This is a genomic window from Photobacterium carnosum, assembly GCF_021236965.1.
In the GTDB taxonomy this organism is placed as follows: domain Bacteria; phylum Pseudomonadota; class Gammaproteobacteria; order Enterobacterales; family Vibrionaceae; genus Photobacterium; species Photobacterium carnosum.
Genome location: NZ_WMDN01000028.1, coordinates 1 through 45,133 on the forward strand (window position 1 = coordinate 1; position 45,133 = coordinate 45,133).

The 45,133-nt window shown below is 39.0% G+C and carries 34 protein-coding genes, 1 tRNA gene and 1 pseudogene; 27 read left to right on the top strand and 9 right to left on the bottom strand.

Annotated features, from left to right (window positions below; genetic code table 11):
* The first annotated feature begins 115 nt into the window (after positions 1–115).
* The 16 genes from GLP24_RS17695 to GLP24_RS17770 all read left to right on the top strand — a co-directional run bounded on the left by GLP24_RS17695 (position 116) and on the right by GLP24_RS17770 (position 20,802).
* Positions 116–343 (top strand): hypothetical protein, encoded by a 228-nt coding sequence (locus tag GLP24_RS17695; RefSeq protein WP_232616336.1) that lies wholly within the window; start codon positions 116–118, stop codon positions 341–343.
* 111 nt (positions 344–454) lie between these two features.
* Positions 455–1,264, top strand: coding sequence for an exodeoxyribonuclease III (gene xthA / locus GLP24_RS17700; RefSeq protein ID WP_232612584.1), 810 nt, complete (start codon positions 455–457; stop codon positions 1,262–1,264).
* Positions 1,265–1,774: 510 nt separating this feature from the next.
* A complete protein-coding gene (focA, locus tag GLP24_RS17705; protein ID WP_101769304.1) occupies positions 1,775–2,641 on the top strand; it encodes a formate transporter FocA in 867 nt (288 codons plus the stop codon).
* Positions 2,642–2,698: 57 nt separating this feature from the next.
* Complete coding sequence (gene pflB, locus GLP24_RS17710; protein ID WP_152653000.1) at positions 2,699–4,972, top strand: formate C-acetyltransferase; 2,274 nt, start codon at positions 2,699–2,701, stop codon at positions 4,970–4,972.
* Between the two features lie 203 nt (positions 4,973–5,175).
* Positions 5,176–5,418 carry a hypothetical protein gene (locus GLP24_RS17715; protein WP_232577925.1) on the top strand — a complete coding sequence of 81 codons (243 nt, stop codon included), beginning with the start codon at positions 5,176–5,178 and terminating at the stop codon, positions 5,416–5,418.
* 31 nt (positions 5,419–5,449) lie between these two features.
* A complete protein-coding gene (locus GLP24_RS17720; RefSeq protein ID WP_232616337.1) occupies positions 5,450–9,391 on the top strand; it encodes an ATP-binding protein in 3,942 nt (1,313 codons plus the stop codon).
* Between the two features lie 9 nt (positions 9,392–9,400).
* Positions 9,401–10,624, top strand: a complete 1,224-nt coding sequence (locus GLP24_RS17725; protein WP_152652998.1) for an EAL domain-containing response regulator — start codon at positions 9,401–9,403, stop codon at positions 10,622–10,624.
* 118 nt (positions 10,625–10,742) lie between these two features.
* Positions 10,743–11,483, top strand: a complete 741-nt coding sequence (gene pflA, locus GLP24_RS17730; protein WP_232616338.1) for a pyruvate formate lyase 1-activating protein — start codon at positions 10,743–10,745, stop codon at positions 11,481–11,483.
* A 542-nt stretch (positions 11,484–12,025) separates the two neighbouring features.
* Complete coding sequence (locus GLP24_RS17735; RefSeq protein WP_232616339.1) at positions 12,026–13,780, top strand: formate--tetrahydrofolate ligase; 1,755 nt, start codon at positions 12,026–12,028, stop codon at positions 13,778–13,780.
* Between the two features lie 418 nt (positions 13,781–14,198).
* Positions 14,199–14,705: a YfbU family protein gene (locus GLP24_RS17740; protein ID WP_101769297.1), complete on the top strand. Its 507-nt coding sequence runs from the start codon at positions 14,199–14,201 to the stop codon at positions 14,703–14,705.
* Positions 14,706–14,977: 272 nt separating this feature from the next.
* On the top strand, positions 14,978–17,362 hold the full coding sequence (locus GLP24_RS17745; protein WP_232616340.1) for an ATP-binding protein: 2,385 nt from the start codon (positions 14,978–14,980) through the stop codon (positions 17,360–17,362).
* Complete coding sequence (locus GLP24_RS17750; protein WP_101769295.1) at positions 17,352–18,626, top strand: sigma-54-dependent transcriptional regulator; 1,275 nt, start codon at positions 17,352–17,354, stop codon at positions 18,624–18,626. The genes GLP24_RS17745 and GLP24_RS17750 overlap by 11 nt, the downstream gene beginning before the upstream one ends.
* 122 nt (positions 18,627–18,748) lie before the next feature.
* Positions 18,749–19,579, top strand: coding sequence for a 23S rRNA (guanine(745)-N(1))-methyltransferase (gene rlmA / locus GLP24_RS17755; protein WP_232577930.1), 831 nt, complete (start codon positions 18,749–18,751; stop codon positions 19,577–19,579).
* Between the two features lie 93 nt (positions 19,580–19,672).
* The gene (locus tag GLP24_RS17760) at positions 19,673–19,843 is read left to right on the top strand and encodes a hypothetical protein (protein WP_232616341.1); all 171 of its coding nucleotides are present in this window, start codon (positions 19,673–19,675) and stop codon (positions 19,841–19,843) included.
* Between the two features lie 248 nt (positions 19,844–20,091).
* The gene (locus GLP24_RS17765; protein ID WP_167388555.1) at positions 20,092–20,244 is read left to right on the top strand and encodes a hypothetical protein; all 153 of its coding nucleotides are present in this window, start codon (positions 20,092–20,094) and stop codon (positions 20,242–20,244) included.
* A 249-nt stretch (positions 20,245–20,493) separates the two neighbouring features.
* Positions 20,494–20,802: a DUF6172 family protein gene (locus tag GLP24_RS17770; RefSeq protein ID WP_101769293.1), complete on the top strand. Its 309-nt coding sequence runs from the start codon at positions 20,494–20,496 to the stop codon at positions 20,800–20,802.
* A 124-nt stretch (positions 20,803–20,926) separates the two neighbouring features.
* Here the strand turns inward: GLP24_RS17770 and yfbV are convergent, their stop codons facing one another.
* Positions 20,927–21,376, bottom strand: coding sequence for a terminus macrodomain insulation protein YfbV (gene yfbV, locus GLP24_RS17775; RefSeq protein ID WP_101769292.1), 450 nt, complete (start codon positions 21,374–21,376; stop codon positions 20,927–20,929).
* A 336-nt stretch (positions 21,377–21,712) separates the two neighbouring features.
* Between yfbV and GLP24_RS17780 the strand changes: the two genes are divergently transcribed.
* Positions 21,713–22,909: an acetate kinase gene (locus tag GLP24_RS17780; RefSeq protein ID WP_101769291.1), complete on the top strand. Its 1,197-nt coding sequence runs from the start codon at positions 21,713–21,715 to the stop codon at positions 22,907–22,909.
* A 154-nt stretch (positions 22,910–23,063) separates the two neighbouring features.
* Entirely contained in the window at positions 23,064–25,211 is a 2,148-nt protein-coding gene (gene pta / locus GLP24_RS17785) for a phosphate acetyltransferase (RefSeq protein WP_101769290.1), read from the top strand.
* Positions 25,212–25,421: 210 nt separating this feature from the next.
* Here the strand turns inward: pta and yfcE are convergent, their stop codons facing one another.
* Entirely contained in the window at positions 25,422–25,970 is a 549-nt protein-coding gene (gene yfcE / locus GLP24_RS17790) for a phosphodiesterase (RefSeq protein WP_232616342.1), read from the bottom strand.
* Between the two features lie 215 nt (positions 25,971–26,185).
* Here yfcE and GLP24_RS17795 point away from each other — a divergent pair, with 215 nt between their 5' ends.
* Positions 26,186–27,088 (top strand): TIGR01777 family oxidoreductase, encoded by a 903-nt coding sequence (locus GLP24_RS17795; RefSeq protein ID WP_232616343.1) that lies wholly within the window; start codon positions 26,186–26,188, stop codon positions 27,086–27,088.
* 336 nt (positions 27,089–27,424) lie between these two features.
* Here the strand turns inward: GLP24_RS17795 and GLP24_RS17800 are convergent, their stop codons facing one another.
* The gene (locus GLP24_RS17800) at positions 27,425–29,932 is read right to left on the bottom strand and encodes an ABC transporter permease (protein WP_232616344.1); all 2,508 of its coding nucleotides are present in this window, start codon (positions 29,930–29,932) and stop codon (positions 27,425–27,427) included.
* Positions 29,925–30,533, bottom strand: a pseudogene (locus GLP24_RS17805) (ABC transporter ATP-binding protein); the annotation flags it as partial. The gene GLP24_RS17800 and the pseudogene GLP24_RS17805, both read right to left, overlap by 8 nt.
* Before the next feature lie 100 nt (positions 30,534–30,633).
* On the opposite strand from GLP24_RS17805, the gene GLP24_RS17810 reads away from it, so the two are divergent.
* Positions 30,634–31,245: an arylesterase gene (locus GLP24_RS17810; RefSeq protein ID WP_232616347.1), complete on the top strand. Its 612-nt coding sequence runs from the start codon at positions 30,634–30,636 to the stop codon at positions 31,243–31,245.
* Here the strand turns inward: GLP24_RS17810 and GLP24_RS17815 are convergent.
* Positions 31,230–32,129: a LysR family transcriptional regulator gene (locus GLP24_RS17815; RefSeq protein ID WP_232616348.1), complete on the bottom strand. Its 900-nt coding sequence runs from the start codon at positions 32,127–32,129 to the stop codon at positions 31,230–31,232. The genes GLP24_RS17810 and GLP24_RS17815 overlap by 16 nt on opposite strands.
* Positions 32,130–32,309: 180 nt before the next feature.
* Between GLP24_RS17815 and GLP24_RS17820 the strand changes: the two genes are divergently transcribed.
* From GLP24_RS17820 to GLP24_RS17830, 3 genes are all read left to right on the top strand, one after another.
* Positions 32,310–33,212, top strand: a complete 903-nt coding sequence (locus GLP24_RS17820; RefSeq protein ID WP_232578562.1) for an NAD(P)-dependent oxidoreductase — start codon at positions 32,310–32,312, stop codon at positions 33,210–33,212.
* 289 nt (positions 33,213–33,501) lie between these two features.
* Positions 33,502–34,329 carry an SDR family oxidoreductase gene (locus tag GLP24_RS17825; RefSeq protein WP_232601976.1) on the top strand — a complete coding sequence of 276 codons (828 nt, stop codon included), beginning with the start codon at positions 33,502–33,504 and terminating at the stop codon, positions 34,327–34,329.
* A gap of 671 nt (positions 34,330–35,000) precedes the next feature.
* Positions 35,001–35,855, top strand: coding sequence for a co-chaperone YbbN (locus GLP24_RS17830; protein WP_232616349.1), 855 nt, complete (start codon positions 35,001–35,003; stop codon positions 35,853–35,855).
* A 75-nt stretch (positions 35,856–35,930) separates the two neighbouring features.
* Here GLP24_RS17830 and GLP24_RS17835 read toward each other — a convergent pair whose 3' ends face one another.
* Together GLP24_RS17835 and GLP24_RS17840 are read right to left on the bottom strand one after the other, a co-directional pair.
* Positions 35,931–36,341 (bottom strand): META domain-containing protein, encoded by a 411-nt coding sequence (locus GLP24_RS17835; protein ID WP_232616350.1) that lies wholly within the window; start codon positions 36,339–36,341, stop codon positions 35,931–35,933.
* A gap of 146 nt (positions 36,342–36,487) precedes the next feature.
* Positions 36,488–37,516 carry an OmpA family protein gene (locus GLP24_RS17840; protein ID WP_152652984.1) on the bottom strand — a complete coding sequence of 343 codons (1,029 nt, stop codon included), beginning with the start codon at positions 37,514–37,516 and terminating at the stop codon, positions 36,488–36,490.
* Between the two features lie 714 nt (positions 37,517–38,230).
* Between GLP24_RS17840 and GLP24_RS17845 the strand changes: the two genes are divergently transcribed.
* A complete protein-coding gene (locus tag GLP24_RS17845) occupies positions 38,231–38,902 on the top strand; it encodes a winged helix-turn-helix domain-containing protein (RefSeq protein WP_152652983.1) in 672 nt (223 codons plus the stop codon).
* Positions 38,889–39,326 carry a hypothetical protein gene (locus GLP24_RS17850; protein WP_232574991.1) on the top strand — a complete coding sequence of 146 codons (438 nt, stop codon included), beginning with the start codon at positions 38,889–38,891 and terminating at the stop codon, positions 39,324–39,326. Before GLP24_RS17845 ends, GLP24_RS17850 begins: the two co-directional genes overlap by 14 nt.
* A 36-nt stretch (positions 39,327–39,362) precedes the next feature.
* Here GLP24_RS17850 and cueR read toward each other — a convergent pair whose 3' ends face one another.
* A complete protein-coding gene (cueR, locus tag GLP24_RS17855; protein ID WP_194164784.1) occupies positions 39,363–39,755 on the bottom strand; it encodes a Cu(I)-responsive transcriptional regulator in 393 nt (130 codons plus the stop codon).
* Positions 39,756–39,859: 104 nt separating this feature from the next.
* Between cueR and GLP24_RS17860 the strand changes: the two genes are divergently transcribed.
* Together GLP24_RS17860 and GLP24_RS17865 are read left to right on the top strand one after the other, a co-directional pair.
* Complete coding sequence (locus GLP24_RS17860) at positions 39,860–42,784, top strand: cation transporter (protein ID WP_232616351.1); 2,925 nt, start codon at positions 39,860–39,862, stop codon at positions 42,782–42,784.
* A gap of 200 nt (positions 42,785–42,984) precedes the next feature.
* On the top strand, positions 42,985–43,848 hold the full coding sequence (locus GLP24_RS17865; RefSeq protein WP_232616353.1) for a TraB/GumN family protein: 864 nt from the start codon (positions 42,985–42,987) through the stop codon (positions 43,846–43,848).
* A 1,173-nt stretch (positions 43,849–45,021) separates the two neighbouring features.
* Here the strand turns inward: GLP24_RS17865 and GLP24_RS17870 are convergent.
* A tRNA-Pro gene (locus tag GLP24_RS17870) sits at positions 45,022–45,098 on the bottom strand.
* Between the last annotated feature and the right edge of the window lie 35 nt (positions 45,099–45,133).

The following is a 45,133-nucleotide window of genomic DNA, read 5'->3' on the forward strand; positions in this document are numbered from 1 at the left end:
CAGCCAGTTGCTTAGCAGCTGGCTTTTTCATATCAAAAATAAATCACGTCACACGATCAACTCATCAGACTAGCCAATAAATATGTATGATAATTCATATAGTATATGGATCGTTATGACAGAAGCATCTCCCCATACCAACATAAATTGGAAACAGATCAAGATACTGATTATTGATGATCAGCCGTGTTCTGCATTACTCAGTGACAGTGAACATCTCACGATAATAAGAAAAAATGACTGGATAGCTGAAATTCGTTATTACAACATTGGGTTTATCGTTAACTTTCACCATCACCATCATCACGGGGTTAGGCCTGCATACTCGTTTATACCCAAATAAACTTACACTATAGATATGATCGCTCCTGATTGAAATGATCATATATTGAAGTGATAGAGCAATGTGCTAATATCAGTAACCAATAATCATTCGCAGTTATGGATACTAAATATGAAAGTTATTTCTTTTAACATCAATGGGCTACGTGCTCGCTTACATCAACTTCAAGCTATTATTGATAAGCATCAACCTGACGTTATCGGTTTACAAGAAATTAAAGTTCATGACGACGCTTTTCCGTTAGCGGATGTAGAAGCAATGGGATACAAAGTCTACTTTCATGGTCAAAAAGCCCATTACGGTGTCGCTATGCTATGTAAGCAAGAACCTATTAGCGTACAAAAAGGCTTTCCCAGTGATGATGACGAAGCCCAGCGCCGCATGATCATGGCAACTTTTGCGCAACCAAATGGGACCAATATTACGGTAATGAACGGTTATTTTCCTCAAGGGGATAACGTTAAGCATGAAACCAAATTTCCTGCAAAAGAAAAGTTTTACGCTGATCTGATGAGTTATCTTGATACTGAACATACCAATGATGAACAACTTATCGTAATGGGCGATATTAATATCAGTCCTATCGATTTAGATATTGGTATCGGCCCAATAAACGCTAAACGCTGGTTAAAAACAGGTAAATGTTCATTTCAACTGATTGAGCGTCAATGGTTGAAAACCTTATTAGATTGGGGTTTTATTGATACATTCCGTCAACTTCATCCAACAGTCGATGATCAATTCTCATGGTTTGATTACCGTTCAAAAGGCTTTGTTGATAATAGAGGCTTACGTATTGATGTAATTTTAGCTACACCAACATTGGCTGATCGTTGTACAGAATCAGGTATTGATTACGAACTCCGCGGCATTGAAAAGCCTTCAGATCACGCCCCAATTTGGTCTACTTTTACCGATTAATGTTTTAATTAAGTAATAATAACCATAGTTACTCAAACTAATAATTACATCTAAAAGCCGACCATCATTGATATCGGCTTTTATTGATTTTGCATATATATTCATCAATATAATTATACTATACCGTTACAGTATAGACTTAATTTATATTAATGAGTGCTATTCATCGATAAAGGTAAATATAAAAAAAGTTGAATCAATATTTTTTATAGCGACATAAATACGTTAAAAAAAATTCAAAAAAACATAAGTCATTGATTAATAAAGGAGGTGAATTTTGTAATCATGACCGAATAATTATGAAACAAAATTACATTAAAATTTTTTTTAGTTTTTTCAAAAAAAATTATACTCTTTAAATTCAATTAATTACATTATTTTAAACTGTAACAATATGTCTAATTTTGTTATAAATTTTCACCGCAATGATCCAGATCAAATTTATGATTCACAACCTTTGCTATTATTCTGGCAGCCAAACTTAAACCATTAAAGAGCACGCCAGTAAAAATGGAAAACAATCCTTTTGACTCACTGATGCCACCAGCAATGGCACATAAAGCCGAAGAAGTCGGCGTTTATAAAGCAACAAAACACCCGTTACAGTCATTCTTTTTAGCGATAACTGCCGGTGTGTTTATTTCAATTGCTTTTGTATTTTATACAACAGTAACGACTGGCGCAGGTGATATGCCTTGGGGTATGTCTAAATTTGCCGGTGGTCTAGCCTTTACGTTAGGTTTAATCCTAGTAGTTATATGTGGCGGTGAGCTATTTACCTCTTCTGTATTAACCACTGTTGCTCGTGCAAGCGGTCGCATTACTACTGGTCAGTTAATGAAAAACTGGGGCATTGTTTACCTCGGTAACTTCGTTGGCGCAATTTTCTTTGTTGCATGTATTTGGATTGCAAAACAACACCTTGGTGCGAATGGCCAATGGGGTATTAATGCAATGAAAATCGCACAACATAAACTTCATCATGATTTTGGACAAGCTGTTGTTTTAGGTATGCTATGTAACCTAATGGTTTGTCTTGCAACATGGATGACTTTTTCATGCCGTAGTGCCACTGATAAAGTTATGGTAATGTTGCTGCCAGTTGCAATGTTTGTTGCATGTGGTTTTGAGCACTGTATTGCAAATATGTTTATGATTCCAATGGGCATCGTAATTCATGCATTCTCTGGTCCTGAATTTTGGACCATGACAGGCGTAAATCCTGCTCAATTTGCAGATTTAACTGTACATAATTTCGTTATAAACAATCTAATCCCAGTAACCATTGGTAATATCATTGGTGGTGGCGTATTAGTTGGACTAACATATTGGGTTATTCACCGTCGTCCAGAACTTAACGGCAATAGCCATCATTAAGTTTTAACACGGTAACACTTATTTTTTTTCTACTGAATAGTAATAGGTAGGTATACAATGGCAGAGCAATTTGCTGCATGGGAAGGCTTCACAGCTGGTGATTGGCAGAACGAAGTAAACGTTCGTGACTTTATCCAAAAGAACTACACTCCTTTTGAGGGTGACGGCTCTTTCCTAGAAACAGAAGCAACTCCAGCTACAGCTAAACTTTGGGAAGCTGTAATGGTAGGCATCAAACAGGAAAACGCGACTCACGCACCTGTTGATTTCGATACTGATGTTGTTTCTACTATCACTGCACATGATGCTGGTTACATCGACCAAGAACTTGAAATGATCGTAGGTCTTCAAACTGACGCGCCTCTTAAGCGTGGTTTGATCCCTAACGGTGGTATCCGCATGATCGAAAACTCATGCAAAGTATACGGTCGTGAACTAGATCCTACTATCAAGAAGGTTTACTCAGAGCTTCGTAAAACACACAACCAAGGTGTTTTCGATATCTACACTCCTTCAATCATCAAATGTCGTAAGTCTGGTATTCTAACTGGTCTTCCTGATGCATACGGCCGTGGTCGTATCATTGGTGACTACCGTCGTATCGCACTTTACGGTATCGACAAGTTAATGGCTGACAAGCTAGCTCAATTCAAATCTCTAGAAAAGATGTTTGAAAACGGCGAAGATCTTCAAATGACTATGCAACGTCGTGAAGAGATCTGTGAACAGCACCGTGCTCTTGGTCAAATCAAGACTATGGCTGCTAAATACGGTCGTGATATCTCTCTTCCTGCAACTTCTGCACAAGAAGCTATCCAGTGGACTTACTTCGGCTACCTAGCTGCAGTTAAATCACAAAACGGTGCTGCAATGTCTCTAGGTCGTACTTCGACTTTCCTAGACATCTTCATCGAGCGTGATATCGCTGATGGTAAGATCACTGAAGCACAAGCTCAAGAAATGATCGACCACTTCGTAATGAAGCTACGTATGGTTCGTTTCCTACGTACTCCTGAATACGATGAATTGTTCTCTGGTGACCCAATCTGGGCAACAGAATCAATGGGTGGTATGGGTCTTGACGGTCGTACACTAGTTACTCGTTCAAACTTCCGTTTCCTAAACAGCCTATACACAATGGGTCCTTCTCCAGAGCCAAACATCACTGTTCTTTGGTCTGAGCAACTACCTGTAGGCTTCAAGAAGTTCTGTGCGAAGGTATCTATCGATACTTCTTCTATCCAGTACGAAAACGATGACCTAATGCGTCCAGATATGAATTCTGACGATTATGCTATCGCTTGTTGTGTATCGCCAATGGTTGTTGGTAAGCAAATGCAGTTCTTCGGTGCACGTGCTAACCTTGCTAAAACTATGCTTTACGCAATCAACGGCGGCGTTGATGAAAAACTTAAGATCCAAGTAGGTCCTAAAGAAGAGCCTATCACTGATGCTGATTTCCATTACGAAAATGTTCTAGCTCGTCTAGATCACTTCATGGATTGGTTAGCAACAACTTACGTTTCAGCGCTAAACGCTATTCACTGGAGCCACGACAAGTACAGCTACGAAGCATCGCTTATGGCTCTACACGATCGTGACATCAAGCGTACAATGGCTTGTGGTATCGCTGGTCTATCTGTTGCAGCTGACTCACTATCTGCAATCAAATACGCTAAAGTAACACCAATCCGTGATGAAGATGGCGTAGCCGTAGACTTCAGCATTGAAGGTGATTACCCTAAATTTGGTAACAACGATGCACGTGTAGATGACATCGCTTGTGACCTTGTTGAGCGTTTCATGAACAAGATCCGTTCACACAAGATGTACCGTGATGCGATCCCTACTCAGTCTATCTTAACTATCACATCTAACGTTGTGTACGGTAAGAAAACTGGTAACACTCCAGACGGTCGTCGTGCAGGTGCTCCTTTCGCACCAGGTGCTAACCCAATGCACGGTCGTGACGAAAAAGGCGCTGTAGCTTCACTTACTTCTGTAGGTAAACTACCGTTTGCACACGCTAAAGATGGTATTTCATACACATTCTCTATCGTTCCAAACGCACTAGGTAAAGATCTTGATACTCAAGAGAACAACCTAGCAGGTCTTATGGATGGTTACTTCCACCATGAGTCTGGCATCGAAGGTGGTCAACACCTAAACGTTAACGTTCTTAACCGCGAAACTCTAGAAGACGCAGTTAAGCACCCTGAGAACTACCCACAGTTAACTATCCGTGTATCTGGTTATGCTGTGCGTTTTAACTCTCTAACTGCTGAACAGCAGGCTGACGTTATCGCTCGTACTTTCACAGCGTCTCTATAATATAGAGCCTCTTGTGTAGGAAGTTCGCTTCCTAATAAAAACCGGCTTATATAGCCGGTTTTTTTATGCCAAAAATTTGAAGATAAAAACACGCTTCGTTATATTTCTTCAATTTTTTAAGCAACGCGCTATCAATGATCGAGCTTTTGAATACTATCAACATTCAGGTATCGATAGTGTTGAGAATATTTGTGCAAAATCAAATGCAAAAGTATTATATTGAGACAGGCCAATCCATGTTGCTATTATGGCCTCAGTATCGTTTTGATGACGCGCTAGCTCGGTGTTTAGTTGAATTATTTTCACGTGGCTATATAGATAATGACCCACGACATCAACTATGGATTAAAGAAGCTCGATGGACCTTTGAATCACAAGGATTTAAACCTGACTGGTATTTAAAGTTAAAAGCACAGTATCGCTGTCTTCAACGGCCTCTATATTAACTTATTGATTTGTTATTCTAGGTATTTTTCGATGAAAATTTTTATATTACTGCTAACTCTAATATTTACGCTTTCCATACCTGTCACTTTTGCCAACGAATCAACCCATAAAACAATGCCAATCTTAACCGTTGGTTATACTTCACTTAATTGGGCACCATTAGCATTTAAAAATAATGATCAAATCGTGGGATTATTACCCGCTCTTATGGACGCTATTGCCGCTCAAGCCGGCTATCAAATAAAAAATATCTATTACCCCAATTTTGATGAAATGATCTCAGCATTTAAACGCAACGATATTGATCTATTAATAGGTATTGCAGCAACATTTGATCGCCAAAAATATATGCTATTTAGTGATCCTATTTTAAGTACATCATTCGCCATGCTTAGCCGTTCACCACAACATACCAAAATAGCTGATCTGAATAATGTCACGATCAGTGTTGAAGATGGTTTCGCTATCAAACAAAAAATAGCCAATTTACATATTAAAAATCAAATACTCTCACTGCCATCAAATACTATTGCACTTAATGCCGTCGAAACAGGGCTAGCCGATGTTTATATTGGTAACAGCCTTATGCTACATAATTTGTATACTTTTGGTGATTTAAAAAAATCATTATATTTTTCACCATTAACAGAGCTCTCTTTTGAACGCTTATATATCACAGCCACTAAAAATCATGCTCTGCTCCTAAATAAAATTAATAAGGCTTACAACCAGCTACCAGAAACCGTATTAACTAATATTTACGACAAATGGTTAACAGCACCCCAAAAAAAGATGTTAAGTGATCCACATCAGCTTCATTTAACTAAATCTGAAAATAATTACTTACAACAACATGAAAATATTCGTATTGGATACCAATTTCCAGTATCACCAATATTAATCAATAATGATATTATCTTGCACCAGCTAAAAGACATATTAACAATAATAAAAGAAAAACTTCATATTACTACAACGATAGTTCCAATTAATAATTATCAAGATGGTAAGAAAAAATTAGCGGATAATGATATAGATATTATTGCCGCGATAGCTACAACAGCTAATCGCTATAAAGAACTCACCTTTACTGCACCTTATAGTAATGATAAATGGGTAATGGTTGACCGTATTAATCATAAAAAACTAACATCTATTAATTCAACGAATATAATTGGTGTTCTTAACTCAGAAATTGCAGTTCAACGCGTAAAAGAGCATTATCCTACAGTTAAGATTCATCAGTTTAAAACTAACATTGATATTCTTAATGCTGTTATTAATGATGATATTAATTATGCTGTTATACCACTCTCTGTCGCCCAAGTCTTATTACAAAATAATTTTTTAGGTCAATTAAAAATTGTTTCGAGCCGTATAGATAACCAAGACCAAAAAATCGCATTTGCCGTTAAAAAAAATAATGTCTTACTAAGAAATATTATTAATAAAGTATTGGACTCTTTGGCTCCTGATACGTTAGCTAATATCAAAAAAAAGTGGTATACGATTATTCTTAAAGAGGATGGTGATTATCATCGGTTAATTATATTAGCTATCACATTTAGTTTAGCCATAAGTTGTATTATTGGTGCCATTACCATTTGGAATCGTCGTCTAAGCCTTGAAATTAAACACCGTAAAGCCGTCGAAGAAAAATTAACTTATTTAACCAATAATTTTGATGGCGTATTGATTCAACATCACCAAAAAAGTGATGATCCAATGGATATTGATATTTTATTCATAAGTGAAAAAATTATTGATTTTACTGGTATTTCAGCCAGCAAATTTTATTTTTTTCCACGCTTATTACAAGATCGCATTGCCCAGCGAGATGATCATCAAATCTTACTCACAGAAATGCGTAACGCTGTAAAACAAGGCTATTGGCGTACAGAGCTTCAAGTCAATAACCAAGACTCCACAACCCCTTGCTGGATTGAGCTACGCTGCAAAATTACCCCAGCAGCAGTCGGTTGGCAGTGGAATAGTATTTTGATTGATATCACTCAATTAAAGCAGCAACAATTAGCATTAACCATAGCCAAACAAAAATCTCAAGCAGCAACCACCGCAAAATCACGTTTCTTGGCAATAATGAGTCATGAGATCCGCACCCCAATTAGCGGTATTATTTGTTTATTAGATTTAATGAAGCCTTACGCACAACAACCAGAAATAAATCAAATACATAAAAATCTCATGCTTTCAAGTGACCATTTATTAAACATTGTTAATGACGTATTAGATTTTTCTAAACTTGAATCAAACAAACTCGAGATTCATCCCCAACAAAAAATATTAAACCAAATAATCACTATTTTAGTGCAACCGCATGCTATTCATGCCACACAAAAAGGACTCGATTTTAAATTATGGTTAGATCCTAATATTGCCGAAAGTTTACGTTTTGATAGTATGCGTCTTAAACAAATTCTTAATAATTTGCTAAATAATGCGATTAAATTTACTTCTCAGGGGGAAATACGTCTTGATATTAATTTATTGTCGCAACAAAATAACCAACAAGTTATTACTTTTAGAGTCACAGATACCGGTATTGGTATCGCCCCTAAAGATATCTCTAAGCTATTTCAACCATTTGAACAAATAGAACAAAATACTGATCGTCGTTATAACGGTACCGGGCTAGGTTTATCTATTTGTCATCAACTTATTCAATTAATGGGTGGTACGATCGCAGTATCAAGTCATCCAAATCAAGGTTCAAATTTCATCATCACACTGACCTTTGATATTTGTCAGCCAACTAAAATTGAAGCATTAAATAAACACTGTGGATTATTATCAATGGTAGATGATCCCATCTTAATAAACTACTTAACGGCTTGGCATTGCTCTATATCCCAGCTAAATGTAACGACAAAAGAACAGCTAGCGGTTGCGATATCAATCCAATGTATTAATACCATTTTTGTACCTCAATCATGGGCAGAACAGCATAATATTGATCTTAATTGGATCGCTATTAACTTACCATCTGTTAATTGGATCACCATTACATCAACTGATGTAATGTTAACATCCAATATTAACGCGCGTAATATTTCCCTAAGCCCACTCTTATCTCAACAACTTTATCGCGCATTAACCCAACCATTCCAACCTTATAATAATGACTACCAATACCAGCATTCCTTACCTTCGCCTCAGACTCGAGAGCAGGCTATTGCTAATCATCGTTATATTTTGGTAGCAGAAGATCACCCGATCAATCAACAAATACTCAAACAACAACTAGAACAACTTAATTATGCTGTCGATATTGTGGACAATGGTAAACAAGCTTTATCTGCACTAGCAAATACTCACTACAATATTTTATTAACAGATTGCCATATGCCTGAAATGGATGGTTACGAGTTAACTAAAACAATCAGAGAGCAAGAACGGCAAACAGGAGCGGCTATATTACCCATTATTGCGATTACAGCTAATGCGCTAACGAATACAGATCGTTTTAAAGTGATGGGTTTTAGTGATTATTTAATTAAGCCATTAAAACAACAACAGCTAAAAACAGTATTAACTCAATGGCTAAAACCATTAGACATGACTAAGAACATTAAAGATTTATCACTAGAAATAATTAAACCAGTAACATCAACAACACCTCTTGCTCTTATTGATATTAATGAACTATTACCCATTTTTGGTGATAATGATCTTTGCCAAACGCTACTACAACAATATTTAGATTCTTGTTTTGATGATTTATCACAACTTAAAACAGCAATAACACAACAAAACAATGATAATATCTTTATGGTGAGTCATCGTATGAAAGGAGCTGCACGGATGATGGCTTTTCATCCATTAGCACAAGTAACTCAGAAGCTTGAATTACAAACACAACATATTCAAAGAGACATAACGGGTATACAACAAAATTACCAGCAGATTGAACATTTAATCGAACAATTATCACATCAAATTAACAGTAAATAGGATCGAAATATGAACATATTATTGATTGAAGATCATGACTTTCAACGTCAAGTTCTTGCAACCCAATTAACTCATCTTATCGATCCAAATCAAGATCATCTCTATTTTGCAGCCAATGGCATTGATGCATTAGCAGCGGTAACACGTTATCAACCACAATTATTATTTTGTGATCTCAACATGCCACAAATGGATGGTATTAGTTTTCTAGGTCACCTTGCTGAACAACAGTTTACTGGCGCAATAATTATTACCAGTGCTTTAAATGCGGGTGTTCTACATAGTGTCGATAAAATGTGTAAAAACTATGGTCTTAATTTATTAGGTACTTTAGTTAAACCTACTCACCTTGAACAATTAAAACAATTGTTAATCATCGCGACAAACAACTTACAATCAAACAACATAACACCGCCTTTACAACAAGATCTTACTGAAAAAGATATCATCGAGGCATTCAATTCCAATTATCTTATTCCTTATTATCAACCCATCGTAAGTTTACAAACTGGAGAATGGGTTGCTAGCGAAGCATTAATCCGTTTTATTCATCCAGATTATGGCATTGTTCCAGCAATGAAATTTATTAAAATAATATCGAATATAGGAAAAGACAGCCAACTAGCATTACTGATAATTAATCATATAATTAGTCAACAACCTATTTTTTGTGGCCGCAAGGTTGCTGTCAATATATCAGCAGAAACATTAGTTGAACGTAATTTCATTAATAACGTGTTAGCGCTACATCATCAATATCCACAACTGCATCATTGGTTATATTTTGAATTAACCGAATCGGATCTTTTTGAATCTGCAGGAAAAGCATTAGAAGCGGCTGCTCGATTAGGCATGTATGGTTTTAATCTTTCAATTGACGATTTTGGTACGGGATATTCATCATTAAAACAACTTGATATCTTACCGTTTAAATCATTAAAGTTAGATATTAGTTTTGTACAAGCAATGCAAACAAACTATACCGCTAAAGTGATTATTGAAACTTGCTTATTACTCGCTCAACGCCTCAATCTAACGGCAATTGCAGAGGGTGTGGAAGATATTACCTTATGGCTAAAACTGCAAAAAATGGGTTGTGAGCTAGCACAAGGCTATTTTATTTCACCACCATTGCCATTTAGTCAAATTCCTATTTGGCATACTCAATGGCAACAACGAAGCCACCAATTATTAATTAGTTCACCGTCAACACAACAAATACAACCCGTTTAAATGCCACTTACTTTTACGCAACCATATTGATTAACATCTTGAGTTTTCGCTATATTCAAAACCTGTTTTGTAATAAAATAACACATAAATAAAACGCGATATGCGGAGAAATAGAACAATGTCAGTAACAGGTCGTATTCACTCTTTCGAATCTTGCGGAACCGTCGATGGCCCAGGAATTCGGTTTATTGTATTCCTGCAAGGTTGCTTAATGCGCTGCAAATACTGCCACAATCGTGATACATGGGACACCCATGACGGTCGTGAAGCTACTATTGAAGAATTGATGCATGAAGCAAGATCATACCGTCACTTCATGAATGCTTCTGGTGGTGGTGTTACCGCATCTGGTGGCGAAGCCATGCTGCAACCAGAATTTGTCCGTGATTTCTTCCGTGCAGCACAAGCTGATGGTATTCATACTTGCCTTGATACCAATGGCTACATCCGTAAACATACTGATGTGGTAGATGAAGTCTTAGATGCCACAGATTTGGTAATGCTTGATATCAAGCAAATGGATGATAACGTTCACCAAAACTTAGCTGGCGTTTCAAATAAACGTATACTTGATTTTGCACGTTACCTACACCAGCGCGGCCAAAAGACTTGGATCCGTTACGTGATTGTACCGGGGTACACTGATGACGAGCAATCTGCACACCAACTTGGTGAGTTCATCAAAGACATGGATAATATTGAAAAAATCGAGCTGCTACCCTACCATCAGCTTGGTGAGCACAAGTGGGAAGCACTAGGCTTTGAATACCCATTAACTGGGATTAAGCCACCGAAAAAAGAAACAATGGAAAATATTAAAAACATTCTTGCAAGCTATGGCAAGAAGGTTATGTATTAAACAACGGTGTCATAGTTGTTAATACAAAAAAGAGCGGCTTATCTTTATCTCTAAGGAGTTAGATAAGTCGCTCTTTTCTATTTAAACTGAAAAGATAAAATAGTATTTATCGTGACAACGGTAAAATTGTGACAAGAAAAGAGATTAACAACACCATAATTAACAATGAGATTGGTACTGTATACTTCCACTTCGTTACAGGTTCTTGCATAATAACTTCCTTTGCTAAAATTACACCCTACTTGATCAGGGTCATTTTTTATAATTTATATACTTTAAATGCAGAGTAAAAAACAACCAATAACTAATAATGGAATAATACATTTCATAATAATGGAATACGATAAATATCCCCTCTTTATCTTCCACCAAATAGCAACAGTCCCTATAAAAAAACCATAAAATGATATTTATCCATGATAAAATTATGGTATAAACCAAAAGCAAACGTTTGCGTTAATAAAAAAGACATCTTTTCAGTTAAAAAGCATTAAATATCAATATTCGTATTACTCTTTCTGCCGATGAGGAAATAAGCTCTCATGAAAAGCGACATCGAAATTTGCCGTGAAACGCGACTCACCCCCATTGATCGCATCGCCTTTAATGCTGGCATTGAAGCACAAGATCTTACGCCTCAAGGCAGCTTAAAAGCCAAAGTAAAACCCGCTATTTTAAAACGGTTAAGTAATAAACCAGAAGGTAAACTAATACTGGTTACTGCCATTACTCCCACTCCGCTAGGTGAAGGTAAAACAGTAACCACCATTGGCTTAGCACAAGGGTTAGCTAAAATTAAACGCTCTGTATTTGCTTGCATTCGCCAACCATCAATGGGGCCAGTATTTGGCATTAAAGGCGGTGCTGCTGGCGGCGGTTATAGCCAAGTAGCTCCAATGGAAAAGCTCAACCTACACTTAACGGGTGATATTCATGCTGTTACTGCCGCACATAATCTTGCAGCTGCAGCATTAGATGCTCGTCTTTATCATGAAAATCGCTTAGGTTATGACACTTTTACTGCACATACAGACCTACCAGCACTACGGATTGATATTAATAATATTAGTTGGAAGCGAGTAATCGACCACAATGATCGCGCACTACGTATGATCACCATTGGTCAAAATGAACCAGGTAAAACCATTAATGGTCTTGAACGCCACGATGGCTTTGATATATCTGCCGCTTCTGAATTAATGGCAATTTTAGCCCTTGCTACAGATTTAGCCGATATGCGTCAGCGAATTGGTAAAATAGTTGTCGCTTATAACCTTGATGGTGAACCGGTTACTACCGAAGATCTCAAAGTTGCGGGCGCCATGGCCGTTACTATGTGTGAAGCAATTGAACCCACATTAATGCAAACGCTAGAAGGAGTGCCAACCCTTATCCATGCAGGCCCATTTGCAAATATTGCCCACGGTAACTCATCTATTATTGCCGATAAAATCGCACTGAAATTAAGTGAGTTTACGGTTACTGAAGGTGGATTTGGTTCTGATATGGGGTTTGAAAAAGCGTGTAATATTAAAGCACAACAAGCAGGACGTGGGCCCGATTGTGCAGTCGTAGTTACAACCTTACGGGGCCTTAAAGCGAATTCTGGGCTTTATGATTTACGCCCAGGACAACGGCTACCTGATACTATTTTTGAGACAGATACAGCTGCCCTAATTGCTGGTTTTGAGAATTTACGTTGGCATATTAATAACGCCGCCAAATACGGTGTCCCGGTTGTGGTTGCCATTAACCGTTTCCCACAAGATACCGATCAAGAACTTGAGCAATTAAAACAACTGATTTTAACCACAACGTTTAATGTTCATGTTGATGTTGCATTAAGTGAAGCATTTACAAAAGGAGGCGATGGCGCAATAGCACTCGCAAATGCCGTTGTTCATGCCTGCGAAAAGCCTGCAAACTTCAAACCACTGTATAGCTTAGACCAAACCATTGAAGAAAAATTAATGGCAGTCGCTGAAATTGGTTATGGTGCTAAAAATATTGAGCTTTCACCTTTAGCGACTCAACAATTGGCCCAATTAAAAGCACAAGGTTTTAATAAATTAGCAATATGTATGGCAAAAACGCCATTATCGATTACTACCGAACCGCATATTAAAGGCGCACCAACAAATTTTACCGTTCCAATTAGAGAGCTGAAATTATGTGCAGGTGCCGGTTTTATCTATGCTTTATGTGGCAATGTAATGACCATGCCAGGCCTACCTGAAAAACCCGCATTCATGAATCTTGATCTTGATGCTGATGGCAATATCATCGGTCTAACCTAAATCTAACGTATTATATATTGTATCGATAACAGGTATTGTTATCGATACTCCTTTAAATAACACACAACATCCCACAACAAGCCACCGCCATCACTCTCAACCATCGCTTAATATCCATCTGAAAACTATTTAATCACTAAAGCTTCTTCCTTCATTCACATTGTATTGATATTCAATGACGGAATAAACCCACAAAAATAGTGGTTTTTAATTAAAATCAAATAGATAAGATTTTTACCAATATATCAAATGGATAACATTCGTTAACAAAAAATAATCCTATTCGCGGTGTCAGATCATTTTATTTTATACTCAACCTGCTAATCTCACGCTCATAATAAATATTCCTTGTACTCACTACAGCAATACAATCAAAGCTGAGCGAGCACAATCTATAAAAAATTTGAGGCTTACAACTATGGAAATGACTCACGCTCAACGTCTAATTCTATCTAATCAATATTACATCATGGCAAAAATCGCACCTGAAAATGCTGAAAAATATCACCGCCTACAAATGATTATTGAACGCGGCTATTGCTTACAGATGCGTGAACTTAGCAAAGATTTTGGCGAAGTTTCAGAAGATGAATGTAAACAAGTTCTTGAAATAATGGAGATGTACCACGCACTTCAAGAATCTTTTAATTTAGAAGATTGCCGTTGCGATGGCGCAAAAGACATTGACCAACGTCGACTACAATTTTTAGGTTTTGATGTAATAACTGAAGCTAAGTTAGTTAATTACGTACGTTTCCTTACTCATGATGAAGGTTTATATCCACAGTTCCCTACCACTGAACATCAATTTAATAGTCATGTTCCAATGCTTGATAAGTATCTACGCATGCTAACTATTTGGCGCGGATGCCCACGCCATTACCATTTATCATGCAGTGAGATCCAACAGATTATTACAGCATAGCTTTATACCAACGCCATAAAACGGAGTGAATAAACTCGGTTTTATGGTGTTATTCTTAAGCATTATCGTATAAAAAAACTGAAACGTGACACCTTAATGACGATAACATCACCACTCAATTCTAATAACAGCATTGGTTTTGTTATAAAAACCATTAGTGATCATTTCAACCACTGACGTATAATCATTGCACTTCTTCGCTATAAATTAGTTACCTAATTAAGGTCAAATTTATTAGCAATATGCCATTATTAATGGGATACATAATAATAATGATTCGCTGTGTAAAGAATAATACTATCGGTAATCGTCTGACCTCAGCCATTATATTAATGGCATTCTTAACTATTAGTGTCAGTGTTATTGCCGCATTAACATGGCAACAGCTGAGTCAACAAATAGGCACGATAACCAATGATAATATGCCAACATTACGTTCTAGTTATCGTTTAGAACGCAGTACTGCCGAGTTACAAGCAGCGTTAACAGCATTAGATCTGAATACTAATCCGTTAAAGCATAAAACGATTAAAAAAAATATCGTTTCTATTTTAAAAGCTATTCGACAATCAATAGATAATATTTCAAGTTTATATTACTACCCAAAAATAAAATCAGGTCAGCAGCTATTAATAGCAAATATTGATAGTTATATCGCCTTATTACAGCAAAGAAATACACTACGCTTTTCATTAAAACAAACAGAAAATACGATTAAATGGTTACATCAAGATTTGATTGATGAATTACAACCATTACGTCTAGAAATTGAATGGCAAATGATGCAGTTGCTAAATACCCCTCAACAATTACAGCTAAAACATGATACTAATATCAAAAATATTATGGCTGAATTTTCAGTTATTCAAACAATTACTGTTAATGTGAATGAATTACACCAACTTATTGAAGATAGTATTCTTCATCGTCAACAGAATGATATCAATACTTCCTTTGACGCTATTGCAAAAAAAATATTACAACTCAATAAAATCAGTAAACAATTAAATAACTATCCATCAACCATTACTTATCGTCAATTACAGCAAGAATTTACTCAATTAGTAACCCCTAATGGTCACCTTCAAAAATTATTAATCCAAGATAATATAAACAATATAAAAATAACTCAGACCCAACGCAATATTCGTAATCAATTAACTCAACAAGAAAATATAATCCAAACTCTTGTTGGTCATGCAGATAATGCGTTAGCTAAATTGAATGGTAAGACTAGACGTTCGATTTGGATCGGTAATTTAATTTTATTTGGCGTAGTTTTTATTACCATTATTCTTAGTGTTATTTTATCGATTTATTTAGTTGGTCGAGGTATCGTAAAACGTCTAAATCTACTGGGTCAAGATTTACAAGCCATTGCCAGTGGCAACCTTAATGCCAATATTCAAACCACAGGTGTTGATGAGATTGGTATTTTAGGCGATAACCTGCGTTATTTTTGTCAACAAATGCAAGAAATTCAAAATTCTAATGCCCTAAATTTGATCAATAATACTCAAGCCAGCATTATTACTTGCGATCTCAACGGTGCTGTTGAATCGGTTAATCCACAAGCTCTAAAACAATTAAATTTCTGTAATGTCACTAAAAAACATCAAGTCTGGAATCTGTTTAATAGTTCAACCCTTACTACATTACAGCACTTGTTTACCGCTAATGGTCCATTAATGACCAATGGGGCTTATAACATGACGGTAAAATTAGTCGCCAAAAACGGTCATGGTTTATATTTACGGTTAGATTTTCGTACCTTTACGCAAGGTAATGATGACAAAGTAATTATAACAATGACGGATATTACCGAACAAGAGAATACCACTCGTTGGTTAGAAAGTACGGTTGCAGAGAAAACGCAATCACTCACCATTCGAAACCAACAACTACGAGACGAAATCGAAGATCGAAAACGCATTGAAGGCGATTTGATCGAAACTCAAGATGAATTAATTCAAGCGGCAAAAATGGCAGTTGTGGGCCAAACGATGACATCACTTGCGCATGAACTTAATCAACCACTATCTGCGATTTCAACGCGAATATTTAGTGCAAAACTTGCACTTGATCATAAAAAATACGAAAATCTACCCACAAATCTGACAAAAATAGACGATCTTGTTACTCGAATGAGTAAACTGATCATAAATTTTAGAAACTTTGCAAAAAAACAATCAGCAACCAAACCATTAAGCAAAGTTGATATTCAAGATTCAATCAAACAAGCGCTAATATTGGTCGAAAGTCGCGCCAAAGTACAAAAAACAACAATGGTGAATACGATTGACTACCCTCTTTATGCGCTTGCTGATCAAGTTCAACTAGAGCAAATTTTAATTAATTTATTGGTTAATAGCTGTGATGCAGTTGCTAATTGCAAACAACGTGAAATAACAATTATTCAACTAAATAGTCCATCGAATAAAATTCGGTTAGCGGTATATGACAGCGGTGATGGTTTTGACGCCGCAATCATTAACAAATTATTCATTCCCTTTACCACCACCAAAGATGTTGGATTAGGCCTTGGGTTAAGTATTTGTGGTTCAATTATGACGCGACTAAAAGGTGAAATCTTCCTTGCTTCAAACTTAACAGGTGGCGCAATGGTCGTACTGGAGTTAAATAAATATGATAAGTGATGATATTGAAGTATTGATTGTGGATGACGATCATGATGTTGTCGAAGCCTATCAAGAACTACTTGAAATAGCTGGATTTAAAGCACAAACAATAACAGATTCAACCTTAGTGTTAGGGATGCTAAAGCGTAATTGGCCTGGTGTTATTGTTTCTGATATGTACATGCCCGGCTTAGATGGTATGGAATTATTGGCTAAAATTCAGCAGTATGATCATGAGTTACCCGTCATTATTATTACGGGTCATGGTGATATCCCAATGGCGGTTGGCGCTTTAAAAAAAGGGGCGGTCGACTTTTTACAAAAACCCTTACAGCCTAAAGAATTAATTACGCTGCTTGAAAAATATTTACCTCAGCGTCGCCAAATTATTGAACAACGTAACACCTTACATACGACAACAGCAGAAGTATTATTAGGGGAAAGCCCACTAATTATTAAAATTCGTGAGCAGTTAAAAACCATCGCATTAACAACCAAAGATGTGTTAATTGAAGGTGAAAACGGTACAGGTCGCCATACAGTTGCAAAATTACTTCATCAAAATAGCCCATTAAGTAATGGTCCTTTTGTTGAAATCAATGCTGCAAATATTACCCGTACGCCGGATTTACAACGCAGCATGATTTCAGCGCGTAGTGGCTGTTTATGTTTATGTAATCCCCACCATATGCCAATTGAAACTCAACAATGGTTGTGTCGTTTCTTACTTGAGCAAGAACGCCAAGGGAAAAAAGAAGTCCGCGTTATTGCTTTATTTGATGGTGATCCGACTGAATCTGTTGAAACTGAGCAGTTTTTACCTGAGTTGTTCTATTTTTTAAGTCAAGTACGATTTAATCTACCCACATTGCGTCAACGTAGTAGTGATATCACATTGATATTTAAGCACTACATTAAGCAAAGTTGTAAAAAATTAAATAAAACAATTCCTGCGATTGATAAAGCTTACCTTGCGATTTTAAATCGTTATGAATGGCCAGGAAATGTATTAGAACTTAAAAATGTTGCTGAATTATACGCAATAGGGATTGTAAAACTTGCAGGTCAAGAACGATCTAAACCGTTAGATCAAATGAGTAGTCCACTGGATGATCTGGTTGATGGCTATGAAAAACAAGTCATTGAAGATGCGTTATACCTATTTTCAGGCCGTATCAATGAAGTGTCATCATACTTACAAATACCCCGTAAAAAACTGTATTTGAGAATGAAAAAACACGGTCTGGATAAAGCTGAATATAAAGTACGCACAACAAATTAACCATACATAACCCAACAAGTCTTCAGTAATGAGGGCTTGGTTTTTTATCCTCAAAATCTGTTAGCGACAACCGCTAATAACCATTACACTCTACGGCTGTTTTTCAGCTTTGGTCTATATACATGTCTTATCAATGCCCTTTATGTCACCTGCCACTTACTATGGACGCTAACAGCGCATCATCAACATCCTATCGCTGTAGTAATAATCATCAGTTTGATCAGGCCAAAGAAGGCTATGTAAACCTGATGCCTGTACATCATAAAAGCTCGAAAAACCCTGGCGATAATAAAGAAATGATGCAAGCTCGACGCTTATTTCTTAACACTGACCATTACCAACCCCTACGTGATGCGGTTATGGCACAGTTACGCCAACATTTACCACAAGATGCCACTGAGCTACTTGATATAGGTTGTGGTGAAGGGTATTACACCTCTGAGTTTGTACAACTCCGTCAACAATTTTCAGACATCACCATCCACGGCTTAGACATTTCAAAAGTTGCAGTTAAATATGCAGCCAAACGCTACCATGATTGTGATTTCTGTGTTGCCTCTAGCCACCGTTTACCGTTTGCTGATCACTTTTTTGATGGTGTAGTCCGTATTTATGCGCCCTGTAAAGATGAAGAATTGCATCGCTCGATAAAAAGCGGAGGGATTTTAGTCACAGCAACACCTGCACCGCGTCATTTATATCAGTTAAAAGAATTAATTTATGACGGTGTTAACTTACATGATGTGCCTGTAGAGAACATTGAAGGGTTTGAGTTAGTTATAGATCAACAACTGCACTATGACATGACACTAAGTGGTGAAGAGGCAACAGCATTAATGCAAATGACGCCTTTTGCATGGAAAACCTCTGAGCAAGTATGGCAACAACTTGCGCAAGCCCAAAATTTCGATTGTGAAGCTGATTTTTCTATTCGTGTTTATCGCCGCCAGTAAATACTACAAATGAGATTGATTATCATCGATTATTTATAATCAATCTCAATGTCTTTATTATTTACCGTTTACTCTCTTCTCGGTATAACAACAATGAATCGACTGACCTATTTGGGTCTAACCCGCTTATTGGTTAGCCGAGTCTCTCCCCCATCAGCCAATAATATCTCACTATCCACCAGCGCAGCAGTAATCACTACGACTAACACCGCAACAATCTACTACAACAGCAATCTAGCACAGCAACAACGACCAGTACTGTAACGATCATGTATGATTACGCTATTAAGTCCTCAAATGAACAACTTTCTGTTACTCAATGAGATCACGCTTTAAAACAAGCCGATATTATTCTCATCAATGAATAGCATAACCATCAAGATGCGACCACTAATGCACAAAAAATAAAATGAGGGCGGCAATGAAGGTAATGAAGGTAATGAAGGTAATGAAGGTAATGAAGGTAATGAAGGTAATGAAGGTAATGAGGCAACGAAATAATGATTTGAAATATGACTAAAATGGGTACAGCAGAAAAACAACAACCGCTAGATAGAGAAGAACCCCATCGGCGGCCAAGCAGTTGGGGTTCTAAGAGAGATAACAGCTATATCCCTAGGTTGCTTAATAATTATACCTCAACAACCTGTTTATTGCCTGAATAATCATCTAATATTGCGTATAGAAACGTCACAATACGCTAATGGAATGACCTCACTATCATGCAATAGCATCATTTTATTGCTCGTATATAGATAAGACCGTGATGGTTAAAATTAGTTGCAAAAAACATCTCGTTCACTGAATATTTTTTTATCGCACGAATTTCAGCCTTACCCCATCGCTACCCACGACAATTTACAGTAAAATAAACACAGAGCTCTTTTCTTTGAGCCAAATTAATTAGGAAAACAATGAAAAAAACATTTGCTTTAACTCATCCCAAAAAAGCGGCTGCTCGTGTTGTAGAAACAATTAAACACGATGTAAAGAAATACATCCGTCGTGAACGTAACAAAGCATTACCTGCTGGTACTGATTTTTGGGATTTTGATTGCAAGTTTGGTCATACCGAGCAAGAAGCAAAAACTATTCACGTAAAAGAAATCAACAAGTGCATTGATGAAGCTGAAAAGCTTGAACTACCATCACTATACTTAGAAATTCTAGCGAAGCCTGCAACACGTGCACAACGTCCAGAGTTTGATTTCGACGAAGAATAATTGCTTATTAGCCATTATTTAATGTGCTATAGAACCAAACAAAAAAGAGTCGCTAATGCGACTCTTTTTTATTACAACAAATCTATTACAACAAATCTATTACAACAAAACATAACACAATTACTTAGAACCAACGATCTAATGCATGTCGATCTAATTGTTTAAATGCTCTATTTAATACCTCCGCTAATTCTTGATAGCGCGGCTGCGATTTTTTAGGCTGCATCGCATGTCCTTCACTGACAATCTTCTGATAAATTTCGCTATACCATTTCGCAAGTGATGGCGGCAACGTTGTTTGACTGCGTTTACCCAACCACCATAATCCTTGTAATGGCATTGATATCGCTAATAGCGCAATCGCAATCGCTTGAGGCATTGCATCATAATTATGAAACGCCATTTGAGTCAAAATACTGATTGCAGCAACCGCAGGCATCACCTTTGTCGCAAATTGAGTGGCTTTAATATACCGATGTTCAGGAAAAACAGCCGCTAGCTCTTTGCGCATTGGCCATGTTGTCATGTAATGCTGACCATTCTGAAAGTGTTTCCACATTGTATGTTGAGCCATAATGCACCACTCATCAAAAAAAATTATAATATTTAAAATAAATACACAACAAACTTGATTCAAATTAAAATTTTCTAAAAATCTTTTTGTTATATTGCGTAACAATCGGTTATTCTAGGCAAGCCTAAATGTAATTGTTGCCGTTAATAACCTTAACTGCAAGTTAGGCTCTGTCAAGGATGACCCAGAATTAGAGGTAACTCAATTCTATTTCTCAGGAAAGAGTGTGATTTTCACCTCTAGTAAGACGAACAATAAATCTTCGTCTATTCTAGGGGTACTTTTTTATTCAAAAATGAATATCAACTTTCAGACAGATTATAGGTAGTCACTCTCATGTCTAAGCTGGTTTTAGTTCTAAACTGCGGTAGTTCATCTCTTAAGTTCGCAATCATTGATCCAGTATCAGGTGAAGAACATCTTTCAGGTCTAGCAGAATGTCTAGGCCTTCCTGACGCTCGTATCAAGTGGAAACTTGATGGCAAGCACGAAGCTCAACTAGGTAACGGTGCTGCTCACGAAGAAGCTCTAGCTTTCATGGTTGATACTATCCTTGCTTCTAAGCCAGAACTTAAAGAGTCTCTAGGCGCTATCGGTCACCGTATCGTACACGGCGGCGAGCAGTTCTCTGCATCAGCACTAATCGACGATGTTGTTCTTCAAGGTATCGTAGATGCGTCTGATTTCGCACCTCTACACAACCCTGCACACGTTATCGGTATCGAAGCTGCTAAACACAACTTCGCTAATCTGAAAAACGTTGCTGTATTTGATACTGCTTTCCACCAGACTATGCCTGAAGAAGCATTCTTATACGCAATTCCTTACCGTCTATACAAAGAAAACGGCATCCGTCGTTACGGCGCACACGGTACTTCTCACCGTTTCATCGCTCGTGAAACAGCGATCCTTCTAGACAAGCCTCTTGATGAACTAAACATCATCAACTGTCACCTAGGTAACGGCGCATCTGTATGTGCAATCAAAGGCGGTAAATCTGTAGATATTTCTATGGGTCTAACACCTCTTGAAGGTCTAGTAATGGGCACTCGTTGTGGTGACCTTGACCCAGCAGTTATGTTCCACCTACACGATCGTCTAGGTATGAGCGTTGCTGAAATCAACACTATGTTCACTAAAGAGTCTGGCCTACTAGGTCTTACTGGTGTGACTTCTGACTGTCGTTTCGTTGAAGAAAACTACGGTACTAAAGAAGAAGCAACACGTGCAATGGACGTATTCTGTCACCGTCTAGCTAAGTATGTTGCAAGCTATGCAGCTACTATGGAAGGTCGTCTAGATGCAATCGTATTCACTGGTGGTATCGGTGAAAACTCTGCACCAATTCGTGAGATGGTTCTTAACCGTCTAGCTATCTTCGGTATCGAAGTAGATAACGAAGCAAACCTTAAAGCACGTTTCGGCGGCGAAGGTGTTATCACTACAGCAAACAGCCGCATTCCTGCAATGGTTGTTTCAACTAACGAAGAATTAGTAATCGCAGAAGATACAGCGCTTCTAGCTGAAATCTAATCTTACGATTATTAAAACGGCTGGCCTTTTAGTCAGCCGTTTTTTCATCTCATATTTTACTGTGGTGCTGCTCTATGATTATTCTACTTTAAAACATAACGTCGAATTGTTATTGAACAGTGCTGTACCGATTCAATAGTCAAAGGAATCTATAGTGTCTCGTACTATTATGCTTATCCCAGTTGGCGCTGGTGTTGGTCTAACAAGCGTTAGCCTTGGTGTACTTCGTGCAATGGAACGCAAAGGCGTTCGTGTTTCGTTCTTCAAGCCTATCGCACAGCCACGTAAAGGTGGCGATCAGCCAGATCTAACTACAACGATCATTCGTGCTAACAGCGATATGAAAATCGCTGAGTCATTCTCAATGGCAAGCGCTGAAGAACTTATTCGTAACGATCAAACTGACGTTCTTCTAGAAGACATCGTTGCTCGCTTTAAAACAGCAACAACAGACTCTGCTGTAACGCTAATCGAAGGTCTTGTTGCTACTCGTAAGCACCCTTTTGCAAATCAAATTAACTTTGAAATTGCAAAAACACTTGATGCTGAAATCGTGTTTGTTGTCTCTCCTGGTACTGACAACCCATCACAACTTAAAGAACGTATCGAAGTAGCATGTTCTAACTTCGGCGGCATTAAAAACAAGCAAATTTCTGGTGTTATCGTTAATAAACTTAACGCACCTGTTGACGCTGAAGGCCGTACTCGCCCAGATCTTTCTGAGATCTTTGACGATGTAGAAGGTACTGTTCCTTCAAACGTTGAAATCATGCAAGTATTCAACTCTAGCCCTATCCGTGTACTTGGTTGTGCACCTTGGAGCGCAGAGCTAATCGCTACACGTGCAACAGATATTGCTCAGCACCTAAATGCTGAAATTATCAATGCAGGTGATATCGAAACTCGTCGTATTAAGAGCATCACTTTCTGTGCACGCTCTATCCCTAATATGGTTGAGCACTTCCGTCCAGGTTCACTACTAGTGACTTCTGCTGACCGTCCTGACGTTATTGTTGCTGCATGTCTTGCTGCAATGAACGGCGTTGAGCTAGGTGCACTTCTATTAACTGGTGGTTACGACCTACCTAAACCTGTTATGGATCTTTGTGAGCGCGCATTCGCAACAGGTCTTCCTGTTATGACAGCACAAGGTAACACTTGGCAGACATCGCTAAATCTACAGAGCTTCACTCTAGAAGTTCCTGCTGAAGATAAAGAGCGTGTTGAGTTTGTTAACGAATACATGGCAAGCCACATCGACGGTAACTGGATTGAATCTCTAACTGAAGGTTCAAACCGTGAGCGTCGTCTAAGCCCACCAGCATTCCGTTACCAGTTAACTGAGCTTGCTCGTAAAGCGGCTAAGCGTATCGTTCTTCCTGAAGGCGATGAGCCACGTACAGTTAAAGCTGCAGCTATCTGTGCTGAACGCGGTATCGCTGAATGTGTGCTTTTAGGTAACCCTGAAGAAATTCGTCGTGTTGCTGAGCAACAAGGTGTTGTTTTAGGTGCTGGCGTAACTATCATCAACCCTGATGAAGTACGTGAGAACTACGTTGCTCGTTTAGTAGAGCTTCGTGGCGCGAAAGGCATGACTGATGTAGTTGCTCGTGAGAAGCTACAAGATTCAGTATTCCTTGGCACAATGATGCTTGAGAATAGCGAAGTTGACGGTCTAGTATCTGGTGCAGTTCACACTACAGCAAACACTATCGTTCCTCCATTCCAAATCATCAAGACTGCACCTGATGCGTCTATCGTATCATCTGTATTCTTCATGTTGCTACCTGACCAAGTATTGGTTTACGGTGACTGTGCGATCAACCCAGATCCAACAGCTGAGCAACTTGCTGAAATCGCTATCCAATCTGCTGATTCTGCAAAAGCATTTGGTATCGAACCACGCGTCGCTATGATCTCTTACTCTACTGGTACTTCTGGTAAAGGCGCAGACGTAGATAAAGTACGTGAAGCAACCAAACTTGCTCAAGAGAAACGTCCTGATCTAATCATTGACGGTCCTCTACAGTACGATGCTGCAATCATGGAAAACGTAGCGGCTTCTAAAGCGCCAAACTCTCCAGTAGCAGGTAAAGCAACTGTATTTATATTCCCTGACCTAAACACAGGTAATACAACATACAAAGCAGTACAACGTTCTGCAGATCTAGTATCTATCGGTCCAATGCTTCAGGGCATGCGTAAGCCAGTTAACGACCTTTCTCGTGGCGCACTAGTAGACGATATCGTTTACACAGTTGCACTTACTGCGATTCAGGCTGAACAGTCTAACGCTAAGTAAGTTTTAATACTTATTTAATCGGCTGATAAAACGCCCCAATACATGCCTTCAATTTTTATTGAAAAGTGTATTGGGGCGTTTTTTATTCATGCTATAAAACACAAATCGCTATCCTAGCAATATAACCACAATGTTAAGCAATAACGATAAAGCAAGCACATCATCCAATGATCAATAATGCGCTTTGTTAGTTATTTGATTACGGATATTTTAACTAAGCATCGTCTGCGCTAACACTTCACCGTCAAAACTGATCACCGCTAAAGCATTACCATCCAATAAACCATAGCTTGCAGGTAAACCATTACGTGGAATAGCCACCGAACCGGGATTAAAGGCGTAGTAATCCCCTTTATGCTCAGCAACTGGAATATGAGTATGACCCGAAACAATCACATCGCCAGTCATTAGTTGCGGATGCTTATCGGCATTATAAATATGACCATGGGTTAAAAATAACCGTCGACCATCGGCTAACATCACCACGTTATAATCTGCCATCATCGGAAAATCCAACAGCATTTGATCAACGTCACTATCACAATTACCGCGTACAGCCGTAATTCGATCCGCATACTGATTTAATAATTCAGCCACTTGGATTGGATCGTACCCTTCAGGTAGCGCATTGCGGGGACCGTGATTAAGAATATCACCTAATAAAATAAGATACTTAGCACCACTTTGTTCAAAAGCAACAATGGCTTTTTGAGCCGCAACAAAACTACCGTGAATATCTGATGCGAAAAATAATTTCATGATTAAGTTCAGCCAAAAAATCGTCAATATATGGGTTTAGTCTACGTGAGCATCAGGAAAAATACTATTATCACCATCAGGTCACGATGATATCTATCAGCATCACTTATACTGTGAACATAGCACTGATTAATAATATTCATCTCAGCACCAACTTGCTTCCACTACCCGTTAATTTAAGCTGGTACATCAATAACCACGAGGGAATAACCAATATGAAGATCTTAGTGACAGGCGCAACCGGACTCATTGGCAAGGCACTACTCCCTCATCTCAATCATGATGAGATCACCGTGATTAGCCGTGATCCTGCCCGCGCTTATCAGCTACTCGGTCATCATATTAATGCGCTTGATTCCCTCGAATCATTACCCAACCTTGATCAATTTGATACGGTAATTAACCTTGCTGGTGAGCCCATTATCGGTAAACGTTGGAGTGAGCAACAAAAACATATCATTGAAGACAGCCGTTGGAATATTACCCAACAACTGGTTGATAAAATTAAAGCCAGTGACACCCCTCCGCAGACGTTTATTAGTGGCTCGGCCGTTGGCATCTACGGTAATCAACATGATAAAACCATTGATGAAAGCTTTACTATTGAGCCTAATAATACTGATTTTTCACAGCAAGTTTGCTCACGCTGGGAACAAATCGCGTTGGAAGCACAATCTGATCAAACACGTGTATGCCTGTTAAGAACGGGGATTGTAATTGCAAAACAAGGCGGCGCATTGGCGAAAATGTTACTGCCTTATCAATTCGGCGTTGGTGGCCCTATTGGCGATGGTCAGCAATATTTCCCGTGGATCCAACTGCAAGATATGGTGCGAGGGATTTTATTTTTACTTAATAATAGTGATACTCAAGGTCCGTATAATATGACCGCCCCCAACCCGATTACTAATCGCGCTTTCAGTGCCGCCCTTGCCAGTACATTGCATCGACCACATTTATTATTTACCCCTGCTTGGGTATTAAAATGTGCCCTTGGGGAATCGTCACAACTATTATTAGACGGTCAACGCGCATTGCCGAACAAGTTACAGGCAGCAGGGTTTAACTTTAGCTTCCCTTGTATTGAGCAGGCGTTAAAGCAGACGTTGTGTGACTGATTAAGTATGTTAGCGCAATAAAAGCAGGGTTGAGTAACAGCCCTGTCGAATAATAATCCTGTAATAAATTCATCAGATATTAGACCTAAATATCTTGCTATAATTATCCCCACCCAATAACATGTATAATAAATACAACATTGGAGTTTATTATGTTAGATCTAACTAATCCTACCGTTATTAAGTCTCTTATATTTTTAAGTGTTGAATCTATCGTTTTAATTTTAATGGTATCAGTGCCTATATTATTAACATCGGCACTAATTATTAAAAATATTCGATCTTTTTTTAATCCAAACAAACAATGATCAAAAAATATTGGTAACGCCGACTTCATCACCGTAACGGTAACAACAACTTCTTAATCTGCGTTCGTGACACCAAATACACCAACCCAATCGCTAGCACAGGCAACCCTACCCACATCAGAGGATGTAAACTAAACGGCAGTTCAAACCCTTTAACCACCAGCAAGCCCACCACCAACTCTGCGCCTACGGCGGCAATTACACCTGCCAACAACGCAATGATTCCATACTCAAACCACAACGTAGCAGCAATGCGTTTTCGGCTGGCACCTAAGGTACGGTATAACTGAATTTCTGTTTGACGCTCTGAAATACTTAACCGCAACAACGTCATGATCAGCAATAAACCACTAACAACACCGAGCCCAGCTAACACAGTCAAAGACCAACTAATTTGGGCTAATAAGCCTTGAATACGGGTTGCCATCATCCGTAAATCAAGCACACCCACAGTAGGATATTGGCTGGCTAACGTATTTAATAATCCATTTTGTTGCTTGCCAACCCGAAAACTGACTAATCCAGTCGCAGGGAATGACTGCAACACATCTGGTGTGAAAATAAAGTAGAAATTGGGTTTCATATTACGCCATTCAACATTCCGAATACTGTTAACGGTAGCGTTAAATTCCAACCCGCCAACGGTAAATGCCAACTTATCACCCAAGTGAATATTCAATCGTTTGGCAATTCCAGATTCAACCGAAACACCTTCCGCTTTACCCCATTGCCCTTTGGTGACCACATTATGGCTTGGCAGTGTTTTCGCCCATGTAAAGTTAAGCTCACGCCTTAAAGCAGGATCAACACTTTCATCATCTGCCTTTCGATTTAGCTCATTATTTATCTCAGTATTATTTTCAGCTTGATCAGTCGCTGTTTCATTTGATGTAGCGTAAAAACGTTTATCGTTAATTGCCACTAACCGCCCTCGCGTCACAGGGTAGCCTTGCGAACGGGTTAGATTAGCTTTATCTAAAGCAGCTAAATAGCTTTGCTGTTGCTCAGGGGCGATATTGAGTGCAAACACATTCGGCGCATTCGCAGGTAGGGTATTTTGCCAATCAGCAAGTAATTCATTGCGTAATAACCCGATTACGGCCAATAACATTAATGAGCAAGTTAACGCCACCAATTGAGTCGCAGTTTTGATTTTACTGCGATTCACACGGCTTAACGCTAAACTATAAGCTGCGCCTAATTTCACTCGTTGTAATAACGCGATAGCAGCCACACCAATACCCGCTAAAACTAACAACAACCCCACGATACCTAACAGGGTTAACCACACTAAAAAATTAGTACCAATCCACACGATAGCCACTAGCACAGGAAGCAATAACAATAGCCATGCCAAACGACTAGAAGTGGGTGCTATTGTCGATACTTGTACTGAATTGATCGCGGAGGTTTGAACTAACCGTGATAGCGGGATCCCTAACGCTGGTAGTGCAATTAACAATGCCAACAATAAACTGATCGCAAAAGGCGCAATTCCCATCGCCGGTAGTTGATCGGGTAATAAGTTTTGCAGAGGATAACGCAGCAACCATTCAAGCCCTAATCCGAGCGTTAAACCAATAACAATCGCAACCACAAACACGAGTCCGATCTGAGTTAATAGCCAGCGCCATAAAAAACCTTTGGTCGCACCAAGACTTTTCATCATCGCCACCGCCGTCTTACGCGTTGCCGCATAGTGTTGGCAAGTTAGCACTAACGTAGCAGCAGCCATTAATACCACCAGCACTAATGTTAGCGATAAATATTGCCGCGCACGTTCAATAAAATCACCACTGCGTCCGGCATCATTTTCAGTTAGCCACCGTTGACTTGGGGTTATGATTAATTGCTGACGAATATCAGCCAATGACTTATTTGAACCTAAGAAATAATAACGATAGCTGATGCGACTTCCCGGCTGAACCCCACCCACCGCTTCAATATCTTGCTGATTAATAAATACCGTCGGCATTTGGCTAAACGGATTAAACGATAACTCTGGATCCTGAGTAATATGGCCACTAACGGTTAACTCAGCATCACCCAGCATTAGTACATCACCAACTTTCACGTTTAACAGCGAAAATAAACGCTCAGCTAACCATAATTGCTGCGGTTTTACATGGTGTTCTAATAACGCGGCATCTGCACTTTGTAAGTTAAGTTCACCCCGTAATGGAAAGACTGAGTCGACAGCTTTAACACTCACCAACTGCATGCCGTTATCACTAAATGCCATAGTGCCAAAACGGATTTGCTGAGCAACTTTTACCGCATCGGTTGATAATGTTTTAAGCTGCGAAAGATCAATCGGCTGTGAAGAAACAAGCACTCTATCAGCCGTTAATGCGGATCGTCCTTGATCAACAATGATCGCTTCTACTCGGCTCACTAATGCTGATAACGCAAACACACACGCTATAATCAAACTCAAGGCTAAAGTGACTAACCACAATTGACCTTGGCGAATTTCACGCCATGCCCAACGCACAACAAATGATCTATTATTAGTAGCAACAGGAATATTAAACATGGCGATCGTCCTTGTTCGCTAACCTATCCTGTTCCCTACTTAATACACCGTTATCTAACCGCATCACTCGATCGCACCGTGCAGCTAAGGCATCATCATGAGTCACTAATATCAATGTGGTGCCGTTGTCTCGATTAAGCTCAAACAATAACTCAATGATCATCGCCGTCGTTTGTTGATCTAAATTACCCGTTGGCTCATCAGCAAACAAAATTTTAGGGTTGATCATAAACGCCCGTGCTAATGCTACCCTTTGTTGCTCACCACCTGATAATTGGCTTGGTAAATGGGTCTCTCGTCCTTGTAAACCAACAACGGCTAACAGTTGTTTCGCACGTTCAATATCGATCGCTTTATTTTGAATCAAACATGGCAACGTAACGTTTTCTAACGCATTTAAGGTCGGTAATAATAAGAAGTTTTGAAACACAAACCCAATCGATTCACTGCGCAGCTGCGCCCGTTGTTCATCATCTAAGCGCGTTAGATTATGACCTAATAATTCGATCTCACCGGTTGTTGGCACATCTAACCCTGCCAGTAACGTCATTAGGGTCGATTTTCCTGCGCCTGATACACCCACTAACGCAATTGACTCACCTTGCTCGACCTCAAGCGAAACATCCTGCAAAATGGTCATCGGCGACAAGGCTGTCGTAACCTGTTTAGAAACAGCGTGTGCTTTTATTACGGAGATTGACATGATACGAATCCTTTCATTATTAATGCTGTTATTTTCATCGACAGCATTTAGTCAAACGCTATTAGTCTTGGGTGATAGCTTAAGTGCAGGTTATCAAATGCCTGCCAATAAAAGCTGGCCTGTACTACTACCTGAAATATTAGCCCAACAATCCCAACCGACGACAATTATCAATGCCAGTATCTCAGGCGATACCAGTGGTAATGGGCTAGCACGACTACCGCAACTGCTTAAGCAATATCAGCCTGACATAGTATTAATCGAATTAGGTGCAAACGATGGCTTACGCGGCTTTGCTCCTAAAATACTACGCAATAATCTCAGTCAGATGATCACTTTAATTAAAGAAATGGGATCCCAACCATTATTGATGCAAATCGAAATCCTACCAAACTACGGCAAACGCTATAACGAACTGTTTCGTAATATTTACCCAGAGTTAAGCCAATCGCTTAACGTACCGCTATTGCCTTTTTTTCTTATTGATATCATTGTTCAACCGCAACTAATGATGAAAGATGGAATTCATCCAACCGCTGAAGCACAACAGCTTATCGCTCAGTTTATGGCACAACAACTTCAACCGTATCTCAATCAGAAAAGCTTATAATGACAAAGGAAGTCAACCAACACTCGAACCCGGCGTGCTTTTTGAGTATGTTGTGGAAAGTAAATATATAGCCCCGGATAATCAAGCCAGTACTCTTCCAGAATGGGGATCAACTTACCAGACGACAGCGCTTCTCGAATCATCGGCTCGACAATTCGCCCAATGCCTAAACCTTTTGAAGCAGCATCAATCATTAAATCAGTATCATTGACGATCATACTCAGGGGCGGAGTCACCCGTATCGTTTCTCCTTTATCGTTCAACTCCAAAGGAGCTAACTGATTTGAAGGCATATAGCGGTACTGAATTAATTTATGGTGCTGTAAATCTTGTGGGCTGTGGGGCGTGCCAAAGCGTTCTAGATAATCGGCGGTAGCAAAAAGAGCCTCTTTCATTTTTGGCATTAACGGTCGTGCAACCATGCCTTCTTCAATTCGATGACCAAAGCGTATTCCTGCGTCATAACCTTCCTTGATAATATTGATTGAAGTATTAGATACAGATATTTCTAGCTCAATCTCTGGATATAGCGCACAAAATTCAGCATAAATTGGCTCGACAATAAGTTGATAGGCAAAGCGCGGTACTGTTATCCGTACCTTGCCTGAAGGTACTTGACTCAGATCCTTAACGCTCTCCAATGCTAGATACAAAGCATCCATTGCTGGAGAAGCTTGTCCCATAAGGCACTTCCCCGCTTCGGTGAGTTCAATTGTTCGAGTTGTCCGAGTGAACAGTGGTAGACCAAGATGGGATTCAAGTTGTTTTAGGGCATTACTCACTGCTGGTGGTGATAATTCAAGTTTACGCGCAGCCCCGCGAATACTGCCTTCTTGGGCAATAATAAGAAATGTATCTACTTGATTGAAAAGCGAACCTTTCATACTTACTTCCTTATTGTTTCGTCTAGCTTAACAGTGCGTTCATTATTACCCACCTTATCATTATCAATACGTTAATGTAATCTTAGTCACAGTTATCTGATGGACATCAGGACTATAAGCAGACCCAACGTCCCCAGAACCATGAATATCAATATTAGCTGAAGGCAAAAAGGTAATTTTATGACTATCAATAATAAATCTGTAACAGTAATCGGTTTAGGTGGAATGGGGTCAACACTGGCATCCGCTCTTCTTAAGGCTGGACACAAGGTGACGGTATGGAACCGTAGTGCTGAAAAGGCTCAGGTATTGGTAGCTGAAGGGGCGATTCTAGCTGAGTCACCAGCCGCCGCCGTTTTTGCCAGTTCATTGACCATTCTTGCCGTGGTGGATTACCCAGCAGCTCATGCAGTATTAGAACAAGAAGCGGTAGCGAAAGCATTAAAAGGCCGCACTTTAGCGATGATGAGTACGGGCACTGGTGAGCAAGCTAAAGATCTTGCTGAGTGGGTACAAAATCAAGGTGCAGAATACATCGATGCCGGCCTTCTAAGCTATCCGCGAGCTATTGGTAAACCAAGTACCGGAATGCTATATAGCGGCAGTAAGCTTGCTTTCGAACAGCATGCTCAAACGCTATCAGCGATGGCGGGTGCGCAGCAATTTATCAGCGATGATGTGACAGCCTCCAACACGATTGGTCTTGGACTATGGAGTTTCTATTTCGGCTCTCTTGCTGCTTTTTTTGAAGGTGCCGCTTGGGCAGATCGGATCGGCAATATGAATATGCCCGACTTTCTACCTTCAGCCAAAGCTATGATGGCCACGTTAGTTGATGGTATGGAAGATGCCGCAACGCGTATCAGTTCTGAAGATTATTCTGGTGATCAAGCAAGCGTAGATCTTCACTTACACGGTATGGAGCTACTGTCTGGTGCATACTCGGCAGTAGGCTTACCGGCAAAAGTTTCTAACGCTTTTGTAGACTACCTGCACATGGCTCGCAATGCTGGTGATGGCAGTAAAGATGTAGTGACAACCTTTAATGCACTTCGTCAATCTCAAGGCAAGTTAGATCTGTAGATTGATATTCTCTGATCGTAAGTAAGATTAAAAAGAATATAGATATATGAATACGCTAAATAGTCGCAAGAAAATAACATTGATTGCGACTATTCTCATCGTTCAAAATTAGCATTAGCACCAAAAGCCCTGAGAGATATGGTATCGATATTTTTCTTATACAATCAGATTCTGCATCACCGTTTCTTCACGCGGCAGCTCCATTCCTTTTGATCTCCGATAACCCAATAAAATCATTTAATAAATGATATCTACGATTACAATGGAACTAAGTCTTTAAGGAGGATGTATGAAAGAAACAATATTGATCACCGGATGCAGTAGTGGTATCGGTAGATACTGCGCAGAACAGTTACACGCGGCTGGGTATAATGTTATTGCTAGCTGCCGTAAACCTAAGGATGTAGCACAACTACAAGCACAAGGGCTTAATTGCGTAGAACTGGATGTATCAAGCCAGTCATCAATAGAAAATGCGATTACAGAGGTGCTAACACTATCAGGTGGGCATTTAGATATCTTATTTAATAATGCCGCTTACGGACAATGTGGAGCGCTTGAGGACCTGCCGACAAATGCCCTTAGATCACAGTTTGAAACTAATTTATTTGGTTGGCATGAACTTACAAAGGCCATCATTCCAATAATGCTAAAACAAGGCCAAGGAAAAATCATCCAGAACAGCTCGGTATTAGGCCTTGTGGCAATGAAATACCGTGGAGCGTATAACGCCAGTAAATTCGCCCTAGAGGGTTACACCGACACCCTACGCCTTGAGCTTATGGATACCAATATTAGCGTGTCTCTTATTGAACCTGGCCCCATCAATAGTAAGTTCAGAGAGAACGCGAAGTTACATTTTGAAGATACAATCGATATGGAAAATACACGCCACCAGCAAGCGTATAAAAACACTCTTGAGAGATTATCAAAAACAACATCATCAAACAGCTTTACTCTAGAACCCGATGCTGTTCTTAATCAAGTACAACGCATTATCAATAGTCGCTCACCAAAACCACGCTATTACGTCACCCAGCCGACTCATCTGTTTGGAGTCCTGCGCCGCCTGCTTCCAAGCCGCTGGTTAGATAAGATACTGGTTAAAAGCGCTTAACTTGCATCGTGTTACATACAGACAACCAGAGCTATTAGTTGTACCAATTAGGCACTTTTAACCCTAGTAATACGTTTACTTTAGGACCTAACACTGCATTTAAGCAGGTGTTAGCCATAATCAACAACAAGTATCCAAAAGTACGTTACTATGTTACTCAACCGATATATATCTTTGGCTTTCTTCGTCGTGTATTACCGATGAAATGGTTAGATAAACGGCTAACAAAGCGTAATTAAACAAATTTAGGTCATAATAACAGCGTTTATTATGGCTAAATTTATCTATCACATTTAAAAAACATGGTGATAAAAACAACATATAAAAATCAAATGTCGATATGCCCTGCTAATTTCCGCACTTAAAGTTAAACAAATAGCCTTTAAATCCACATTACCAAACCACCCTCATAAAAACCATAATAACGTCATATTAGTGTCACACTAAAAAGTTACAGTAGCCTTAAGTCAAAAGACTCATGCCATTAAAAATCGTCTTCTCTGAGGTGTAGTATGTCGTTGCGCCAAATTAATCTTATCTGTCTCTGTATCACAATCGCAGTAATGGTTACGTTTAATAATTAATATCATTTACTGCTATTTTCTTGATTCAACTCGATTCATCCCCATATATTTGATATAGCCCTTCAAATAGCCAATGGATATCAGCACATGTATCAAAATGTCGCTCTTGAATTAAACGAACAGAATCTCCAGCAAATCATCGATCAATCGATGCAAACGCCTGTAGCTATCAGTTTCTGGGCACCTTCAATGCCAGAAACGCTTGAAGTGAATGCCACTCTTGGAAAAATTGCGCGTGAGTATCAAGGTCAATTTACCCTTGCAACAGTGAACTGTGAAACTCAACAAGCGGTTGCTTCGCAATTTGGCGTACGGGGTTTACCTACTGTAGCCTTATTTAAAAATGGTCAGCCTGTTGACGGCTCTGCTGGCCCACAAACAGAACAAAGCTTACGTGAAATGCTAAACCGCCATCTACCAACGCCAGAAGAATTACAACTACAACATGCATTAGCGTTAGTAAAAAGCCAAGATTACAACCAAGCATTGGCTTTACTACGTCAACTAGCACACAAATTCCCTAAAAATAGTATTATTGAACTTGCGATTGCTGAATGTTTGGTGGCTGCGGGATTATTTGATGAAGCAGAGTTAATTCTCGACACGATTCCAATGCAAGATCAAGATGCGCAATATAAAGGATTAATTGCTAAGCTTGAATTACATAAACAAGCGGGTAACTCTCCTGAAATTCAGCAGCTAGAACAAAAATTAGCGGCAAATCCAACCGATGCAAATATTACGTTCGAACTTGCGGTTCAATACAGCCAAGTCAATCGTAATGAAGAAGCATTGGCACTCTTATTAAATATCCTACGCAATGATCTTAATTTTGCTGACGGTAACGCCAAAAAGACCATGATGGATATTTTAGCGGCACTAGGGCAAGGAAATCCTATTGCGGGGACTTACCGTCGTCAACTGTATTCATTACTATATTAGGTTATAGACCAATAAAAAGGCCCGTCAGCGTTGTGCTCACGGGCCTTTTTTTATTCAACATATTTAATCTAAGCATTAACGTGCATTTGTTTTTTCAAACACTAAAAACTTATTACCCGAGTCCACTACCAACGTATCATTAATTACTTCAATACTGGTCGCACTACGTAATACATTTAGCATATTATCTTCTTGAGTCACAAGCTCTGGCAAACAAATTCGGCGAGTAACAAACGGCAGCGTAAAACTACCATCCGCCGCAATTAAACGTCCTTTAAATTGATTACACCCGGTAAAGCCAGATACTTTCATATCAGTATTAATATTTAATTTAGGTTTATGTTTAGTCACTCCAGGGATATATACCCCACCTTTAAGTGTCCAATCACCGATAAGTCGGGTTGACTTATTTAATTGCTGATTAGAAAAACAGCCTGTTAATGAAATTGCTAATAATAGTAATAAACAATATTTACTTTTTTTCATCATCGCTCTATAACTCAATCTTAATCTCAATAGACTGCTTTATTCATCTAGAAACAAGCTATTGAGATAATAATCACATAAAACAATGCCGATGATCTCTCATCGGCATTCATATTCAAACTATACAGTCTGTACTATCGTCTTAATTACTTAAGGATGATTTGTACTGAACGCTGAACATAGTTAGTGCTGTCAGCTGAGTTAGTTTGGATTGGGTTGCTGTTAGCTACGTGAGAAACAGTTAAACGAGATGCGCTAACACCGTTTGCTTCAAGGAAGCTAGCAACGTTCGCTGCACGTTTTGCAGAGATTTTATCGTTGATTGCTTGGCTGCCAACTTTATCAGTACGACCGATAATTTGCGCGGTAACTTCTGGGTTAGCTTGCATAGTTGCAACAACTTCACCTAGGTTGTAACGGCCGTAGTCGTTTAACTTAGTTTGACCATTTTGGTATGGAAGAACGTAAGAAGAACGAGTTGGGATTTGTGCTTCAACAGCAACTTCTTTAACAACTTCTACAGTGTTTGTAACAACTACTGGTGTTGCAGGTTGACCAAACTTGTATGTCATACCCCAGTACGCTTGAGTTAGATCAGCGTGACCGTGTGAAGTACGTAAGTTTTGGTAGTAATCAGCACCGATTTGAGTAGATAGTGCGTTAGTGATCTGGTAAGACAGACCTAAACCAGCTGTTGCAGAGAAGCTATCAGAATGCATGTGGAATAGATTTGTATTTACGTCTTTATCATTTGCATAGATGTAAGTACCACCTACTTTAGCAAATGCAGATAATTTTTGTGTAAGAGGTAGATTACCTTTAATACCAACAGTCGCAAGGTTTAGGTCAGAGTTACCTAGGTCATGCATGAAGTCGTAGCTAGCGTATACGCCAACATATTGGTTGAAGTCGTAACCAGCATCTAGTTTAGCACTTGGAGCGCTAGTTTGGCCGTTGAATGCTGCAGAGTCTGCGCTACCAACATAACCCATACCTAGTGCACCACCAACCCAGAAGCCGTGGCCTTGACCAGCGTACCAGTGACCAGTTGCTGCAGATTGAGTTAGTGCAGTGTTATTTGTAGCCGTTGCAGGTGCATCAGCAGCCATTGCAGATGTAGCAACGCCTAGAGATAAAGCTGCTACTACAGCTAGAGATAGAGATTTCAATTTCATGTTTAACTCCAATGGTTAAATGCTTTAAAAACTTTCTAATTGTCTGCCCATATAAGTGCGTACTATCTATTTTTTTAAGCGTGTATCGCAGGGCAGTCTTTTGTCTTAACCTCACCATTCTGTGACTGAGTTCGCATTAAGGCAAATAATAAAAAATGATGTTCACAATTAATTGTTGTTTTTTCACACATGCCAAAAAAATGACTTCTAAAAAATAAATCTTTCAGAAATAATTTAGATAAATGAAAAAAAACAGTTTTTTCAACGGAATTAATTCATATAAAAAAAGATAAAAAATCAATAAAAAACAAAATATCCCAAATAAAACAATAAGTTATTTAAAAACAAACTCACCCCTTAACTATCAAAAAAAATATGAAAAATATATCTTTTCATACTGCAGATAATGTAATAAATAATCATATAGCACTATTTAATGCTTAAATTATCCTTTATCATTACTTCCATAAATATTTTTTTTTGTTAGCATTTACTTTGAAAATAAAGATCAAAGATGTGTAATGAACTTTTTCATGATCGAAATAGAAGAAGTAACGCCCTTGTTAGACTTTTATTTACTATCAAAAATGATGATTTTATAGCGCAATAAAAAATCAAACGCTTCGATACTGAAAGCAATAATAAGAATAAAAGCAGTCGTCTTTAAGATGTGTACTGCACCAAACAGATACTTAGATAGGTAGTTAGAAAGCCATGATCATATATAAATACGGCAAGGATGTTTTTGAACCGCAGAAAAGCGCTTATACCAACCAAGAAACAACCACTAAACTCAGTGCTAGCGAAACAAAAATCCTCCAGTTTTTAATTGATAACAGTGGCGAAATTATCAGTAGAGAAAAACTACTAGAAATTGGTTGGCCTGATAAAGTTGTTGTACCAAACTCATTAAACGTCGCCATCGCTAATTTACGTAAAGCATTTAAAAGTAAAAATGAAATTATTATTACGATTAAAGGTGCAGGTTTTACCATTGCAAATAACACCTTTATTCAACAACAATTTCAACCTGAAGCAATAATAGATACCAAACAACATCATGCTGAACAACAACAGTCTATCGACAATAATACTGATACAGATAACAATACGATCAGTAGTGAAGTTAATCACATTACAGCGACGCAAAAAAACAAATCATTACCGACAATGACGAAAATTGGTTATGCCGTTTGTTTAACCGTGATGTTTGCTTGGATTATGCTATGGGCGAGCAGTTGGCAATCACCACCTTGCGTTACCGTTAATAATCAAAAGATTTGTGGTAATATTGGATTGCTCAATTTACAAAAACTGCCACAAAACTTGAGTGGTAAAAATACAATTTATATTGATACCACTGGAAAAACGTATGAAAAAATTTAAATATCTCGTTATAGCATTATTACTTTTAATACTATATCCCGTGATTAACGGTATGGGGTGTGACTTTAACTATAAATACGTAAATTCCAACCACGAACAATTTGGCAGTTGTAAATTTGGGCAATACACATTCATTGACTATCCAAACCCTAAGCAAGATAACGGTTATACTGTATTAAAAGGGCTTTATTTCTATGCTTTTGGCAATGCCGCAATATTAGTTATCGATACAGAAGATCATACTAAAAAAATCACCGAAGCTGCGATAGAAAGTCTCAATTGGACTCAAGAACGGTTTTGGCGTCAATTTAGTCTTCAACGATTAGATAATAAGACAATGGTCAGTTATAGCTCATCACCTAAGAAAGCATTACATATCATTCCCTATGATGGCACCTTATCCATGAGTGATAGTGGTCACTAACAAACTTACGGCTAAATAACTTTTTAAAAACCTTATTTAGCCGTTCTTAATTAAACTTTCTAAAATCGGGCAATGAGCGCTTTTATCTCCAGGACACTGATCTGTTAACGCAGATAATGTAAGCTTAATTTGTTTCAACTCTTCAATTTTATGATCTATCTCTATCAACTTTTGCTGAGCTTTTTGTTTAACATCTCGGCTATGGCGATCAGGGTTAGTCGATAATGCCAGTAGTTGTTGGCACTCATCTAAAGAAAAACCAATCATTCGAGAACGTTTAATCAATAATAATTCTGCAATATGACTGGCATTATAATAACGATAACCATTAGTACCCCGTGGTGCAGCACTGATCACGCCTTTAGTTTCATAAAAACGAATGGTTTTAGCCGTTAACCCCGTCTGTTTTGCAACATCACTAATACTCATCATAATTATTCTCTCTCTTTAATTAAAAACAATCCTTGACATTATAGTTACTGGAAGGATTATGCTAAATCTATTAATTCATCTAAACATAAAAAGGCGAGCACATGAATACCATTACTCTCCCTCTTGCCAATGTAAGCTGCATGCATTGCGTTAATAAAATTCGTGATGCCATCAGCCTACTACCTAATATCCAACTTATTGATATTGATACTGAACAACTAACAGTTTCTACCGACAGTTCTTTACCTGATTTGTTTGACGCAATTACAGCATTAGGCTACCAAGTTGGCTTCCATTATCAATTACCCCTTGCAGGATTATCTTGCGGCCGTTGTGTAGCTAAAATAGAACAAGCCTTAAATGAACGGCATGACATTGCACACTTTGATATTAATAAACAATTGGCCGATGTTTATGGCTCAATCAGTGAGCAAGCACTAACAAACATCATTGTTGAACTAGGCTATCAAGTTGTAACTACGTCAGTAACACAACATTATGATTTTACATTAAATGGCCTCTCCTGTGGTAAATGTGTGGCTAAATTGACCACTGCATTAACTCAAGACAATATCGAAATTATTACACTAGATAAAAATGCACTCAGTGTAATAACATCATTAACTGCTGCCGATATTATCGCCATAGTGACAACAACCGGCTATCAAGCAGCATTAAGCACTGATATTCAAACAACAACTGAAGTCGATACACTTGTCGCGCCTGAGCCTGAGCCTGAGCCTGAGCCTGAGCCTGAGCCTGAGCCTGAGCCTATTATCGCTCCTCAAGACAATGTAACCCAATTACTTTTATCAGGATTAACCTGTGCCAGTTGTGTTGCATCAGTAGAAAAAGCCATTAAAGCGGTTGATGGTGTGAGCAATGTAAACGTTAACCTTGCTGAGCGTACGGCTTTAATTTACGGTCAAGCACAGTCACAAGCGATCATTCAGGCCATTGAAAATGCAGGTTATGGCGCAGAAGAAAGTGAAGATGACCAAACCCGCCGTATTCGTCAACAACAACAAAACCAACAGACATTTAAAACCCATATCCGTAATGCTACCGCCTCACTAGCATTAGGTGTTCCATTGATGGCATGGGGTATCTTTGGCGGAAGTATGGTCATTGATTCAACAACCAGCCAAATCAGTTGGGGCATTATCGGTCTGATTACTTTGGCGTTGTTAGTCACAGCAGGTAAAGACTTCTATATCAATAGTTGGAAAGCTTTCCTACACCACCGTGCCACTATGGATACCCTAGTTTCATTAGGTACAGGGGCGGCATGGTTATTTTCAATGGCCGTTGTTATTGCACCTAACTTATTCCCATTAACTGCACGTCATGTGTATTTTGAAGCATCAGCAATGATCATCGGTCTAATTACCATTGGTCATGCATTAGAAGCCCGTGCTCGTAGCCGTACATCAAAAGCATTAGAACGCTTAATTGATCTTCAACCTCAAACTGCGATTGTGGTTGAAGATGGCCAAGAAACAGAACGTCCACTAAGTGCTGTTATAAGTGGCATGGTTTTACGCTTGAAACCAGGCGCTAAAGTTGCAGTTGATGGCCTTGTCATTGAAGGGACAAGTTACCTTGACGAATCAATGTTGACTGGCGAACCGCTTGCTGTACATAAAAAAATGGGTGATCACGTCCGTGCAGGTACCATTAATCAGCAAGGCAGTTTACTGTTTAAAGCGGAACATATTGGCAGTGACACCATGCTGGCACGTATCATTCAATTAGTCCGTCAAGCACAAAGCAGTAAACCTGCACTAGCACGATTAGCAGATACTATCTCAAGTGTCTTTGTGCCAAGCGTTATGATCATTGCCATAATAACAGCCATGGCTTGGTATTACTTTGGTCCGCAACCTGCTTCTGTTTATATGCTTGTTGCCGCAACAACGGTACTTATTATTGCCTGTCCATGTGCATTAGGCTTAGCAACACCGATGTCAGTAACCGTTGGTGTTGGACGGGCCGCAGAGCTAGGCATTCTCATTAAAGATGCCGAAGCGATGCAACAAGCCGCCAGTATTGATACCGTTGTATTAGATAAAACAGGTACTTTAACTGAAGGTAAACCACAAGTTGTTGATTATAAAATTTATAATGCATTAACTCGTGAGCAACTGGTTCAATTAGCAGCAAGCTTAGAGCAAGGATCTGAGCATCCACTTGCCAATGCGATTGTTAAATCAGCCCAACAACAGCAATTACAACTGTCTCCACATCATGACTTCATGACGTATTCAGGACTCGGTGTATCTGGCACAGTAGATCAACACCAACTACTGTTAGGTAACGCTAAATTCATGGTTAAGAATAATATTACTATTAACCATGCTGAAACAGATTTTGATTTTATTGCCAATCAAGGTGCAACACCTGTTTACCTTGCACAGAATGGCGTTTTAGCTGGCATTATTGGCATCAGTGATCCATTACGCAAAGATTCATTATCTGCCGTTAAACGGATGCAAAAAATGGGACTTAAAGTTGTAATGCTAACAGGAGATAGTGTTAAAACGGCACAAGTTATTGCAAATAAACTAGGGATAACTGATGTCGTTGCTGACGTATTACCTGATGGTAAAGCAGCACAAATCACCTTATTACAACAGCAAGGCCGACGCGTAGTCATGGTTGGTGATGGTATTAATGACGCACCCGCGCTTGCACTGGCTGAAGTTGGTATAGCAATGGGAAGTGGTACTGATGTTGCAATTGAAAGTGCTCAATTTACCTTAATGCGTCATTCATTACACGGTGTTGCTGATGCATTAGAACTATCAAAAGCCACATTACGAAATATAAAAGAGAACTTATTTGGTGCCTTTGTTTACAATACATTAGGCATTCCAATTGCTGCTGGCGTGTTATTCCCTCTTACAGGAACACTGCTTAGCCCCGTTATTGCAGGCGCAGCAATGGCGTTATCATCCATTACCGTAGTAAGTAATGCTAACCGGTTACGTTTATTTAAGCCAAGCCGACAAGATCAGGAGAAATAACATGTGTTTATTATTAGGCGTTGCTGCCATTGGGTTTATTGTCTGGTGGTTCTGGCTTAATCCACGTTCTCGTAATTCAAAATAATACGAGTCCAGTAACTGGATAATCATATTAAGGCTACTTCGGTAGCCTTTTTTGATCTCGTTTTCTATCAATCTTTGATATAAATTAATCAATATTATTTAATTTATGGTGACGCATGTTCAAATCTCTCTTATCCAAAGCATTATTGGTGCTGCCTTTTATTGCCCAACCGATACTTGCCGATCCTATTGTTTGGAAAATTTATGATCAACAGCGTGAATTTTATGTTTTAGGTTCTATTCATGCGGGTAAAGAAGCAATGTTCCCCCTACCCAATATATTTCTCGAACAGTGGCAACAAGCTGATGCCTTAATTGTAGAAGCTAATATACTGCAACAATCAACAGCTGTGCCCACACTATCCCCACCCTTTACGCACCAAGCATTACATGAACCTGCACTTAAAAAATTAAAAAAAATCACTACCGCATTGAACATTCCATTTGAAGCATTATTACAACAACCACCGTGGTTAACGGCCGTAACGCTACAGCTGGCGCTAGCTGATAAGCTCGACCTTAAAGCAGATTATGGTATCGACTATGTATTATTACAGCGCGCACAACAGCAGCATCTTCCTATCCTTGAATTAGAAAGTGTTAGCCAACAATTTAAGATGTTAGAAAACCTGCCAGAAAATGGCGCACCAATGCTAATTGACACTATTAATGAATGGGACCAAACCCAGTCATCATTACGTTGCTTAGTGAAAGTGTGGCAACACGGAGACAGTGAAAAACTTGAACAACTTTTTCAAGAAAGCCAATTTGATCCAACCACTGATGATGCTTTAATTTTTGATCGTAATAAGCATTGGGCTGAAACACTTGCACACACCGCCCCCTACCAATCAGGAAAGTTTATGTTAGTTGTTGGTGCCTTTCATTTAATTGGAGAGCAAGGACTGCCTAATTTGATGAAACAACAAGGATTTAAGGTTGAGAAAATCACCTCTAGTACAAAAGCCAATTGCAACTAAAGTGGGATTTCTTAATAGTGATCGGTAATGAACAGTATTTTAATAGAATTAATTAACTGACCGTATTTGAAAGCCTTCGATTCCTTATCGTCCTCGTGGATATTCAACTATAGCAAGGTGAGTAATTAACATAACGAGATGAAGGGGTTATCATCCGTCATCTCGGAAGGGAGGCACGAGCTATCCGTGATCTACTCATCACGCACTTGAGCATTAAAGACGCCCTATCGCTGCGCTCCGTAATCTTACTGCCAGTAATGGCGAAAGAGGACTTAAAATTAGCTCATAAACTTATTATAATTAGTATTAATAGTGATCAGTGAACCCCCGACCCTCTGGTTATCCAAGCTACTATCCATTTTCTACAGACGAAAAAAAACCTGAATCTTTCGACTCGGGTTTCTTAATGATGGTCGGTAAAGAGCCAAGGTTCTAATATCCGTGAACCCCCGACCCTCGGGTCCGCCACTCCTAACATCAGAGATGCGCTACCAAACTGCACTATTCATCACTTTCTACAGGCGAAAAAAAACCGCATCTTTCGATTCGGGTTTCTTAATGATGGTAGGTGAAGAGCCAAGGTTCTAATATCCGTGAACCCCCGACCCTCTGGGCCGCCACTCCTAACATCAGAGATGCGCTACCAAATTGCACTATTCATCACTTTCTACAGACGAAAAGAAACCTGAATCTTTCGATTCAGGTTTCTTAATAGTGGTCGGTGAAGAGCCAAGGTTCTAATTTCGGTGAACCCCCGACCCTCTGGTCCGCCACACCTAACATCAGAGATGCCCGACTAAACTGTACTATTCACCACTTTCTACAGGCGAAAAAAAACCGCATCTTTCGATACAGTTTTCTTAATAGTGGTCGGTGAAGAGCCAAGGTTCTAATTTCGGTGACCCCCCCGACCCTCTGGTCCGCCACACCTAACATCAGAGATGCCCGACTAAACTGCACTATTCACCACTTTCTACAGACGAAAAAAAACCGAATCTTTCGATGCGGTTTTCTTAATAGTGGTCGGTGAAGAGCCAAGGTTCTAATATCCGTGAACCCCCGCCCCTCGGGTCCGCCACTCCTAACATCAGAGATGCGCTACCAAACTGCACTATTCACCACTTTCTACAGACGAAAAAAAACCTGAATCTTTCGATTCAGGTTTCTTAATGATGGTCGGTGAAGAGGGATTCGAACCCCCGACCCTCTGGTCCCAAACCAGATGCGCTACCAAACTGCGCTATTCACCGACAATGTTTAGGCTTACAAGGCCAAGGTCTCTAAT

Coding starts and splice junctions, on each gene's coding strand:
- GLP24_RS17695 (WP_232616336.1), top strand. CDS start 116: ATGACAGAAGCATCTCCCCATACCAACATAAATTGGAAACAGATCAAG.
- xthA (WP_232612584.1), top strand. CDS start 455: ATGAAAGTTATTTCTTTTAACATCAATGGGCTACGTGCTCGCTTACAT.
- focA (WP_101769304.1), top strand. CDS start 1,775: ATGGAAAACAATCCTTTTGACTCACTGATGCCACCAGCAATGGCACAT.
- pflB (WP_152653000.1), top strand. CDS start 2,699: ATGGCAGAGCAATTTGCTGCATGGGAAGGCTTCACAGCTGGTGATTGG.
- GLP24_RS17715 (WP_232577925.1), top strand. CDS start 5,176: ATGCAAAAGTATTATATTGAGACAGGCCAATCCATGTTGCTATTATGG.
- GLP24_RS17720 (WP_232616337.1), top strand. CDS start 5,450: ATGAAAATTTTTATATTACTGCTAACTCTAATATTTACGCTTTCCATA.
- GLP24_RS17725 (WP_152652998.1), top strand. CDS start 9,401: ATGAACATATTATTGATTGAAGATCATGACTTTCAACGTCAAGTTCTT.
- pflA (WP_232616338.1), top strand. CDS start 10,743: ATGTCAGTAACAGGTCGTATTCACTCTTTCGAATCTTGCGGAACCGTC.
- GLP24_RS17735 (WP_232616339.1), top strand. CDS start 12,026: ATGAAAAGCGACATCGAAATTTGCCGTGAAACGCGACTCACCCCCATT.
- GLP24_RS17740 (WP_101769297.1), top strand. CDS start 14,199: ATGGAAATGACTCACGCTCAACGTCTAATTCTATCTAATCAATATTAC.
- GLP24_RS17745 (WP_232616340.1), top strand. CDS start 14,978: ATGATTCGCTGTGTAAAGAATAATACTATCGGTAATCGTCTGACCTCA.
- GLP24_RS17750 (WP_101769295.1), top strand. CDS start 17,352: ATGATAAGTGATGATATTGAAGTATTGATTGTGGATGACGATCATGAT.
- rlmA (WP_232577930.1), top strand. CDS start 18,749: ATGTCTTATCAATGCCCTTTATGTCACCTGCCACTTACTATGGACGCT.
- GLP24_RS17760 (WP_232616341.1), top strand. CDS start 19,673: ATGAATCGACTGACCTATTTGGGTCTAACCCGCTTATTGGTTAGCCGA.
- GLP24_RS17765 (WP_167388555.1), top strand. CDS start 20,092: ATGACTAAAATGGGTACAGCAGAAAAACAACAACCGCTAGATAGAGAA.
- GLP24_RS17770 (WP_101769293.1), top strand. CDS start 20,494: ATGAAAAAAACATTTGCTTTAACTCATCCCAAAAAAGCGGCTGCTCGT.
- yfbV (WP_101769292.1), bottom strand. CDS start 21,376: ATGGCTCAACATACAATGTGGAAACACTTTCAGAATGGTCAGCATTAC.
- GLP24_RS17780 (WP_101769291.1), top strand. CDS start 21,713: ATGTCTAAGCTGGTTTTAGTTCTAAACTGCGGTAGTTCATCTCTTAAG.
- yfcE (WP_232616342.1), bottom strand. CDS start 25,970: ATGAAATTATTTTTCGCATCAGATATTCACGGTAGTTTTGTTGCGGCT.
- GLP24_RS17795 (WP_232616343.1), top strand. CDS start 26,186: ATGAAGATCTTAGTGACAGGCGCAACCGGACTCATTGGCAAGGCACTA.
- GLP24_RS17800 (WP_232616344.1), bottom strand. CDS start 29,932: ATGTTTAATATTCCTGTTGCTACTAATAATAGATCATTTGTTGTGCGT.
- GLP24_RS17810 (WP_232616347.1), top strand. CDS start 30,634: ATGATACGAATCCTTTCATTATTAATGCTGTTATTTTCATCGACAGCA.
- GLP24_RS17815 (WP_232616348.1), bottom strand. CDS start 32,129: ATGAAAGGTTCGCTTTTCAATCAAGTAGATACATTTCTTATTATTGCC.
- GLP24_RS17820 (WP_232578562.1), top strand. CDS start 32,310: ATGACTATCAATAATAAATCTGTAACAGTAATCGGTTTAGGTGGAATG.
- GLP24_RS17825 (WP_232601976.1), top strand. CDS start 33,502: ATGAAAGAAACAATATTGATCACCGGATGCAGTAGTGGTATCGGTAGA.
- GLP24_RS17830 (WP_232616349.1), top strand. CDS start 35,001: ATGTATCAAAATGTCGCTCTTGAATTAAACGAACAGAATCTCCAGCAA.
- GLP24_RS17835 (WP_232616350.1), bottom strand. CDS start 36,341: ATGAAAAAAAGTAAATATTGTTTATTACTATTATTAGCAATTTCATTA.
- GLP24_RS17840 (WP_152652984.1), bottom strand. CDS start 37,516: ATGAAATTGAAATCTCTATCTCTAGCTGTAGTAGCAGCTTTATCTCTA.
- GLP24_RS17845 (WP_152652983.1), top strand. CDS start 38,231: ATGATCATATATAAATACGGCAAGGATGTTTTTGAACCGCAGAAAAGC.
- GLP24_RS17850 (WP_232574991.1), top strand. CDS start 38,889: ATGAAAAAATTTAAATATCTCGTTATAGCATTATTACTTTTAATACTA.
- cueR (WP_194164784.1), bottom strand. CDS start 39,755: ATGAGTATTAGTGATGTTGCAAAACAGACGGGGTTAACGGCTAAAACC.
- GLP24_RS17860 (WP_232616351.1), top strand. CDS start 39,860: ATGAATACCATTACTCTCCCTCTTGCCAATGTAAGCTGCATGCATTGC.
- GLP24_RS17865 (WP_232616353.1), top strand. CDS start 42,985: ATGTTCAAATCTCTCTTATCCAAAGCATTATTGGTGCTGCCTTTTATT.